A 57671-nucleotide genomic window follows, 5' to 3' on the forward strand; every position below is an offset into this window, starting at 1 on the left:
GGGACCTGCGGATTAACAGTCCGTCGCTCTACCGACTGAGCTATTGGAGAATCTGATGCGCATTTTATGGATGAAATCTAAAAGCGTCAATAAGAATATTAAAGAAAATGAATCGTTTGCTTGATTAATATGCTTTTGTCGTATCAAAAATAAAAAAACCACCCAAAATAGGGTGGTTTTTTATAAAGAAATAAAATTATTTCTCTACGCCTGCTGGTTGACCTGCAAGTTTTGCATTTGCATAGTCCCAGTTCACTAGGCTTTCTAAGAAAGTTGCGATGTATTTAGGACGTAAGTTACGGAAATCGATGTAGTAAGCATGTTCCCATACGTCAATTGTTAATACAGCAATTTGACCATGTGCAAGTGGAGTGTCTGCATTAGAAGTTTTAGTAATAGATAATTTACCGTTTACTTCGTCAGCAACTAACCAAGCCCAACCTGAACCGAATTGAGTTGTTGCGGCAGCAGCAAATTCTTCTGCAAATTTTTCGTAGCTACCAAAAGCTTCTTCAATTTTAGCAGCGATTGCGCCAGTAGGTTTACCACCACCATTTGGCTTCATAGAATTCCAGTAGAATGTATGGTTCCAAACTTGAGCAGCGTTGTTGAAAATACCAGCTTTAGATGCATCACCAGCAGTTGCTTTGATGATTTCTTCTAAAGTTTTACCTTCAAGGTCAGTTCCTTTGATTAAGTTGTTTAAGTTAACAACATAGGTATTGTGGTGTTTATCGTGATGGTATTCTAAAGTTTCTTTACTGATATGTGGCGCTAAATCATCATAGCCATATGGAAGTGCAGGTAAAGTAATGGTTGTCATGTTCCTATTCCTTGCATTTGCTGGGTTATACAATATTAAGTGGCTCTATTGTAAATGATTCTGTTCACAATAGGGCATCGTTTTAAAGAACTATACACAATAAAGATCTAATTAATACGCATAACACAGATTGAAAAAAAGACTTAATTAAATCGGATTATTCAATTCAAAATATTCACTTTCAATAGCGAACTGCTGTGAAATTGCTTGTGCCAATCGCTGAACTCCATAACGTTCAGTTGCATGATGACCACAAGCAAAATAGTGAACACCTAATTCTTTTGCTTCATAGAAAGTTCGTTCACTGACTTCGCCTGAAATATAAGCATCACAATTTTGCAAAGCTGCTTTAGCAATAAAATCTTGAGCGCCGCCTGTACAGAAACCTACTTTTTGAATGCTTTGTTTTCCAGCTGGTAAATGAATCACCTTAAAATCAAAATTGTTTTGTAGTTTTGCTTTAAATTCGTCCACAGAAAGTGCTTGCTCTAAATACCCAATATTACCAATCGGATGTTTCTCGGTTAAATCAAGTGGTTCTAAATTCTGTAAATTTAATTTCTCTGCAATGGCTACATTGTTGCCCAAAGTTGGGTGGGCATCTAACGGCAGATGGTAAGCGACTAATGAAATATTATTTTGAATAAGTTTTTTAATGCGGTTACCGCGCATTCCTGTAATTGGGTACGGTTCGCCTTTCCAAAAATAACCATGATGTACAAGTAATAGATCCGCATTTTGAGCAATTGCTGCATCAATCGCGCCTTCGGAAGCAGTAACCGCACAAACGATACGTTTTACTTCAGTTGAACCTTCAATTTGCAGGCCATTTGGTGCGTAATCTTTAAATTCTGCTGCTTTTAAGGTTTGGTCGCACCACTGAATAATTTCATGCAAATTCGCCATGATATTTCCTGAATTGAGTAGTAAATAATTGCTAAAGCTATAGAAACATATTTTGTTGTGTAACTAAAGCTAGACAAATCTTTTTTGAGTTTTTTGTGTATATCGACATATTTAATTTAAAATACTTAACTGAAAACTCTTTTTGTTCAATATATTAATTTAATTAAAAACTTCTTTTCGTAGAGGATATAAACGTGCGCCGCACCTTTACATGGTTACCTTGGGTGTTACTTATTATTGTAATTGCCAGTTTTATTGCATGGCAAAAATACCATCAACCGAAACCAACTGTTGCAGTTGATGGGGTACAAATGCCTGCCGAGAAAGTTGAGCCATTGGTTGATACTTCACGAACGGGCGGGGTGGTATCTTATAGTGCTGCGGTAAAAGTTGCAGCGCCGGCAGTTGTTAATATTTTTACGACCCAAAAAGTTAAACAAAATCATCCATTGTTAAGCGATCCAGTATTCCGCGAATTTTTTGGAAATCAGGTTCCTGAACAACAACAGCAAAATGAAAATAGTTTAGGTTCTGGGGTTATTGTACGTGCTGATGGTTATATTCTTACCAATAATCATGTGATTGCTCAAGCTGATCAAATTGTAGTGGCATTACGTGACGGGCGTCGTGCAGAAGCAACAATTGTTGGAACGGATCCTGATACAGATTTAGCAGTCATTAAAATCGATTTAGATAAATTACCTGTGTTGCCATTTAAGTTAAGTGGTAATGAAGTGGGTGATGTTGTCTTGGCAATTGGTAACCCATTTGGCGTAGGGCAAACGGTAACTCAGGGCATTATTTCTGCGACTGAGCGCTCTGATTTAGGCATTAATACCTATGAAGACTTTATTCAAACCGATGCCGCAATTAATCCAGGTAACTCAGGTGGTGCATTAATTGATGTTGCTGGTAATTTAATTGGGGTGAACACAGCTATTTTCTCTCAGTCGGGTGGCTCATTAGGCATTGGCTTCGCAATTCCAGCTAAAATTTGCCAACAAGTATTAAACTCGATTTTGAAAGATGGCCGTGTTGTACGTGGATGGTTGGGCATTAGTTTAGTACCACCTACACAAGACGATGTCTTGGCACCAAAACAGCAAATTGGTGTAGTTGTTGCTGATGTATTGAAAAGTGGTCCAGCGGCTTCAGCAGGTATAAAAGTTGGCGATAAGATTGTTCAAGTAAATAATGAACCAATCACTTCGGCATCTCATTTGATTAATTACGTTGCATTACAAGCGCCTAATAGCGAAATTAATGTAGTGGTTGAGCGAGCTGGGAAGCAAGAAAACTTTGTGGTAACAGTTGGCGAAAGAAAAAACCAAAATAGTCAATCTCAATATATACCGTTACCTAAACAGTAAAATAAAAAAAGCCTCGTAATGAGGCTTTTTTTATTAGCTTAAATTAAGAATGTGTCGGTGTCTGATGTTGATGTTTGAACTCAGTTAAAGCATCAATGCGGTACTGAATTAACATTTCGCCAATTTCAGCACCCTTAATATTTTCTGGTAAATCCTGAACCTTAATAGAGCGAACCACTTGCATTGCATCTAACATATATTGAGCTTGAGGATAGGGGCGATCTTCTAGACCTAGTCTTCCTCTAGCATCGCACTCACATGCCTGTACAAAAGCTTCTACTCTTTCAGGACGGCGTAATACATCAAGACGTTGTAATAAACGCCATACGGTTCCTGGTTTTAAAGACATAATCTGATGACATTTTAAATGCTCTTTGCACACCGATAATGCCAACTGTCGAGTTTGAGTCGGAACTTTTAAACGTTCGCATAGCTCAGTAACGGGTTTCACGCCACGTTCTTCATGCATGATATGGCGCGGAAGTTCGTTAACTGGCGTTAATGCTTTACCTAAATCATGTACTAAAACAGCAAATCGAACATCAAGCGAGTAGTTTGACTTACACGCTTGTTGCAAAGACATTAGAGTATGTATGCCGCAGTCTACTTCTGGATGATATTCAGGACGTTGTGGTACACCAAACAATGCGTCAATTTCAGGGAAAAGATGTTTTAACGCACCGCAATCGCGTAATGTCTGAAAATAAATATCTGCATGATCTTCTAGGAGTGCACGTGAAGTTTCTTTCCACACACGTTCTGGTGTTAATGCATCAAGTTCACCTGATTCAGCCATCGTTTGCATGAGTTGTAAGGTTTCAGGTGCAATATGAAAACCATATGCAGAATATCGAGCTGCAAAGCGTGCGACACGTAAAACACGTAAAGGATCTTCAGCAAAAGCGTCTGAAACATGTCGTAAGGTTTTATTTTCTAAATCAGTTTGACCGCCATAGGGGTCATATAATTTGCCATCTTGATCCATTGCTATGGCATTGATGGTTAAATCACGGCGAATTAAATCTTCTTCTAAACTTACTGTGGTATCAGTAAAAAACTGAAAACCATGATAGCCCTTACCGGACTTTCGCTCAGTACGTGCAAGTGCATATTCTTCTTTGGTTTCAGGATGAAGAAACACAGGAAAATCTTTGCCTACAGGTTGAAAACCTTGGGCGAGCATATGTTCAGGTGTTGCTCCGACCACAACATAGTCTTTTTCTTGATAGGGATGCCCAAGTAGAGAATCTCGGACGGCACCGCCTACTAAATACACTTGCATGAAAAAACCTCTATTCTTCAAGCAATCATGCTACAGAATAGAGGTTTTCTCAAGTCATTAGACAGGCTTTTCGTAAAAAGCTCTTTCTAAATTACTTTTCTTGTTGTTGGATTTCCGCAACAGTTAAAGCAGTCATATTGATAAGACGACGAGTCGTTGCTGTCGGTGTCAAAATATGAACAGGTTTTGCTGCGCCAAGCAAAATTGGACCAATAGTAACGTTGTTACCAGAAGTCGCTTTCAACAAGTTAAATGAAATATTTGCTGCATCTAGGTTTGGCATAATGAGCAAGTTTGCAGAACCTTTAAAACGTGAACCAGGGAATGCAAATTGGCGAATGCTTTCGTCTAATGCTGCATCACCATGCATTTCACCTTCAACTTCAAGCTCAGGAGCTTGCTCAGATAAAATACGATAAACTTCACGCATTTTTTGAGCACTTGAATCAGTTTGATCGCTACCAAAACTTGAATGAGAAAGAAGTGCTACGCGTGGAGTAATACCAAAGCGACGTACTTCTTCAGCTGCCAAAATAGTCATTTCAGCAAGTTGTTCAGCAGTCGGGTTAGTGTTTACATACGTATCTGCAATAAACAAGTTACGATCTTCAAGCATTAATGCATTTAACGTGAAGAAGTTGTTCATGCCTTCTTTAAGACCGATAACATTGCGTACAAAGTCAAGGTGAATGTTATAGCTACTGTAAGTACCACATAACATACCGTCTGCTTTACCGAATTTAACCAGTAGAGATGCAATTAACGTTGAACGGCGGCGAGCTTCACGTTGAGCATATTCAACTGTGATGCCTTTGCGTTGCATTGTTTGATAGTAATCTTTCCAAAACTCTTCATACATCGGGTTTTGTTCTTGATCAACAATCTCAATATTTACGCCATGTTGTAAACGTAGGCCTAATTTTTTGATATTTGCTTCAATTACAGCAGTACGACCTACTAAAATTGGTTTAGCTAAATCTTCATCAACAGCAATTTGTACTGCACGTAATACGCGCTCGTCTTCACCTTCCGCATATGCAATACGCTTTGGATCAGCTTTTGCTTGAGCAAAAATTGGTTTCATCAAGAATGCAGAGTTATATACAAACTCAGACAATTTTTGACGATATACCGCAAAATCTTCGATAGGACGAGTTGCTACACCTGAGTCCATTGCAGCTTTAGCAACTGCTGGTGCAATTTCTAAAATTAAACGTTGATCAAGTGGGCGTGGAATTAAATAGTCACGGCCAAATGAAGCAGATTTTTCACCATATGTTGCTGCATCGGCTTCAACATGAGCCATACGCGCAATTGCATGTACACATGCAATTTTCATGTCTTCATTAATCGTAGTTGCGCCAACGTCAAGTGCACCACGGAAAATGTATGGGAAACATAATGCGTTATTTACTTGGTTTGGATAGTCAGAACGACCAGTTGCCATAATGACGTCAGAGCGTACTTCATGTGCATGTTCAGGTAAAATTTCTGGATCTGGGTTTGCCAAAGCAAAAATAATAGGGTTCTCAGCCATCTGTTTCACCATTTCTTTGGTGAGAATACCAGCAGCAGAAAGACCCAAGAACATATCAGCGCCAGCCATTACTTCATGAAGCTGAGATGCTGAAATATCTTGAACATAACGTTTTTTAGATTCATCTAAGCCTTCACGTGAAGTGGTTAACAGACCACGAGAATCGGCAACAATGATATTTTCTTTTTTAGCACCAAGCGCACAAAGCAAGTCTAAACATGAAAGTGCTGCTGCACCTGCACCTGAAGCTACAATTTTGATTTCTTCAATTTTCTTATTTACAAGTTGCAATGCATTGAGCAAAGCAGAACCTACAATAATACTTGTACCATGTTGATCGTCATGGAATACAGGAATCTTCATACGTTCACGAAGTTTCTTTTCAATATAGAAACATTCAGGCGCTTTAATATCTTCGAGGTTGATACCACCGAAAGTTGGCTCAAGAGAGGCAACGATATCTACAATTTTATCTGGATCGTTTTCTGCAATTTCGATGTCAAAAACATCTACACCAGCAAACTTTTTGAAGAGAACGCCTTTACCTTCCATTACAGGTTTAGAAGCCAATGGGCCAATATTACCTAAACCAAGTACAGCTGTACCGTTAGTTACTACAGCAACCAAGTTTCCGCGAGCTGTATATTTAGCAGCAGTTGAAGGATCACGTTCAATCTCTAAACATGGCGCAGCAACTCCGGGTGAGTAGGCTAAAGCCAAATCTCGTTGGTTGACAAGTTGCTTACTTGGGGTAACGCTGATTTTCCCTGGGTTTGGATATTCATGGTAATTTAAAGCGGCCTGTTTTAAAGATTGATCGTCCATCTGAGTCTCTATTTGATACAAAAAAGCAAACTAGTCAAATCACTCATTCAGGGAGAAGGCAACTCAGTTCTTTTACTATGCTTTAATTTTTACCAATTAAGAGAATAGTAGACGAATTGCCAATAGCCCTGTAGTGAGCTAAATGCTAAAGAATATAACACTACTTCTTTATTTCTCACAGTCAAAAACGCTCATTTTTGGAAAAAGCAGCATATGTAAAAATAGAGAGTTAGAACAATTAATAAATATGCGAATCTGTTTGTAGATAAGGAATAATCTGCTCAGCTGGGATAGGGCGGCTAAAGAAATAGCCTTGTAAAAAATCACATTGCTGTTTTTGCAGATAGGCAACTTGTTCTTCTGTTTCTACACCTTCGGCAACCAATTTAAGGCCCATACTTTTACCCATTGCAATCATGGCATTTACAATAGCTTCTTGTTTGTGATCACCAATTTTAGAAATGAAAGCACGGTCAATTTTTAGTACATCAATTGGATACTCTGTCAGGTATGCTAAAGAGGAGTAACCTGTACCGAAGTCATCTAAAGCAATTGAAATATCTCGTTGTTTTATCGCATGTAATAGTGTTTTGACGTTATCCGTATTGTCTAATAGAGCTGATTCAGTAATTTCAAGTTCAAGATCCGAACCATGTATATTATATTTTTGCAAAACTTCATCTAGATCATTAAGTAATAAGCCACGATGTATTTGCTGAGCGACAATATTTACAGAGACTTGAACGTTTGTGAAGCCTGCGTTTTTCCATTCTTGTAATTGTTTTCCAACTTTATCTAAAACGACTTTGCCAATATCTGAAATCAGGCTACTACGCTCAGCGAAAGGTATAAACATATTTGGCATGACTAATCCTTTTTCAGGATGTTGCCAACGTATTAATGCTTCAAAACCTATAATAGATTGATCTAGTAGATTAATTTTGGGTTGGTAATAAATGACAAATTCATCATTTTGAATGGCTTTACGTAACTCTTGTTCTAAATCAGCAGTTTTATATGGATGTTCTGCTTTATTGCAATAGTAAGAAATGGTGTTGCCCCCTAAGCGCTTTGCTTCTGAAAGTGCTTGTTCTGCATGGTTATTAAGATGGTCAATTTGTCGGCCATGCTCAGGAAAGCATGCCACACCGATAGATGCTGTAATAAAATATTCGTGATTATCAATATAAAAAGGTGCGTTGAGCGCTTGCAGAATGTTTTGGCAATATTGCTCAATATTTGGATGAATTGGAGAAATTTCATAAATAATTGCAAAATCGTCGCTATTTAAATAGGCAACCAAAATTGCATTAATATTGATTAAGCGTAATCGTTGTGCGAACTGTTTAAGGAGTTCATCACCACTATCATTATTTAAAAATTCATTAAAAGCGCGGAAGCGGTCAATGTTTACTCTTATTAGTGCTAAATTTTTAATGTTATATGAAGGGTTTACAAGATATTGATGTAATTGATTGTAATAGTAAAGACGATTAGGCAAGTGGGTGAGACTATCGTAATTTTTTAAATAGGATAGATGTTGTTCCTGACGTTTTTGCTCAGTGAGGTCACGTGCAAATCCAATATAATTTGTAATTTGATGGAACTCATCTTTGACCACATTGATGTGTAACCACAAATAGACGCTTTTGCCAGAACTAAATTTTTCATCGAATTGACCCATATATTCCCCAGTTTCGAGGAGCTGTTGGGTAATTGAAGTGTGAAATTGTTGTTGTAATTCTTTTTGATTAATCGCAATGCTAAATAATTCTTTATTTAGAAGTTCTGATTTAGAAAATCCGGTTAATTTTTCGTAGTAAGGGTTAATATCAATATAATTCAGGTGTTCATCTAAAATGAATATGCCTTCGGCTGCTTGTTCAAGCACAATTGCCGATAGTCTTAAGTGTTCTTGGTCTTTTTTCTCTTGATGTATATCTCGGGTCATCCCAACCATACGAAGCGCTTTTTGTGTTTTTGGGTCTCTGGTAATGACACGACCTACATCATGAATCCATCGCCATGAACCATCTCGACGTAAAATCCTGAAATTGATATTAAAATGATCTGTAATTCCTTCCAGATGTTGTTTTAAACGCTCGTTAAAAAGCTTTTTATCACTTGGATGTACGCGGTCTAAAATAGTATTGAGATGAATAACAGTCGTTTGTGTCTGCTTTTGTTGATCAAAAAACGTAATTTCTAATTTTTGATTTTCAATATCCCAGTCCCAAGGACGAATGCCTGCCGTTTCATTTGCAAAAGCTAAATTGTAGTGGTGGCTTTCGAGTTGCTCATTCATTTTAGTGAGATCGTATGTGCGTTCACGAACTTTTTGTTCTAGTAAATGGTTATTAAATTGGAGCTGAGCTTCAATATCTTTCGATTTATTCACTTCTTGTTGAAGTTGTACACATAACTCTTCAGCCCATTGGGTATGTTGTTCTGAAATTTGAATGAGCTGTTTATTTCTAAATAATAGTTGAGAAATTTTTTGATAGTTACGTTGAGTTGCGTATGCACAGAGTATGGTAGCTATGAAAGCGATGTTATAGGCGAAATAAAAAGGCAGCTGAGTAATGGGTGTATGTGTAAATTGAGCGATTAATAGGGGTAATGTACTTGGAATAAATAAGAGATAAAAGTATCGAGGTTGTTGCGTTAAAAAAGTCAGTCCAATGATATGGGCAGAAGTGATAAACAAAGCAATTAAAATATGAGCATCTGGTAGGGTGACAAGCTCTTGAGGAAGATAAAAGTGAATAACCGTAACGGTTGCCCCTAATAAAATTCCTGAAATAAAACAAATGCTTTGTAAGATAAGATCAGCTTTTTTAATAAAGTTAATAGTACGATAGTGCGTTAAAATATTTGGAACAAATAATAGGCAAGTAAGAGAGGCAACAGTGAGGCCCATAGACCAGTTAAATATGGTTATTGAAGATGAAAAATAATAAGAAAAAATAGCGTATGAGATGAGACATAGCAGTATTAAGCTAACTAAATACCAGCGTATATATTGAATTGAAAGTTTTAGCTGCTCAATTTTTGTTTGATGCTGTAAATATTCTTCCTGAAGCCCAGACATAAGATTTTTCTATCCTATTTTTTTTACATATATACAGAAAGAATCTGATTTATCAGTGATAAAGAATTTGAAATTTTATTCATACAATAAAAGTAAATTAACTTTAAATAGCGATTTAATCAATGTTCAAAGAACTTAGGTGGATAAAAACCGATAATTTAAAATAGATAAGGCGACGACTGGCGCAGTTTCTGTACGTAAAACACGGTCACCAATACACCAGTTCATAAAACCAGCTTGATTGGCTTGAGTAATTTCATTCTCGCTTAAACCGCCTTCTGGTCCAATTAACAAAGCAAGTTCAGGTTGTATGCCTGCTAATACATCTTTTTGTTCTTTTTCTGGCGCTAAAACGAATTTAGATTGAGGAAGTTCTGAAGAACTTAACCATTCATTAAGAGAAATAGGTGCTAATACTTCTGGGACTAAGTTCAAGCCACATTGTTCACAGGCTGCAATTGTAACAGCTTGCCAATGGTCTAATTTTTTTTGATCTCGGTCATATTTTAAACGCATTTCACAGCGCTCACTGGTTAAAAGCTGAATCTTGCTTACGCCAAGTTCAGTTGCTTTCTGAATGGCATAATCCATTCGGTCACCTTTACTCATGACCTGACCAAGAACTGCTTTAAATGGAGCATTGCGGTTATTAGGGTTGAAATTCTCAAGTGTGACAAACGCATTTTTTTTATTAATTTCGGTCAGTGTCGCGAGATATTCGCCACCTTGACCATTAAAGAGAGTTGCTTGTTCTTGTAATTGTGCACGTAAGACACGCACCCAATGATGAAATACTGATTCAGTTAGTTGAATAGTTGAACCAACTGTAAGTTCAGTTTCGATAAAAAAACGATTCATTGGGTGCGCCTTACAAAATTAATTTAAACCAAGATCAACAACGAGTTGACGAGTTGGTTCGACTTGATTCATTGAATAGAAATGTAAGCTTGGTGCACCACCTGCGATTAGGCGTTCACATAGCTTCACAACAACTTCATGACCAAAAGCTTTAATACTTTCGCTGTCATCGCCATAGGCTTGTAATTGTTTACGGATCCAACGAGGAATCTCTGCACCAGTACCATCAGCAAAGCGAATTAAATTGCTGGCATTGGTAATCGGCATGATGCCAGGAGCCACCGGAATATTAACTCCAGCTTTTTCCAGACGCTCAATAAAATAAAAGTATGAGTCTGGATTAAAGAAGAATTGTGTAATTCCTGCATTAGCGCCAGCTTGTATTTTTTCAATAAAACGTTGGATATCTGAATCAAGGTTTTCAGCTTGAGGGTGCATTTCAGGATAAGCTGCAACTTCAATATGAAAATGATCACCTGAATGCTCACGAATAAAACGTACTAAATCTTGAGCATAAGGAAGTTCGCCAAGCCCGACTTGACCAGAAGGTAAGTCACCGCGTAAAGCGACAATACGGTTAATGCCTTGGGTTTTATATAAATCTAGTAACTCAGCAATACGCGCTTTATCATCACCAATGCATGAAAGGTGAGGTGCAACTGGTGTACCTTTACCATTGAAATCGTCAATAGCAGCAAGAGTACGTTCGCGAGTAGAACCACCAGCACCATATGTAATCGAGAAGAAATCTGGATTTAATAGTTGTAATTCTTGATGAACAATACGAAGTTTTTCAGCACCGGCATCAGTTTTCGGTGGGAAAAACTCAAAAGAAATGGGTATACGTTTAGTCATGTCAAATCCTTGTAAACAGCGAAACAATATTTTTAGAAAAAAGGGCAGACGGTGAACCGTCTGCCCTTAAGTTCTTAGTATTTGTAAGCGTCAGACTTGAATGGTCCCTCAACAGCAACACCTAAATAGCCAGCTTGCTCTTGAGTTAATTGAGTAAGTACACCACCAAAACCTGCAACCATTGCCGCAGCAACTTCTTCGTCAAGTTTCTTAGGAAGAACTTCTACACGAATTTTTGCAGTTTTTTCGTTTGCAGGAAGGTCAGCAAATTTCTCTTGGAATAAGTGAATTTGACCTAACACTTGGTTAGCAAAAGAACCATCCATCACACGTGATGGGTGACCAGTTGCATTACCTAGGTTTACAAGGCGACCTTCAGAAAGAAGAATGAGGTAGTTATTTTCATCTTCAGAACGATAAACTTGGTGAACTTGTGGCTTAACTTCAACCCACTTGTAACCACGTAAATAAGCTGTGTCGATTTCTGTGTCGAAGTGACCGATGTTACATACAACTGCACCAGCTTTTAAGCTATCTAACATTGCAGCATCACATACGTGGTAGTTACCAGTAGTCGTTACAACAAGGTCAGTGTTGCCAAGTAAGTCGTGGTTAATATCTTCTTTTTTGCCTGTTTGTACGCCGTTTTTGTATGGAGATACAACTTCATAGCCATCCATACATGCTTGCATTGCACAAATTGGATCAACTTCAGTTACACGAACGATCATCCCTTCTTGACGTAAAGATTGAGCAGAGCCTTTACCAACGTCACCATAACCGATCACAAGCGCACGACGACCAGACAAAAGCATGTCAGTTGCGCGTTTGATTGCATCATTTAATGAGTGACGGCAACCATATTTGTTGTCGTTTTTAGATTTAGTAACTGAGTCATTTACGTTAATTGCAGGTACTTTCAAAGAACCGTCTTTCCACATTTCGATAAGACGTTGAACACCTGTAGTCGTTTCTTCAGTAATTCCGTGAATACGTTCTAAAAGAGCAGGGTATTTTTCATGAACAAGAGCAGTTAAGTCACCGCCATCATCCAAGATCATGTTGGCATCCCAAGGCTGACCATTAACATTCACTTGTTGTTCAAGACACCATACATATTCTTCTTCAGTTTCGCCTTTCCAAGCAAAAACAGGAATACCGCGAGCAGCAATTGCAGCAGCAGCATGGTCTTGAGTCGAGAAAATGTTACATGAAGTCCAACGAACTTCAGCACCTAATTCAACAAGCGTTTCAATAAGAACCGCTGTTTGAATGGTCATGTGAATACAACCAAGGATTTTTGCACCAGCAAGTGGTTTAGACGCTGCATAACGTTTACGTAAACCAATTAGAGCTGGCATTTCTGCTTCAGCAAGTTTGATTTCTTTACGACCGTAGTCAGCAAGAGAGATGTCAGCAACTTTATAATCTGTAAATGAAGCATTAACCGCGTTCATTACGATCTCCTTAATTAAAAATAAAAATTGATCATTATGTTCGCGGATGCCGTTGTTGGTTAAAACGAGTGTTTAACCGATTGTCGAGCCTGGCAAATTGATCTTTAGTGCCGATCATTTGTCGCAGCATCCCTCGACTAGCGAAACATTGTACTTGGAAAAGCTTTTAGTGCCAATCCAGTTTTGTTTATTATCTGCCTAATTATCCTTATAGATTCAAATTATGGCAGTAAATATTCCCCAAGCTCTAGCAAACCTCGAAGCAAACTGTGGTGTTTTTGCGGTTTGGATGGTGCTTCAACATCATGGAGTACAAATTGATGTTGCTGAGTTGATTAAAGTTTGCCGATACGACGAAGGGGGCACCTATACTATTGCCTTAGCTGTTGCATTAAAGAAACTAGGATTTCAAGTGTCATTTCATTCAGATGAAGATCCTAATATTAGCCCAAGTGAACGAATGAGCTATAAAGAAGCAAAGGTATTGAAAATACCGACAGGGTCTGCCTTGAGCTATCAAGATATTCAAGCTGAAATTCAAAATGGCAAAATGGTGATTGTCTATTACGATACTCTAGCTGGAGTGGGGAATCAGTCACTTGTGTATTCAATAGATGAAAAAAATATCTGTTTCTTTGATAGCTTTGAACCGATGTCAGCAGCAGTTTTTGAAAAGCAACGTCAAGTAGAAGGGATTTGTCGTCAGGCTATCGTGATTGACGACCGTAATTTTCAGATGCATTCGACTAAATTAAATTAGATTAAAAAGAGCCAGTAGGCTGCTGGCTCATATTGAAATTATTTTTGTTGATATTCTTGAATCACTTCTAAAGCAGCACGAAAAGCTTCTTGTGTAGCAGGTGCGCCACAATATGGAAGGCTGTGCAATAAAGTTTCTTGAATCTCTTCAACTGTACAGCCATTGTTAAGTGCACCACGAACATGGCCTTTGAGTTCTGTGGGTGACTTAAGTGCAGTTAACATTGCCAAAGTAATTAATGAACGATATTTACGTGGTAATACGCCTTCACGCTGCCAAGTCGATCCCCATGCATGCTCGTTAATCCAGTCTTGTAAAGGCTGAGTAAAGGGTACGGTGTTTTCTTGGGCGCGTTTTACAAAAGCTTCTCCCATCACTTCTGTGCGAACTTTTAATCCATTTTCGTAATCTTGCTTAGACATTAATTTCTCCTAAAAATAAAAGCGTCGATTGACGCTTTTATGGCTGTTTATTAATTAATGTGAATCAAGTGTGATTGCAATAGTGAATTAGTGGAGGTATCAGTCACTAAATTTGATGAGGGTTTGATAAAGGAAGATCTTTATTTAAATCTTCATCAAATACATCTGTAAGCATGCTATCGAATCGAATTGCGTTGTATTGCAATAATTGTTGAGCTTCACTTTCAGTAATAAAACCTTCTTTTATTGCTTGTGCAATATTCTCTTCGAAAGTCAGTCCTGTAAATTTGCCTTTAGATTCAGCTTTTTTGAACTTATCCCAAAGTGGTTCAAGGGTTCGTAGAATTTGAAAAGTATGCTCTAAACGTCCAGTCACATCATCGGCTTTGGTTGAATAAAATACGTGATGCTTAAGCTGCTCTCTAAAAGGATGCTCTTGCATCATAAGTTCAGCGACTTGCTGTTTTAACTCATCGTCAGGTTTTGAAATGACACGGCCAAGAGGGAAACAGATCCATTTTACAAATGCCGCTGGAAGTTTAGCTGGGAAGTTTTTAAATAATCCCCAAAATGCTTCCTGAATATTCAAGAACGCTTTTTGTAGAGCTAATTTAGCGTGAAGTTGTTCGGCTTCAGTTTTTTGGCCAGCTTCATAAAATTTTAAAATCGCAGTAGAAATAAAGAGGTGCGCGTGAATATCTGCTAACCGTCCTGATAACATTTCTTTGCGTTTTAAGTCTCCTGCAAGTAAACCAAGTGACATATCCGAAACAAGCGCGAAGTTGGCACTAAAACGGTTAATTGTCTTATAGTAACTGGCAGTAAATTGATCTACTGATTGAGGGGCATCGCTTGAGCCACCTGTCCAACCATAAGCAAATGATTTTGCCCCACGGTTAAATGTATAGGCTAAATGTTTAAATAATAAATCATCGAATTTTTGAACTGCATTAGCTTTATCCTCAGATTGAAGGAGTTGTAATTCTTCAAATAGATAAGGATGACAACGCATTGAACCTTGACCAAAAATCATCAATGAACGAGTCAAAATATTTGCGCCTTCTACCGTAATTGCAATTGGAATCGCTTGATAGGTAAGGGCAAGGAAGTTACGTGGTCCAAGTTGAATTGCACGTCCTCCAGCAATATCCATTCCGTGATTAACGACTTTACGCATCGTTTCAGTTGCATAATATTTTGCCATGGCAGTCATTACCGCAGGTGTTCCACCTTGATTTAGGCCACATGTCACTAAATAACGGAATGCTTCAAGCATATAGGCATCGCTGGCAATTTCACTGGTCGCTTCTTGTACGCCTTCAAATTTACCTACTGAAATATTGAACTGTTGACGAATTTTCGCAAAAGCACCAACGGTTAAATAGCTCATTTCACCTGCTGCTGTTGCTAAAGCTGGAAGGGAGATACCACGGCCAACACCTAAGCACTCCATTAGCATTCGCCAGCCTTTACCGGCATTTTCTTGTCCACCAATAATCCAGTCAATTGGAATGAAAACATCTTCTCCTTCTACGGTTCCGTTCATAAATGGAGAACCTGGAAAATGACGCGCTCCTATTTTGACGCCTGCATGACTAGCAGGAATGAGTGCACAGGTAATACCGTACTCTGTTTTATTTTTATCGCCGAGTAACCCTTCAGGGTCATATAGTTTAAATGCAAGACCTACGACTGTGGCAATTGGCGCAAGGGTAATCCAGCGTTTAGAGAAATTCATGCGCAAACCAAGAACTTGAGCACCTTCATATTCGCCGTAGCAAACAACACCTGAATCTGGAATGGCGCCAGCATCTGAACCCGCTTCTGGACTGGTTAAACCAAAGCATGGGATTTCTTCACCTTTAGCTAGGCCTGGTAAATATTGTTGCTTTTGAGCATCAGTACCGTAGTGCATGAGTAGCTCACCCGGTCCCAACGAATTTGGAACCATACAACTCACAGCAGTGGTGAGTGAGCGTGAAGCAATTTTGCTCATAATACGACTTTGGGCAAATGAGCTAAATTCTTTGCCGCCAAAGGATTTTGGAATAATAAGACCTAAAAAACCTTTGTCTTTAATAAATTGCCAAACCTCTGGTGGAAGATCTTTTAAGTGATGATGAATTTCCCACTCATTGAGCATGCTACAAAGTAGTTCAACTTCATTATCAATAAAACTTTGTTCTTCTTCTGACAACGTTGGGTAAGGATATTTCTCAAATTGAGACCAATCAGGTGATCCCATAAACAATTCTTTTTCCCACCAACTGGTACCTGCCTCTAAAGCCTCTTGTTCAGTCGTACTGATGCTCGGCATTGAGTTTGCTAATGTTTTATAGGCAGGTTTAGTAATCAGGTTAAAGCGTAATGGTGCAAATAAAATAATGATACTAAGGGCAATGAGGGGGATACCTAAAATGAGAGCCCATGGCGTTAATATGAGTGCAGTAAATATAGCTACTGCAATCGTAATTACACTGCCAATGATTCGATTCAGGTTAAAAAAGAAAATTGCCCATATTGCAAAAAGCTGAATGACGATGCTTAAAACAAAGAGTAGGAAAATCATACTTGCTCCTTGCTAGATAAGCCCTCAAGTTAGAAGTTGCGAAAAAAGCGAGGAGAGATTTAAGGCTTAACTAGCTAATTTTAATGCTGTTTAAATTTAATTTTTTATATCGCAATTGATGTATATGCTAGAGCAGGGATATATCGTACTTTTAGGTATAAGATATTTTTCTGTGAAAGTGTAATGGCTTGTTTTATCGATTTGTCAAGAAATGTTATTGATTTTCTTATACAAATAAAAAGCCCTCTGTGTTAGAGGGCTTTTTGTAGATATTTAATTTATTAAGCTTCGACAACTTGAACAGCGATTTTCTTAGCTGGATCTACTTTACGACGAACTTCTGGTACTGGTTCACCATGGTATTGACGATCAGCAAAATAGCTTGAACGAACCATTGGTGCAGACCAAATATTTCTAAAGCCAAGTTTGCGGCCATGCTCTGCATAACGTTCAAACTCTTCTGGCGTTACAAAGCGGTCAATTGGCGCATGTTGTTTAGATGGCTGTAAATATTGACCAATCGTCACATAGTCAACATCGTGAGCACGTAAGTCATCAAGCAATGCGATAACTTCTTCTTCAGTTTCACCAATACCGACCATCAAACCACATTTTGTTGGAATATCTGGGCAGTATTCTTTAAACATTTTTAATAAGGTTAAAGAATGCTGATAGTCTGAACCTGGACGCATTGCTTTATATAAGCGAGGCACAGTCTCAATGTTGTGGTTAAATACGTCTGGCGGACATTCAGTCATAATGCGTAAAGCAATATCCATGCGTCCACGGAAGTCTGGTACTAAAATCTCAAGCAATGTCGTCGGGCTAAGCGCGCGAGCTTCTTTAATACAGTCCACAAAATGTTGTGCACCGCCGTCAAGTAAGTCATCACGGTCAACCGAAGTAATTACTGCGTACTTGAGTTTCAGGTTAGAAATGGTTTCTGCCATGTGACGAGGTTCGTCAGCATCGAGCGCATTTGGGCGACCATGTGCTACATCACAGAAAGGACAACGGCGTGTACAAATATCGCCCATAATCATGAATGTTGCTGTACCACCACCAAAACATTCTGGTAGGTTAGGACAAGCAGCTTCTTCACAAACGGTATGGAGTTTTTGAGCACGTAAAGTCGTTTTAATACGCTGAACTTCTTCTGGTGCCGTCATCTTGACACGAATCCAGTCAGGTTTACGCGGCACTTCAACCGTAGGTACAACTTTTACAGGAATTCTTGCGACTTTTTCTGCGCCACGAAGTTTTACACCCTGTTCAGGTTTACGGTGTTCTGACATATCTAACTTTTCCACTCGTTTATAGAGACATTGACATTGTATTATAGCGAAGTTCTTCAGTTAATAGCGGAAAATAACTATTCATATAATAAATGTGGCTATTCAGAAATATAGGGTTGAGAAATACATAAATTCACCGCATATTAGTCATAATCTATTATAAAATATGGTCATTCAAGAGAGGAAGGAGCTTTCAATGCCACGTAAAAAAGAGGTCGTTAGTGGGAATTTCGTTAAATACGATGCGGTAGTTCTCGGTTCTGGACCTGCGGGTGAAGGCGCGGCAATGAAGCTTTCAAAAGCTGGTAAGCGTGTTGCAATTGTAGATGTGCGTGATCAACTTGGTGGTAACTGTGCACACGTAGGAACGATTCCAAGTAAAGCATTACGTCAAACAGTTTCTAGTATTATTCGCTATCAGCGTGATCCAATGTTTCAAAAAGTAGGTGAATGGAAACAGTTCACCATGAAACAGGTTTTGCGTAATGCACACAAAGTGATTCAACAACAGGTTGATACACATACACGTTTTTATGACCGTAACAAGATTGGTGTCTTCCACGGTCGTGCATATATTCAAGATAAAAATACAGTCTTAGTTTTTAGCCATGAAGGCATTAAAGAGACAATTATCTGTAAGCAAATCGTGATTGCGACAGGTAGTCGTCCTTATCATCCGCAAGGTCTCGACTTTGATCATCCTCGCGTGTTTGATTCGGACAAGATTCTTGATCTTGATTATTCAATTCAAAAAATTATTATTTACGGCGCGGGCGTTATTGGCTGTGAATATGCCTCAATCTTTATTGGTTTAGATCATAAAGTTGACTTGATCAATACTCAGCAAAAACTATTAAGTTATCTAGATGATGAAATTGCTGATGCTTTGTCTTATCATTTACGTGAACAAGGTGTATTGATTCGTCACAACGAACAAATGGATCATCTTGAAACGTTTGATGACCATGTTGTTTTACACTTACAAAGTGGTAAAAAGATTAAAGCCGATGCCATTCTTTGGTGTAACGGCCGTTCAGGTAACACAGAAGGCTTAGGTCTTGAGAACGTTGGACTAGTTCCAAACAACCGCGGACAGCTTTCTGTAAATGATCAATATCAAACTGAAGTTGAAAACATTTATGCTGCTGGTGACGTGATTGGTTGGCCATCACTTGCTTCTGCTGCTTATGACCAAGGGCGCTGTGCTGGCGCAAACATGAGTGGTGAAGATGCGAAGCCAGTACGTGATATCCCAACTGGTATCTATACCATTCCTGAAATCTCATCAATTGGTAAAAATGAACAGGAATTAACGGAAGAAAAAATTCCGTATGAAGTGGGTCAAGCTTCTTTCCGTCATTTAGCTCGTGCACAAATTACCGGTGATACAGTAGGTGAGTTAAAAATTCTTTTCCACCGCGACACTATGGAAATTTTAGGTATTCACTGTTTTGGTAATAACGCTGCCGAAATTATCCACATTGGGCAAGCAGTTATGCACAGCCCAAATAATACCTTGAAATATTTCGTTGAAACGACATTTAACTATCCAACTATGGCTGAAGCGTATCGTGTAGCTGCACTTAATGGTATGAATCGTTTGTTTTGATTTTAAATAAGTTTTTAATAAAAAAAGCCCGCAAACTTGCGGGCTTTTTTATTTTCATTAGACCATAGGTTTTTTATATTTTTATGACAATCCAAGGGATGATTTTAGCTTTTCATCATACTAGTGTGGACAAAATGCTTGGTTAAAATATTCAAATAAATCTGGTGTTTGTTTCCATAAAATGATGGAAATCACCAAAAGCGTGACTAGGATAAAAGTCATAATTGTTTTCAAAAGTAAGGCATTATGCGTCATGAATAATAGCCTCCTCATTCACAAAGAAGTGTACGATCACACCTACTATACTTAATGCTATAGAACATAGCCAAATTGCATTGTAATTACCTGTTAAATCATGGTTAACACCGCCAAGCCAACCGCCAAAGAAAGAACCGACTTGATGGGTGAAAAACACAATGCCGCTCAGCATAGAAAGATATTTAACACCAAACATATTTGCCACAATGCCGTTCGTGAGCGGAACAGTAGAGAGCCATAAAAGGCCCATAATGACTCCAAAAGCATATACTGTATAAGTGCTTAACGGTAATAACAAAAAGGCAATGATCGCAATGCCACGGCTGCCGTAAAGAGCCATTAATAATTTAGGTTTTGAGAAGCGATCTCCTAACCAGCCAGCACCATAAGTCCCCACAATATTAAATAGTCCAACTAGTGCCAGAAACACAGTTCCTGTAGCTGCATCAAAGCCGTGGTCGATTAAATAGCCGGGTAAATGTACACCTAAGAAAACAACTTGGAATCCACATACTAAGAAACCTAAAGCTAACCACCAAAAGGGTTTATGTTTTCTGGCTATATTCAGTACTTGTTTAAATGTAAGCTGAGGTTGTGCAATTGCTTTTGGTGTTTGATTGCTTGGCCCTTTTAACATCCATGCAAGGGGAATAATAAGAGCAATTAACAGCGCACTGACCATTAGGGCTGCTGACCATCCAACATTTTTGAGTAAGAGAAGGGTAGATGGCAGCATAATAAACTGACCGAAAGAGCCTGCTGCACTTGCAATCCCCATTGCCATACTTCTTTTTTCTGGCGGAGCAGCTCGACCTACTGCACTAAGTAAAACTGTAAAGGAGGTTGCTGATAAAGCTAAGCCAATAATCAATCCTAGGCTTAAATTTAAGATTAAGATGCTTGAACTAAAAGCCATTAACAGTAAGCCAAGGGCGTAAAGTAATCCGCCAACAGCAACTACAATTTTACTGCCATATTTATCTGCGATTGCGCCAGTAAAAGGTTGAACTGCACCCCAAATCAGGTTCTGCATGGCGATTGCAAGACTAAAAACATGTTGGCCCCAGCCAAACTCATGGCTCATTGGAACCAAATAAAGTCCAAAACCATGCCTAACGCCTAAAGAAAGAGCCAAAATAAGGGCACTACCAATCAGCATATAGATAAGTGGCTGGGAAAAGTTGTGAGCAGTTTTAGTCATGGTTAATGGAAAATTATAATAATGTGGTCATTTATTGTAGAAGATATATCGAAAAATATCGATATAGATGGCAAGAATATTTAAGAAGAATTAAAAAGTGAGTAATGTAAATATTTTATGATAAGAAATTTGAAGAAGCAGACACCATTTTGATCTCTGCTTCTTATAAAAATTAAGCGGTTGAATTACGCTCAAGTAATGCTTGCTCAAAAAGTACTTGTTCTTTTTCTTTATGTTCGGTTGTGAAGCGAATCAAAATCACGCTACAACCCGCAACCATAACCAGACCGCCTAAAATAAACAGGCAAGTTTGGACATCAAGTAAACCTTTGAGTAGGAAACCTGCTGCCACAGCACCAACATTACCACCCGCACCAATAATTCCTGCAACTCCACCTAATGCAGTGCGATCGATAAATGGTACGAGTGCGTAAGTTGCTCCACATGCCATATGCGTAAACAATGCAAAAATAGTCATGGAAATAATTGCGAGTGCAACAGCATTCATTTGAGAGAAGAGTATTAAGAATAAACCTTCACCTAAAATCATGAGCACAAGCACTTTCGTACGGCCATCCAAACCTTTCTTGAGTGCTACTTTGTCGGAAATGATACCGCCTAGCGCTCGAGCGAATAATGCTAAAAGACCAAAGATTCCGGCAGTTAATCCAGCCGTTTTTAAATCCATTTTAAATTGATCGACATAATACATTGCTGCAACGTTGTGGATAAAAATCTCAATTCCAAAACTTGCACCATATGCCAAAAATAAAATCCAGACACGATAGTTGCGAGCGGCTTGCATTAAAATAGCAGTACCACCTTTTTTACCACTTCCGACCTCAATACCTTGCGCGCGAACTTCTTTAAAGTTTCCTTGAGGGCAATCTTGAGTTAATTTCCAATAAAGAATGCCAACAATAACCATCATTACGCCAGGTACGATTAATGCCACGCGCCATCCCATGGTTTGTTCAACACCAAACATCACAATTGCACCGAGCAATAAAGGCATTAAAGCTTGTGTTGCTCCACCGCCAGCATTTCCCCAGCCAGCCGTTGCTGCATTTGCTGTTCCTACAACGTTAGGTGCAAACATGACACTTGTATGGTATTGAGTAATGACGAAGCTTGCCCCAATCGCACCAATAAGTAAGCGAAAGAATAGAAAAGATTCATAACTATTGGCAGCAGCTACACCAAATACTGGAATGCTGCCAACTAATAGGAGAGTGGTGTACGTAATACGGGGGCCATATTTGTCGCAGAGTGGTCCGACAATAAGCCTCACTAAAATAGTAATAGCAACAGCAGCAATATTAATATTAGCAATTTGATCTTTTGTTAAGCCAAACTCCCCTTTAATAACGGGCATTAATGGTGCACACGCAAACCATGCAAAGAAACATACAAAGAAAGCGAGCCATGTCATGTGGAAGGCACGCATTGCTGGAGTTGAAAAACTGAATAATTTAATTTCAGTTGCTTTTTTTGCATCTAATTGGATATTTGAAGACATACGCCGTCCCTCTGAACTGAACGAAATTTAATTTGCATGGCAATTTATTGCCTATCTGCAGACCGATCAGAGCGGACATCGTTGGCCGTCTTTGTTTATTCATTGAATCATCATTGATTCATCATGCTCTGAATAAAGCAAAGCTTGTGCCAAAAAATGAATTTTACTAAAAAGGAAAAATTACTTTCTAATTTTATTGAGTTAGTTTGTGAATAGAAAAATAATAAAAAAATTGGAAAAAAATAAGAGGGTATTAATAAAAATTTGAAAAGGTTTCTACAGCTGTATTTTTTATAAAAAATGCTCATTTTTTTAGCATTTTGATTTAAAAAGAAGCAATTTTTAGGCGAAATAGATTGAAAGAAAGCTATAAAAACTTATACAAGTCTTTATAGCTTTCATGACGCAGAAGTTAGAAACGATAACCGACACCAACATATGAAATGAGTGGGTCAATATCAATTTTGGTATTCGCTTTAATTAGCTCTTTACCTGTATTTTGGTCAGTCACATAGATTTTTGCTTCACTATTCATTTTTGAATACGAAACTGAACCAACAGCAAACCAATTTGGGTTGAAGTCGTAAGTTGCACCTAAAGTTACAATAGGTGCAAAAGTATCGGTCGCTTCTAGTTTCACGATAGGATTTGCTGATGATGTTTTGCGATCTAATGCTGCCCCAGCTTTACCATCATGGATATTCTGGATCATGTGTCCCGCTTGAATTAAATCAGCCTCAATACCAGAATTCATTTTTAAATCATTAAAGTATGCATACATCACGCCAGCTCCGATATAAGGACGGAACTTATTTACACCTGTTTTACCAAATTGATAATGTAGTTCAACGGCTGGTAACCATGCGCGTGCGGACGCAGCCTTGCCCCCCTGAGAAAGATCAGTAATATGAAGGTCTTGTTTTAAAGGAATATCTCCACCCGCCCCGGAAATTCCACCTCCTATGATTTCTCCAATTGAAGATCCATCTTTTAGTGGAGTCGCTTTTCCAGAAAGGGGAGCGTAAATATTACCTTTTCCATTAATATCCACTTTAGGGGGAATACCACCTTTAATTTCTAAGGATAAATTGTCCGTAAAGTTGTAGTTAAACATAAGACCAACAGTATCAACATCACTAGCTTCTAAGCCAGAACCTTGTTGTTGCCATTGAGAAAGACCATTAACTTCTGCTGTACCTGCAAGTGAAGAGGGAAGAGTATCTGTAAACTTATCAAGAAGACCAATAGTGCTATACCAGAATTTTCCTGAAGTTTTGCTTTGGTCGATTGCCTCTAAAACGGCTTTTGTAGATACATCTCCAACTTTAGATTGTGTACCTTCTGCAACGCTAGTATTGATATTGACAGGGTTTCCTGAGCCTTGAGGCATTGCATGTAACCAGCCAGCAGAGACTGAAAAACGTTTGAAACCATCACCATCCTTTAAACTAAAATATGGCGAAGCGGCGTTAGTGATTGTTGGCAGGGCAAAAAAGGCAGCTGTCATACAAAATAATGACTTTTTCATCATAAAAGGACTCCATGTCCGAACATTTGTTTACTGATTTTTATTGAGCCCACCATACCGCGTTTTATTAAAATGATTGTTTATTAAAAATTAATAATTGTAATTTTTTTGAAATATTTGTTTATATTTGGAAAGATTTATTAATAAAAAATACATAATAAATAATAAAAGGCTACATAAAGTAGCCTTTTATTTAAGTTTTTTTAACTATCAGTTGAAGCGAGATAAGTCCTCTTCAGGGCGTGCAGTTAAAACTTCAATGCCTGTTTGAGTCACTAAAATAGTATGTTCATATTGAGCTGAAAGTTTATGGTCTTTCGTTACAACAGTCCATTTATCGCCTAATAGTTTAGTTTGCCATACGCCAGCATTTACCATAGGTTCAATAGTAAAAGTCATACCAGCTTCCAGACGCATACCTGTTCCAGCTTGACCATAATGTAATACTTGAGGTTCATCATGGAAAACGGTACCAATACCATGGCCACAATATTCACGTACTACACTAAAACGCTCTGATTCGACATATTTTTGGATTGCATGGCCAATGTCACCTAAATATGAACCATCTTTAACAGTTGCCATGCCTCGATACATCGCTTCTTGGGCAACTTTACATAGACGATTGGCTAAAATAGACGTCTCGCCACCAACGATATACATCATGTTTGTATCGCCGTGATAACCATCTTTAATCACAGTCACATCAATATTTAAAATATCGCCGTTTTTTAACGTTTTATTTTCAGAAGGAATGCCATGGCAGACAACATGGTTAACCGAAGTACAAATAGAGTGCTGAAAAGCAGGGCGTCCAGGAGCGCTACCATAGCCGACACAGGCAGGAATAGCATGTTGTACATTTTCAATGTGATTACGGCAAATGGTATCAAGTTCAAGTGTACTTACACCCGCCTTGATATACGGCTTGATCATCTCTAGAACTTCAGCCGCCAGTCGTCCTGCAATGCGCATTTTTTCAATTTCATCTGGAGTTTTGATTAATCGACGTGGAGCTGTATAAGTACTGTTCATGATCTCTAAAAACTTTTGGTAATTTACAAGTGTCTATGGTATAAATAGCCGCCCATTTTATCAAATGCTTTTCGTGAATATCTTTTACGAACAAATTTGATAGGTGGAGTAAAAAATCCGCACATATATCGTCACATTACTCTGGGTGCCTGTAAAAGGGTGGAGAATGCGGATATATGGAGGCCTAACCCAACTTTTAAGGTAAAGAAAATGGCAGATTACAACGTAAGCATGCGTGACCTTCTTCAAGCAGGCGCGCACTTTGGTCACCAAACTCGTTTCTGGAACCCAAAAATGCGTCAATACATTTTTGGCGCGCGTAACAAAATTCACATCATCAACCTTGAGCACACTGTTCCTGCGTTAAATGATGCTTTGAACTTCGCTAACCAATTAGCAAGCAAAAAGAACAAAGTTTTGTTCGTTGGTACAAAACGTGCTGCTTCTAACATCATCCGTGAACAAGCTCAACGCGCTGGTCAACCATATGTAGATCACCGTTGGTTAGGTGGTATGTTGACGAACTGGAAAACACTTCGCCAATCTATCAACCGTTTAAAAGATCTTCAAACTCAATCTCAAGACGGTACTTTTGCTAAGCTTACTAAACGTGAAGCTTTAGAACGTGCTCGTGAGATGGAAAAACTTGAGCGTTCTTTAGGCGGCGTTAAAAACATGGGTGGTTTACCTGACGCATTATTTGTAATCGACGTTGATCACGAAGCGATTGCAATCAAAGAAGCGAAGAACTTAGGTATTCCTGTTATCGGTATCGTTGATACAAACTCTAACCCAGACAACGTTGATTACGTTATTCCGGGTAACGACGATGCGATCCGTGCAGTAACTCTATATGCTTCAGCTATGGCTGACGCAATTCTTGCTGGTAAAGAATACGCTCAATCTCAAGCGAACGCTCAAGCAAAAGGCGATGACGCTGCGAAAGACGCTTCTGAGGCTTAATGCGTTTTGACGCAGGCTTGTCATTTTTGCGACATGTAATGGTGGCAAATTAAGCGTCGAGAGTGCAAACGGCCCAGAGTTTCTTTGGGCCGTTTTTGTTGAAAAGATTTATTTTCTACCGATTTTAGGAGATCAACATGACTGCAATTACTGCAAGCATGGTAAAAGAATTACGTGACCGTACTGGTCTTGCAATGATGGAATGCAAAAAAGCATTAACAGAAGCGAACGGTGACATCGAGCTTGCTATTGATAACCTTCGTAAATCTGGTCAAGCTAAAGCTGCTAAAAAAGCTGGTAACATTGCTGCTGACGGTGCAATCACAATCGTTCAAGAAGGCAACAAAGCAATTCTAGTTGAAGTTAACTGTCAAACTGACTTCGTTGCTAAAGACGAAAACTTCTCTAACTTCTCTAAAGCGGTTGCTACTGCTGCTTTAGCTGCTGGTGAAACTGATGCTGCTAAAATCGCTGAATTAAAATTAGCAGACGGTCAAACAGTTGAAGAAGCTCGTATTGCGCTTGTTCAAAAAATCGGTGAAAACATCCAAGTTCGTCGTGCGAAAATCGTTGAAGGCGAAAACTTGGCTATCTACAAACACGGTTTAAAAATCGGTGTTGTAGTTTCTTATACTGGTGATGCTGACACTGGTAAAGGTATTGCAATGCACGTTGCTGCATTCAACCCAGTAGCTGTAAATGCTGAAGCTGTTCCTGCTGACCTTATCGCTAAAGAAAAAGAAATTGCTGAAGCGAAAGCGTTAGAATCTGGTAAGCCAGCTAACATCGTTGAGAAAATGGTAACTGGTTCAGTTGATAAATACTTGAACGAAGTTGCTCTTGATCGTCAAATGTACGTAATCGACAACGACAAAAAAGTTGCTGATGTATTAAAAGCAACTGGTACTACTGTTGCTAACTTCGTACGTTTCGAAGTTGGTGAAGGTATTGAGAAAAAAGCAGAAATGAGCTTCGCTGAAGAAGTTGCTGCTGCTCAAGCTGCTGCGAAGTAATTCGTATCACAATAAAAAAAGCCCCATTGGGGCTTTTTTTATCTCAGTTAAATTAAGGGTAGACAATGACAAATAAAAAAAATCTCAGTATTGGTGGTGTCATAATTTTATTGATTGCTGCATATTTTGGTCTGGATTTATCTGAGCATAAGCAAAATCAATCGCCGTCATCAGTTATACCCGAAGCTCAGCATACTGAAACTACACTTTCAAATACTGGGGTTGATACAATAAAAGCTGCTTATGAGCAAAGACAAAGTAATGTTCAAGTGCAGGGAAGCGGCCGAGTAAAAGCAATTTTAAGAGATGATAATGATGGGTCGAGACACCAGAAATTTATTCTTGTACTAAAAAATGGCCTTTCAATTTTAGTCGCACATAATATTGATTTAGCACCTAAAATTCCTAATTTGAAAAAAGGTGATGTTGTAGAGTTTTACGGTGAATATGAATATAACCCAAAAGGCGGTGTATTACACTGGACACATCGTGATCCACAAAATCGTCATGAAAGCGGTTGGCTCAAACATGATGGGCAAATCTACCAATAAAGCCGAATAAACAAATAAAGAGATTGTTTTTATAGAGCAATTTTATTCTATTCAGTTTCTTAAAACATGCTATGGTTTTTTTATTGAATAGATGAGACGTATTTATGCAGCGGGAGCAAGCTGATTATCTGCATGTGCGAGAGCTGGGCGGTTTAGAGTTACTAAAAGCACATTATCACCAAACACAATTTTCGAAGCATACTCATGAAGGGTACTGTATTGGTGTGATTGAAGAGGGAGCACAGTCTTTTTTTAGGACGGGCCAGCTGCATGTAGCTCCTAAAGGCGACATTATTTTAGTAAACGCTGACGAAATTCATACGGGGTCATCTGCGGTAGAGTCAGGTTGGCGATATCGAGCAATTTATCCTACACCTGAAATGTTGGCAGAAGTCAGCCAAGATTTTTTTGAAAATTCGCGTGGGGCACCGTGGTTTCCTCAAGCTGTGATTCGTGACTTGGGTTTGGCTCAGCAACTTTGTTTACTCTTTGATTTATTAGAACAAAAAGAAAATTTTTTACTTAAAGAAACGATGTATTTATCGACTTTAGCCTGTTTAATGAAGCGACATGGTAAATCAAATCATACTTTTTGTGAGTTGCCTGAAGCATATTCAAAAATATTAAGAGTTAAAGAATTACTGGTAGAAATGCCTGAAACAAACTTTTCTTTGCAAGATCTGGCTGACATGGTGGGTCTAAGTGCATGGCATTTCTTAAGACAATTTAAAAAATATGTGGGCTTGCCACCTCATGCTTGGCTTGTTCAAGCACGCTTACAAAAAGCAAGACAATTATTAAAACAGGGTGACCAAATTGCGATGGTGGCACAGCAATGTGGTTTTTCTGATCAAAGCCATTTTAATCGTCACTTTAAAAAAGCAATGGGAGTGACGCCTACTCAATATGTAGCTAGCCTAAATAACTAGATTATTAAAAATTGATTTACAGCAATTTTATTCAATATAAATCAACTCTCATTACGCATTTTATAGAGAGATCTTTTATCTTGGATTTTATATATGAATATTCAGCTTCATCAGTTGGTGAGGTTTCCAAAAAATAAGCCACCCTATCTTTTTTTACGTGGTGCAATGGATATTTTGCCCTTGTCAATTTCTGTTATTCCGTGGGCAATTTTGGCAGGCTCTATGGCAATTCATGCAGGTTTATCTTTTTATAAAGCCCTTGCGATGTCGGGAATTGTTTTTGCTGGAGCAGCTCAATTAGTTAGTTTAAGCATGGTAATGGAAGGGGCATCTATTTTTACAATTTATGTGACGATTTTCTTTTTAACGGCTCAGCATTTTATTTATGCATTAACTTTAAGAAATGACATTTCTGCTTTGTCTCTTTCGAAACGGTTAAGTTTAGGTTTTTTATTAACGGATGAATTATTTGCGGTGTGTGCATCCGGTGAAAAAAGACAGCCAGAATATCTGTTAGGTGCAGGTCTGTCTTTTTATTTATTCTGGGTCATTTTTAGCTTGGTTGGAATACTTTTGGCAACAGTGATTCCAGATCTACTAAATTATCATTTAGATTTTTCAATTGTGGCTATTTTTATTGCCATGATAGTGCCGCTATGTAAGGGAATGCCTGTAATTGCTGGTGTGCTAATGACTTGTTTAAGCGGATTTTTCTTTAAATTATATCAAGTTGAAGGAGCGATTTTACTTTCAGGATTAATCGGTATGTTGGTTGCAGTGTTAACTGAAAAAATAGGTAAGGAGCAATAATATGTCTTGGTTTATGATTTTAGGTTTGGCAGCAATCGTCTTTTTTAATCGTTATTATTTTTTAGAACCCACTGTTAAAATTAAATTACCGCTTATTATGAATAAGATGCTTAATTATTCTGCACCTTGTTTATTAACAGCAATTTGTATTCCAGTTGTTTTTTTTGATGGCGATAATTTAAAAGGAATTATTGATAATCCTTATATTTATGCATCAATCTTTTGTATTGTGATTGCCCTTTATCTGAAGAAGGTGCTTTTAAGTGTTATCGCTAGTTTGTTTTTTTTCTATTTTATAAATTTTCTAATAAATTACTAAAATGTAAAAGCTGAATCGAGATGATCCAGCTTTAATTCAACAATTAGGATATAGCGTGTTTTTGTCTACTTTTCCATTTGGGTAAGATTTTTCCTAGATAGGCATCCATGCACCAGACGGGGCCAATGAGTAAAAATTGTAAATCTTTAAAGAACGATGGCTTTTTGCCCTCAATTTTATGACCATAGAACTGTCCGATCCAAGCAATCACAAAAATAGCAATATAAAATCCTACTCCTACAGGTAGGGTGTAAATGAGCCATGCCATAACAACAAGTAAAGCTGCCATTGCAACAGCAAGTACAAGATCTAAACGAGCATAAAATACTAAAGAGAGTACAAGTAGTAGAGCAGTGAGCAAGGTGCTGAAATGGGCAATGATTCCAATAATAGAGAATAAAATGGCAGGAACGCAGAGCCAGTGAATTTGTTTATTGGTTGGGTTTTGATGGCTTTCGCTATATTCGTCAAACCATTCTGTAAGGGATTTCATTAATGGCACACTCCTTGTTTTAACTTTGATTTATTTTTTTCTGGATATATTTTAGCCTGTTCTGGAGGAATTCGACAAGAAACCAACACTATTCAACTATAGCAACTTGGCAGTAAAAACTGAGGAAGGGGTAGAAGAAAAAAATAATGTGGCGATGATTGAAAAAAGAGTCCATTTGAACTCAAAAAAGAATGCAATATTTCATAATATTTTTTCTGTGTTGCTCAATGATGAAAACATCAAAAAAAGTGTAATTTTGAGAAGGGTGGGAAAATTGTGTGAAAAAGCTCTACTCATCTACTCTAAAAACGCCATAAATAGCCCTCATTTTAGAAAAATGGTACTAGGGTAGCGCAAATTTATTAAAGTCGCTCTAAGCGCAATTTAGAAGCGAAATAGACTTTGATAAAATAAATGCAATTTTTTGTTTAAAAAACATTCAAAACTGGGGTTGGAGAAGGGTTAAAAAAGATAATTTTTTTACCTTAAGCTGGGAATTATTTTCATAGTTGAAAAAATAAAAAAGCCGCAGAAAAAATTGCGGCTTTTTACATGAGCTCTAGAGTCTATAACTTATGAAGTTGGACCATCAACGCGCTCAATATTAACTTTTGCAGTTCCAGCATTGGTAATACCAAGACGCTTAGCTGCACCGTAAGAGAGGTCAAGTACACGATTGCCATGGAAAGGACCACGGTCATTTACTTTTACAACCACACTTTTACCATTGTCTTTATTCGTTACTCGGATGTAACAGTTCAACGGTAGGCTACGGTGAGCAGCAGTAAGGGCATTCATATCGAATGTGTCACCACTTGCTGTTTTGCGTCCATGGAATTGACGACCATACCATGAAGCCATGCCAGTTTGGCTAAACTTACGAACAGTGTTTGAAGCTACTGTGTTAAGTTTTTCAATCACTGAAGGCTCATCTTCAGGGATTTCAATTTTTGCTGCGATAGCTTGACGACGGATTTGATCGCCAGAACGTTCAGTGATTGAAAGACTGTTAATGTTAGAAAAACGAGAATTAAAATTTTGAGTATCTTTACTCAATACACGAGCTGCTAAATTAGAACCATCTACATCACTATTTAATGATGAAGATTGCACCATTTCAGCGTGCAATGGGGCTATGCTTAAACTAGCCGTCAGTGCAAGAACGTATTTCAGCGATAACTGCATTTGTATAAACTCCTGAGAACATGTACTTTTTTCTTTCAGCGATTGACTGAAATTTAAAGTGAACATGTCTTATTATTCACTTTTGCAATTGCTACATTGGGGTGGATAATATTCATCGCTTACGGAGAGTGTCTAGTCTTTAACGAGAAATAGTTACAAAAAGGGCAAAAACTTACAGTTCTGGGTTAAAAAATAATCAAAAGTGTAACAGAATATTAAATTTGTGCGTATTGTGATCTATTTAACAAAAATATTTATTGACTTTTACATAACTCATAAAAAAGCTAGCCTATCGGCTAGCCACTTCAGTGCCTAATAACCATACAGCAGTAGCATACATACGGCTCTTATTATAAGTCGTAATCACTTGAAAATTCGGGTAAGTCAAATAATAAATTGGACCATTATAGTCTTGTAATTGAATAACATTCACCATATCCAGATCATCAATTTTAACTAAAGGATTTAAAGGTGAAACCCCGAGTGTCTTTAATGCACCATATGGAAAAGGTTGAGTTAAATCTTTAGCAATAACACTGTCTGGATTTGAGCCTGTGTAACGTGCCATAAACCCGATAGGTTGATCGCGTTGCCATCCTTGTTTTGCTAAGTAATTTGCGATTGAACCGATTGCATCTTCTGCAGAGTTTCTTAAATCGATGTGTCCATTACCATCATAATCGACCCCATATTTACTAATATTACTCGGCATAAATTGTGGATAGCCAATTGCACCTGCATAGGAACCTACAATACTACTTGTTGGGTAACCTTCTTTATAAGTCCATGCAATAAGAGCAGCAAGTTCATCACCAAAATATTCAGCACGGCGAGGGTAGCCAAAAGCAAGTGTGGCTAATGCATCACGTGTAATAAATGAGCCTTTATTTGCGCCATAGCCTGTCTCAACACCCAAGATGCCCAAAATGACAGCTTGAGATACACCATATTGTTGTTCAGCACGGTTTAAAGCATCTGCATATTGGTTTTTAAAACGGACACCACGTTGAATTGTCCCTTCAACCAAAAACATAGAGCGATAGTCATACCAAGGTTTGCTTTCACCTGGACGAGTCATAATATTTAGAATGTTTGGTAAATTTTTTGCACCATTCATAGCTGCATCAACTTGGTCGCCACTTAACCCATAAGCGCTCATCGTTTTTTGTTTAAAATTTACATAATCAGGATGTGTTGCAAAATCGTTGGCCTGAGCGAAGTGACTTGTACTGATTAAACCAGTACATAAAGCAAGCATTTTTAAAGTTTTATTTAAGTGTTGAGACAACATATCGTTTTAAAATTCCAGATTATCGATGTGTATGAATGGACATGACTAAACCAAAGGTGGCCATTAAAGTAATAATAGCTGTTCCGCCATAACTCATAAAAGGTAAGGGAACACCTACTACAGGTAAAATACCACTGACCATTCCCGCATTTACAAATACATAAACAAAAAAAGACAAACCAAAGGCGCCAGCAACTAAACGTCCATAGTTATGGAAGCTTTGTAAACCGATTTGGAATGTTCTAAAAATAATAGCAAAATAAAGAATCACTAAAATAAGTACACCGATGAGCCCAAACTCTTCGGAATACGCAGCAATAATAAAGTCGGTATGACCTTCAGGTAAAAAGTGTAAATGTGACTGGGTGCCTTCAAGAAATCCTTTACCTGAAAAACCACCAGAACCAATTGCAGTTTTAGATTGAATAATATTCCAACCTGTACCGAGCGCATCTGCCTCTGGATCAAGTAAAGTTAAAACCCTTTGACGTTGATAGTCGTGTAAAAGAAATTCCCAAGCAATCGGAATGACCACCGCAGCACAGGCTCCTGCAGCACCGATCATACGCCACGATAGTCCACTTAAAAATAAAACAAATATACCGCTTGCTAATACTAAAAGTGATGTCCCTAAGTCAGGTTGTTCTGCAATCAGTAAAAAAGGAATACCAATTAACATTAATGATAAAACAACTTGTGAAAAACTAGGGGGAAGTGGTTTACGTGCTAAAAACCAGGCAATCATCATGGGCATGCCGATTTTCATGAATTCACTGGGTTGGACACTTCCGAAACCAGGAATATCAATCCAGCGCTGAGCACCCATTCGGACTTCACCAAATATCATGACTGCCAAAAGTGAAAATAAGCCAAATAAATAAAAATAGGGTGAAAAAGCTTGATAGACCTTTGGCGGAATTTGGGCTAGACCAAACATCACTAAAAAGCCAATACCAAAACTCATGGCTTGTTTACTCACTAACCCCACATCTTGTGCAGAAGCACTATATAGTACGGTTAAACCTAATAGCGCATTTAAGAGCAGAAATAGGCATAGCCAAGGGTCAACATGGAGTTGTTGCCACTTTGAAGGTTGCATAGCAGTGCTAAGACCATCTCGAGGAGCTTGGCGTAAAAATTTATATTGCGGACTAGGAGACATGCGGCGTTAACTAAGGTCAATCAGTGCTTGGCGCATGCTAACATAAACTTGGTTAATGGCAATGTATATCAATATTTTGCAATAAAAAAACCTAGCTTTCGCTAGGTTTCCGATAGTCTATTTTTTATTAGTTAAAGAATAAACCATCATGATATTCAGCCATCGCTTTTAGTTCAGTGCGATTTAGGCTTGGAATCAATTTGTCGATCGCAATGTGAACAGCTTTTGTTACAGCTGCTGCACCAATATCGGCTGCTTTACGCTTAATCATGCCAAGGTCTAATGTTTTATTAAAATCAGACATGAAGTGTTTAATCATGGCATCGCCGAATTGTTTATATAACTCAGCTAAAGCAGCTTTATTAATGTCATTGCCTGCTTCAAGTTCAGTAAAGTTATGCTTAAGGTTAGTCACTAAACCCGCATCTAAATTTACGCCTACTTTATATTGGCCTTGTGGGTCTTTAAATAAGCTTTTTTCAGAAAACTCTACTGATTGTTTAACCACATCATTTGGTGCTTTGCTTAACAATTGCTTTAAAAGAACAGCAACAGTTGATTTGACATAGCCTGCTAGTTTTTCGGCAGTATCGCGCTTTTCACTTGCAGGAAAATGCTGAACTAACTGAATTAAGACATTATCAATAATCTCTTCATTAAGCTGTAAAGCAATCTTATCGCGAAGTGGATATAAAGGTTCGCTAGAATTCTTATTCGCAATTCCAGTTTGTATATCGTTCAATAAGCCTTCAGAAGGGGTAAAACCAAAAAACGGCATGGTGTATCCTCAAATTATTCGTTTTATTGTCGTGCCAATCGAATCGGTTTTGGCATCCATGAAAGATCCGATACTCGGCAAGGGTTAATATCAAGTCCGCCGCGACGAGTATAAGTTGCATAAACCATCAGCTTCTCAGGCTCTAGATTTTGCCAAATATCGGCAAAGATCTGTTCGACACACTGTTCGTGAAAGCCGTTATGCTGACGGTACGAGATAATATAAGCTAAAACACTACGATAACAAGGTTTTTTGCCTTTAAAACGAATAAAAACTGTACCCCAATCCGGCTGTCCCGTGACTGGGCAGTTACTTCTCAAAAGATGAGAATACAGCTCAATTTCAACTTCTTCACCAGACTCATCTCGTTTTAAAAGAGTCGCATCAGGATGTTGCTCTAAACGTTCTGGAGTAAGGTCATCAATACAAATGCCTTGAGGTTTACAAATCTCTAAATCATCAACCTGAAATAAGGTTAATTCAACTTTTGCACCCGCAGCAGCTGAGAGATCTTTTTCAACTGTTTCAATGAATGACTCTTTCGAATCAAATTGAGTGAAATTAAGACTATTGAAGTAAAGTTTTAATGACTTTGACTCAATTAAATTCGGTGAAGAAGCGGGCAGTGTAATTCTGCCAATCGCAACTTGTGGAATACCATGAGCGTTTAACCATGAGATTTCAAAAACATGCCACCAATCTTTACCTTGAGTAATGCCTTCAATATGTGAATAGCTTTCACGAGATTGAGCACGGGCAATTGGAAATAAAACATCAGGTTGATAATTAGTTGGATATTGGGTTTCTTTACCCAATAAAGACTGTTCGACACTCATTCACGCATTCCTGAACCACGAGCAAGTAAATAGTAAGCAATTCCGTAAAGTACAACACAGCATGATGTCACAATGATTAAAGAGAATGAAACATTCACATCGCTATGACCTAAAATGCCGAAACGGAAAGCATTAACCATATAAACAATAGGGTTAATTAAAGAAAGTTTTTGCCAAAAAGGGCCAAGTGCACTAATGGCATAAAACACACCACCTAAATAAGTTAAGGGTGTAAGAACAAAGGTGGGAATAATAGAAATATCATCAAATGATTTTGCATAGACTGCATTAATAAAACCACCTAACGAGAAAAGAACCGACGTAATTAAGACTGTATATATAGTTACGAACCAGTTGTGTATGAAAAGGTCAGTAAAGAACATGCTCATTGCAGTCACAATTGCACCAACTAATACACCACGGCAAATACCGCCAATTACATAGCCCCATAAAATGATATGGAGTGGAACGGGACTCATGATAAGTTCTTCAATACTTTTTTGGAATTTTACACTAAAGAAACTTGAAGAAACGTTGGCATAACTATTGGTAATGACCGCCATCATAATTAAACCGGGCACGATAAATTGCATGTAGCTCACGCCACCCATTTGTCCAATGCGTGAACCCACCAAATTACCGAAAATGACAAAGTACAAACTCATTGTAATCGCAGGTGGTAATAAGGTTTGTGGCCAAATGCGTAGAAAACGGCGTACTTCTTTACGAACTATGGTCCAGAGAGCAATTTGCAGTTGGCTAAAATTCATTTTGCCTCTCCTTCAAGATTTTTCTCGACCATTTTGACAAATAACTCTTCTAAACGGTTCGATTTATTGCGCATACTACGAACACGAATACCTTGAGATTCTAATAGCTGGAATAGGTCATTTAATGTATGCGCTCTATCCATCGTTACTTCTAATGTATTGCTATCGATTAAGTTAAACTTTACACCAATAATATTTAACTGAAGCGGCCCAATCGGTTCGGCTAAATCGAAGATAAATGATTCTTCATTGAGCTGATTAAGGAAGTTCTTCATGCTGGTATCTTCTTTAATTACACCGCGGTCAATAATCGCAATTTGACGACACAACATTTCTGCTTCTTCTAAATAGTGGGTCGTTAAAATAATAGAAGTACCGCTTTCGTTCATTTCAGTCAGAAAATCCCACATAGAACGGCGTAATTCAATATCTACACCGGCAGTGGGTTCATCTAGAATAAGAAGCTTAGGCTCATGCATCATGGCACGGGCAATCATCAGACGACGCTTCATACCACCAGACAGCATGCGTGCTTGTATATTACGTTTTTCCCACAGGCCGAGCTTTTCTAAATAATGTTCGGCACGTTTTTCTGCAATCTTTTTGTGGATGCCATAATAGCCAGCTTGAGTGACTAAAATATCGAATGTTTTTTCAAACTGTCCAAAGTTAAATTCTTGAGGAACGACACCAAGCTGCTGCTTTGCCAGAGATGGATGGGTATCAAGATTATGTCCAAAAATCTCAACTGTTCCTGAGGTTTTTTTCGTGAGGGAGCTGATAATACCAATGGTTGTTGATTTGCCGGCACCATTTGGGCCTAACAACGCATAAAATTCACCTTCAGGCACAGTGAGGTTAATACCTTTTAACGCCTGAAAACCATTACGATATGTTTTGGACAAATCTCTTAAAACCAAAGCATCAGTCATGAAATTCTCACATTATGAAAGAGGGGTATATTTTGAGCGATAATGATTAATAAACCAAGTAAAATAGTCGGAATTTTATAAAATTGAGATAAATTTATGAAGTTATTATATAAAAGCTGGTGCGCCCGGCGGGGATCGAACCCACGACCCCAGGTTTCGGAAACCTGTACTCTATCCAACTGAGCTACGAGCGCATGCGTGGGGCACATCATAGGAAAAAAACACTGGCAGGTAAAGCACGAAATACGTGCCAAGTGACTTTAATGCTTAATTAAACAGCAAGTTGTTCAATATTTTATATACTTTCTTGAAGAAGCTGAATTGAATAGTTAATTGTACGTAAAGCTGTGGCAAGTTCCTGAGGGGGAATGCGTGATTCTTGTAAATTTGTAATCCACTGTATCTGACATAATTTAAGTTCTTGTATTGTAGTCGTTTTCTCTATTCTTTGAACAAGTGGTTTAGTCATTAGTCCGCAATAACTGCTAAGCGTTTTCATCATTAATAGTTGTATTTCTTCGAAAGAAAGAGCCTTAGAAGATATTACTGGTTGAAAATATGTAGTACTGGACTGATCTAAAGTTTTTTGCTCGGAAAGCTGGATTTCTCCAACAAGATTCGGGGAATGTGCTATGGAGCTACCAATAGATTCTTTTTGATTTTCTTCTACTTTATTTATTTGTGAGGTTTTTAAAATAATTTCTTCATCAGTTAATGTTTCTGTAGAGGCAGCTGGGGCAATAAGTTCTAAGTCGACAAGTTGTTGAATCAATTCCGGAGAAGCAATGCGTTTTTTAAATTCACCATTTAAGTTTTGAAAATCCTCATGGTCTATCAAGAGTAATAAACGCCTTTGTTTTGCATTTAAAACAATATTGCGTTGTTGAAGTGCAACTCTTCCTAAATTGGTTCTATAAAAACCAGCCATTATGTTTCCCCAATATAAAAATAAATCAGACTGTTCAATTTTCTGAGTTGAACAGTGCTGTTTTTAATAAAATATAAATGGGGTTAACCATAAAACTCAAAAATGACAATATGATGAAGAATTGATGAGTATCATCTATTTAAGTCATTAAAGTACACTTTCTAATGCTTTGCGAAGGTAAATATCAAGCTCATCTTGGCGTAATAACCATTGAATATAGTCTTTAGGAAGTTCAGCAATTGCTGTGCCTTTATGCTTACCAAAGTTAACCGTTGTGGGGATACGTGCTTCTTCAGAAACTCGGTATAGCTCTTCAATATCTTGAATATTTAAATGATATACAATATGCATCAAAATATTAGCAGTCAAAATAATATCTGCATCGGCACGGTGTGCACCTTTGAGTAATTCACGAGCTTTATTGCTGCCTTGCGAAATCATATAGATGAGGGCGGAGATATTATGCGCTTCTGCTTCAGGCCAAACTTTACGCGCTAAAGCTAAAGTACAAATCGGTTTAATATTCGATACATCTACACCGCAACGTGCAATCGCGGCAATATCGTAATCAATATTGTGACCAATAATATAAGTCGTGCTCTCTGGTAATTTAAACGTTTTATAGTGAGGCTGGTTTTCTAAATCTGACTCTAATATATGGTGAACTGCCATAGCGGCGTAGGAAATAGGGGCACCGACTTGATAGAGCTGATCAAACAATTTGCTTTTATCTAAGGTGAGCTTGCCTTCATTAATTTCAATCGGGGCATATGCAATTTCAATAGGCAAACCATTTAGTGTATGTGTTTCTGTATCTAAAATAATGGTTTGCATAACTGGCCCTTTAAACAATCACGAGTAGCTATGAATGTTAACAGTTGGTTGTTCACTTTAAAACATGAAGAGAAGGTTAGATGCCAATAAGAAATTCAAGTTATGTTGAAAAGTAGAAGATTTCAGTGCTAATTTTGATCAAATGTGACTTGCTAAAAATTAAGTTTAGGCGTAATTGTTTTTAAGACATTAGAAAATGTTGATTAAAAAACTAAAGCACAACAAAAATGGAATTTAAGGGAAGATATACCAATGAAAATGAAACTGTTCATGACCAGTGTTCTTAGCACAAGCTTATTGTTGACGGCATGTGGTGGAGGAAGTAGCGATGACAGCCCAGTAACTACTAATCCATCTGGTACTCCAGCCAATAATATTCAAAACCCAGTAGTTAAAGTAGATGCTTACACGAGCACGAACCTAGGATCAGTTGCTGCTGAAAGTAGTATTTTGACCTATAAAATGTTAGGTCAAAGTGGCCAAGAAGTACAGGCAACCAGTTTGGTATTCACACCAAATACTCCACCACCAACAGGCGGTTGGCCAATTGTAGTCTGGGCACATGGTACTACAGGTGTCGCAGATGCCTGTGCACCAAGTAAAGCAGCTTTAACAGACAGTACAAAAGATTTAATTAGTAAGTTACTTGCAGCTGGTTATGTTGTTGTTGCGCCAGATTATGAAGGTTTAGGTACTTCAGGCATACATCCATTTTTAAATGTTAAAAGTGAGGCTTTCTCAATTACAGATGCTGTGGTTGCAACGCGTAACTATTTATCACAGCGTAACTTATTAACTTCAAAAAAATGGCTTACAGTCGGTCATTCCCAAGGGGGACATGCTGCGTTAGGTGCTGCACAATATGCGAGTCGTGCACAGCTAGACTATAAAGGTACAGTAGCCGTAGCACCAGCTTCTAATTTAGGTTTTATTTTAGTTGCAGGTGAACAAGCTGTTGCTAATGCAACTATAGATAAAAAGATTCCGATGTATGCACAGCTTGATACCTATACTGCGTTAGTTACAGCAGGTATTCGAAATACACAGCCAAGCTTTAATTATTCGCAGGTATTTACTTCACAAACAGAAAGTACAGCACAGCAGGCAGAAACGATTTGTGCGGGACCATTAGCCCAAGCTTTGGCAGTTAATATGCAAACCTACGCAGCAACTCATGCCGGCACACTGGACGGTTTTACGCGTACACAACCTAACTTTATGACGGTACCCTTGGTTAAAACATTCTTAGATAAAGATTCTCAACCTTTACAGGCAAAAGTATCTACACCAATCATTATTTATCAGGGGCTAGCAGATACGACAGTTCCTAAAGTAGCTACAGATATTTTGATATCTAATGCCACTGTCGTAGGTACTAAAATTAATAGTTATGTGACTGGTAACTGGGACCATAATACGGCAATGAGTAGCAATGTAGACAACATCGTTGGAAATGTTCAGACTTTGCTAACAGCACAATAGAGTTATTGATATTTAAAGTATTTTTAACCTTCTTGTAAGCTAAAGTGAATGAGGGGAAAATTTAAAATATAAGCTTTAAACCAGCTTTTTTATTGATTTATAAACAATGGCTCATTTTTTATAAAACTTGAGCCATTTTTATTTAAAACTGAGCTAACTTCATTCTGTTTAATTATAAAGTTCATGCTACAATATGTCGCAATCTTAGCACGGCTTAAAAGCCCTAATTTTATAGGACCCCCGCTAATGTTTGCCAATATTTCCATTTCTGAATTTGATCCAGAATTAGCTCAAGCAATTGCTTCTGAAGGTGAGCGTCAAGAAGCACATATCGAGTTAATTGCTTCTGAAAACTATTGCTCTCCTGCTGTGATGGAAGCGCAAGGATCAAAACTTACGAATAAATATGCAGAAGGTTATCCAGGTAAACGCTATTATGGCGGTTGCGAATATGTGGATATCATTGAGCAAATGGCGATTGATCGTGCTAAAGAACTTTTTGGTGCAGATTACGCAAACGTTCAACCACATGCTGGCTCACAAGCTAACTCTGCTGTTTATCTAGCACTTCTTAACCCAGGCGATACTGTTTTAGGTATGAGCTTGGCTCACGGTGGTCACTTGACTCACGGTGCTAAAGTAAGCTTCTCTGGTAAAACTTATAATGCAGTTCAATACGGTCTGAACGCTGAAACTGGCGAGATCGATTATGAAGAAGTTGAACGTTTAGCATTAGAGCACAAGCCACGTATGATCGTTGCTGGTTTCTCTGCTTACAGCCGTGTTGTAGATTGGCAACGTTTCCGTGACATCGCGGACAAAGTTGGCGCTTACCTTTTTGTTGATATGGCTCACGTTGCAGGTCTTGTAGCTGCTGGCGTATATCCAAACCCAGTTCAAATTGCTGACGTAACTACAACTACGACTCACAAAACACTTCGTGGTCCACGTTCTGGTTTAATCCTTGCGAAAGCGAATGAAGAAATCGAGAAGAAACTTCAATCAGCTGTATTCCCTGGTAACCAAGGTGGTCCATTGATGCATGCGATTGCTGCTAAAGCAATCTGCTTCAAAGAAGCAATGTCTGATGAGTTTAAAGCTTACCAACAACAAGTTGTAAAAAATGCTCAAGCTATGGCTGAAGTGTTAATCGCTCGTGGTTATGACGTTGTTTCTGGTGGTACAGAAAACCACTTATTCTTGTTATCTTTAATCAAGCAAGATGTAACTGGTAAAGATGCAGATGCTTGGTTAGGTGCTGCTCACATTACTGTGAACAAAAACTCAGTTCCAAATGACCCACGTTCTCCATTCGTGACTTCTGGTATCCGTATCGGTACTCCAGCGGTAACAACTCGTGGTTTCGGTGAAGCTGAAGTTCGTGAACTTGCTGGTTGGATCGCTGATGTGATTGACAGCAAAGGTGACGAAAAAGTTATTGCTGACGTAAAAGCGAAAGTTGAAACTGTTTGTGCAAAATTCCCTGTATACGCACAATAAGTTGTAAATGTAAAAAAAGCGCCGTATGGCGCTTTTTTTACATCAAGTTAATTAGGGAAAAATTAACTTTCAGATTTTACCGGTGACTCGAAACTATGCCAGCCACCACCTAATGCGCGGATTAAATTTACACTAGCCACCATTCTGGTACCGTTAAGCTGTGCAGAAAGTTGCTCTTGTTGTAAAATAGTCCGATCCGAGTCAATCACATCAAGATAGCTAATTGCACCTTCTCGATAACGTAGATGAGAAAGCTGATTTGCATGATGAGAAGAAGATAGCGCTTGGCTTTGAGCCTGAATTTGCTGATCGAGAATTCTTTGATCAGATAAACCATTTTCAACTTCGCGAAATGCATTCAATACAGTTTGGCGATAGTTTGCGACGCTTTCTTCATAGGCAGCTCGTGCTTGAGCGACTCCAGCTTTACGCTGTCCGCCGTCAAATAATGGCAAAGATAAAATAGTGCCTGCGACTGGACCAAGTAAGAATGTACGGCTTGACCATTTACCTAAATCACCTAAAGTTGATGATTCATAACCGAGTGCACCTGTCAGGTCTAGTTTTGGGAAGAAAGCAGCACGTGCAATTCCAATACGCGCATTATCTGCTGCCATTGCACGCTCGGCAGCAGCAATGTCAGGTCGTCTTTCAAGTAAGGCCGATGGTAAACCTGCTGGCAGACGGAAGCTGTTTGCAGTTAAAGGTTCAATTGCCAAGCTAAAATCAGCAGGTGTTTTGCCTAACAATACTGCAAGTGCATGCTCTGCATTGGCTCGGTTACGAGCAATGTTCAGTGCATTGGTTTGGGCGGTAGCTAGTTCAGTCTGTGCGCGGGAAACATCTAATTCACTGACTAAACCATTTCTAAAACGTGTTTGAACTAAGTCTCTTGTCTCACCAAGCAGTTTAATAGTGCGATTATAAATTGCTTGTTCAGCATCTAACTGACGAATGAGAAAGTAACCTTGGGCAACATCTGCTTGTAAGGCTAAAAGTGCCGACTGATATAAAGCTTCTTGTTGCTGTACATCAGCTGTTGCTGCATTAACACTGCTGGCGATACGACCAAATAAATCGAGCTCATATGAAACATTCGCTTGAGCACGCCATAAGGTTTGTGCAGATGTATGAGCGTTATCATCTAAACCTAATGAAGCAGGAGAGGGTTTTTGACGAGTTGGGCCAAAGCCTGCACCAATACTTGGCAAGCGTTCAGCTTGTGCTGCTGAACGTAACGCACGTGAAGCCTGAATATTGGCCGCTGCTGCTTTAAGGTTTTGGTTGCCAGAAATGGCCTGTTGTTCAAGATCATTCAATTGAGCATCATTAAAAACGCGCCACCATTCACCTCGAAGCTGCTGATCGGCGGGTTGGGCAATTTTCCAGTTATTATCCTCAAGTTTAGCGTCCGACTCTTTAAATTTGACGGGAACTATGACCTTTGCAGGTTGATATTCAGGTGCCAAAGAGCAGCCTGCAAGCAGCAGGCTTCCCATGAGTGAGGACAATAATAAGCTTTGTTTTGCTGTAGCCATCAAATATCCTCCTTAATGATCATGTGGGGTAGATAAAGGCGCTTCATGGACTGCTGCCGAATGCAATTTATGTTTACTGTTCAGTGTGCGAATCAGGACATAAAAGGCAGGGGTCAGGAACAAACCAAACAGCGTTACACCGATCATGCCGAAGAACACCGCAATACCCATAGCATGACGCATTTCAGAACCTGCACCAGTTGAGGTAACAAGTGGGACTACACCCATAATGAATGCAATAGAAGTCATTAAAATTGGACGTAAACGTAGACGACTTGCTTCAACGGCTGCTTTAAAGGCAGTTGCACCTTGCATTTCGAGTTCCCGTGCAAATTCGACAATTAATATGGCATTTTTACAGGCCAGCCCGACCAGCACCATTAGACCAATTTGGGTAAAGATATTGTTATCTCCGCCTGTTAGCCAAACACCTGTTAGAGCCGCCAAGATTCCCATTGGTACAATTAAAATTACAGCTAAAGGCAAAGTTAGACTTTCATATTGAGCGGCTAAAACTAAGAACACCAGTAAGACGCTAATTGGGAATACCCAGAGTCCTGCATTACCAGCCAAGATTTTTTGGTAAGTTAAATCTGTCCATTCAAACTTGATACCACGTGGTAGAGTTTGAGCAGCAATACGTTCAACCGCAGCTTCTGCTTGGCTAGATGAATAACCCGGTGCAGGACCACCGTTAATATCGGCTGATGTGTAGCCGTTGTAACGCACTACCATTTCAGGACCATAGGTTTGAGTTACATTCACCAATGAAGATAAAGGCACCATTTGTCCCGCACTGTTGCGAGTTTTAAGCTGTAAAATATCTTCAGGGTTAGCACGGAAAGGGGCATCTGCCTGTGCTCGAACCTGATAAACACGTCCAAAGCGGTTAAAGTCGTTAACGTACTGAGAACCTAAATAAATCTGCATGGTGTTGAAAACATCAGTCACAGCAACACCTTGTTGTTTGGCTTTTACACGGTCAAGATCTACGTTCAGCTGAGGTACGTTAATTTGATAACTTGAGAACATTGGACCAAGTTCAGGGGCTGATTGTGCTACTTTCATAAAGTTTTGAGCAGCATCGTTCAAGGCTGAATAGCCTAAGGCACCTCGGTCTTCGAGTTGGAGTTTAAAGCCGCCCATGGTGCCTAAACCCATCACTGGTGGGGGTGGGAAAACCGCAATATAGGCATCTTGAATGGCTGAATATTTCTGGTTGAGAGCACCAGCAATTGCATTTGCAGATAAGTCTTTAGCCTTACGTTCATCGAATGGCTTTAAGGTCACGAAGACAATACCGGCGCTTGAGCTATTAGTAAAACCGTTAATTGATAGACCAGGGAAGGCAACTGCACTTTCTACACCAGGTTGTTTAAGTGCGGTGTCACTCATTTTACGAATGACTGCTTCGGTACGATCTAAAGACGCGCCGTTTGGCAGTTGAGCAAAGCTAATCAAATATTGTTTGTCTTGAGCGGGAACAAAGCCACCCGGAACAATATAAGAAATCCCAACGGTTAAACCTAAAAGTGCAGCATAGACACCCATTGCCGATGCTTTATGGGAGATAACACGACTTACGCCTTTACCATAGTTGTCTGACGCTCTGGTAAATACGCGGTTAAACAGCGCAAAGAAACGTCCGAATACACGGTTCATAAGACGTGTTAATGCATCAGGTTTAGCGTCATGTCCTTTCAGTAGCATGGCTGCTAAAGCAGGCGAGAGCGTCAGTGAGTTAAATGCCGAAATGACAGTTGAAATGGCGATGGTCATGGCAAATTGTTTATAAAATTGCCCTGTTAAGCCTGTCATAAAGGCAAGTGGAACGAACACGGCAACTAGCGTTAAAGCAATCGCAATAATCGGTCCGCTCACTTCTCGCATCGCGCGATAAGTTGCATCTCTTGGGCTTAAGCCTGCTTCAATATTCCTCTCGACATTTTCGACGACAACAATAGCGTCATCGACCACAATCCCGATGGCAAGTACCATCCCGAACAGTGAAAGCGCATTGATCGAGTAACCAAAAGCAAGCATGAGCGCGAATGTACCAATAATTGAAACTGGTACGGCAAGTAATGGAATGATTGAAGCACGCCATGTTTGTAAGAATAAAATAACAACCACAACAACCAGTGCAATCGCTTCAAGTAGGGTATGAACCACCGCTTTAATACTTGCACGTACGAACTGAGTCGGGTCGTACACAATGTCGTATTTAATTGAAGATGGAAAATCTTTTGAAAGTTCTTTCATCGTGCTACGCACTTGATCAGAAACTTGCAAAGCATTAGCACCCGGTGCTTGGAAAATTGGAATTGCGACCGCTTGTTTATTATCGAGTAATGAACGTAAGCCATATTGTGAAGCTGCAAGTTCAACACGAGCAACATCACCTAAGCGGGTAACAGCGCCATCTGGTGCAGTTTTTAAAATGATATCTGCGAATTCTTGCTCAGTCGTTAAACGACCTTGAGCATTCACTGAAAGTTGTACAGGAGAATTAGTTGGCGATGCACCAATAGTACCGGCTGCAACTTGAATGTTTTGTTCGCGGATTGCGCTCACAATTTCAGTTGCTGTGAGATTGCGTTGCGCTACTTTTTGTGGGTCGAGCCACACACGCATTGCGTAGTCACCCGAACCAAATAAACCGACTTCACCTACACCTTGTAAACGAGCCAAGCGATCTTTTACGTTGAGCACCGCGTAGTTACGCAAGTAGGTCATGTCATAGCGATTATCTGGTGAAGTCAGATGCACAACCATGGTTAAGGTAGGTGAACTTTTTAACGTAGTGACACCTAAACGCTGTACGTCTTCAGGTAAGCGAGGCATGGCCTGAGACACACGGTTTTGAACTAATTGCTGAGCTTTGTCTGGGTCAATACCGAGCTTAAAGTTCACCGTAATGGTTAAGTTACCGTCACTGTTTGCCTGAGATTGCATATACAGCATGTCTTCAACGCCGTTGATGGATTCTTCAAGCGGAGAAGCAACAGTTTCAGCAATTACTTTCGGGTTTGCACCTGGATATTGAGCACGTACCACCACAGATGGAGGAACAACTTCCGGATATTCTGAAATTGGTAATTTAAATACCGACAGTAAACCGGCAAGTAGAATCAATACTGATAACACACCAGCAAAGATCGGCCGATCAATAAAGAATTTAGAAATATTCATATGTGATTAACCTTTTGCCGGAGTTGATGTTTTTTCTGTTGGCTGAGGTTGAGGAGTAGTGCTGCTCGCAGTGATTTGTGCATTTGGCATAGGTACAAGATGCGGGGTAACAGGGTCACCCGGACGAATCCGCTGTAAACCATTCACCACAATACGGTCACCCACTTGTAATCCGCTATTTACGATTTGCAAGCCATCTTGTTGTGTGCCAAGTTTTACTTCACGGTAAGCGGTCTGATTTTTAGCATCCACCACAACAACAAAACGCTTATCTTGATCGACCCCGACCGCGGTTGGGCTAATCAGAATTGCTGAACGAGGTTGACCACCACCCAAACGGATTCGAGCATATAAACCAGGTAATAAAACTCCGTTTGGATTGTCGAAAGTTGCGCGGACACGAATCGTACCTGAGGTTGTATCTAGGTTATTGTCGATTGAGTTGATGACTCCTTCACGAGAAAACCCAGTTTCATTGGCAAGTCCCATATAGACAGGAACTTGTGCTGAATTACGTTGATTACTGATGTATTTCAGGTAAGTTTGTTCATCAACATCGAAAGATGCATAAAGGCGAGATACAGAGACTAAACTTGTTAAAACCTGTGCTCCATTACCCGCAGAAACCACATTGCCCACAGTCACTTCGGCACGAGAAATTCGACCACTGACTGGTGCGGTAATGCGCGTGTACTCAAGATTTAAACGTGCAGATTGAACGGCTGCTCTAGCGGCTTGCAGGTTGGCACTGGCTGCGCGCGCATCATTTTCAGCTAGATCTAATTCTTGACGAGATACAGCATTACTTTGAATTAAACGTTGAATACGAGAAAGATTAGAACCTGTATAAGTCACTTGTGCTTCAGCTGAAGCAAGTTGAGCTTGGGCACGATTGAGTTCTGCTTCGAAAGGACGCGGATCAATGGTAAAAAGTAAATCGCCTTTTCTAACCAGACTGCCATCTTTGAAGTGTACGGAAATGAGTTTACCTGAAACCTGTGGCCGAATATCGACTTGATCAATGGCTTCTAAGCGACCGGAATATTCTTGCCAATCGGTAATGGTTTTGCTGATGACATTAGAAATATCAACAGTAGCAGCTTGTTGAGCTGTGGTCGGTACAGCTTTTGCATCGGCATTTTCATGTAAAAACATAAAACTGCCACCCGTTGCCAAAATGGCGACAAAGATGGCAGACAGCGCAAACTGTTTGCGGGAAAATGACATGAGGTGCTCCTACTTATTTGGATACCTGTTTTCAGACTTTTAATTCTGGTCCGTATGGGAGAAACAGGGTTTATGGGATGAACGGAGCATAAAAGTTTGTCAATTACGAATAAATATATTAAATTCGATAACACTATTCGTATTTTTATAACAATTGATGTGTTTGAATGAAAAAATGCATTAATCGATAGGAGTGTGCGTGTGGATCTATTTCATGCCATGAAAGTATTTAACAAAGTTGTCGAAACAAATAGTTTCAGTTTAGCGGCTGACAGTTTAGGCCTACCGCGTGCTTCTGTGACTACAACCATTCAGGGTTTAGAAAAACATTTACAGGTTCGTTTATTAAACCGAACCACCCGTAAACTCAGTTTGACACCTGATGGTGCGGTTTATTATGAACGTACTACACGAATTTTAGCCGATGTCGAAGACGTTGAATCGACTTTTCATGATTCAGAACGTGGACCTCGAGGACGACTGCGCATTGATGTTAAAGCTTCAATCGGGCGGTTGATTCTGATTCCGATGCTGTGTGATTTTCATTCCAAATATCCTGATATTGATTTGGTGATTGGAATGAGTGATCGCCCCGTAGATCTGGTGCAAGATGCGGTGGATTGTGTCATTCGTATTGGTCAGTTGAAAGATTCAAGTTTGGTGGCACGTCGTATCGGAACAATTCAGTGTGTGACGGTTGCTGCACCACGTTACTTGGCGGAACATGGCGAACCAAAAACTATTAATGATCTACAAAAACACCAAGTCGTGCATTACTTTAATAGTCGTACCGGACGCAATATCGACTGGGATTTTATGGTTGATGGGGAAATTCACAGCGTTGGCGTGAAAGGGCGCGTTTCTGTCAATGATGGTGATTCATATATTGATTTGGCAGTACAAGGCTTTGGCCTAATTCAATGTCCGTATTATATGGTGGCAAAACATTTAGAGACTGGTGCGCTTAGGGAGGTATTGACTGAATGGTTACCAGCACCAATGCCAATATCAGTCGTATATCTACAAAACCGTCATTTATCGCCTAAAGTTCGTGTGTTTGTTGACTGGGTAGCTGAATTATTTGCAGGTTGTCGATTGCTGAGTGGTTGCTCAATGTCATTAGATCAAAAATGTGAATTTGCCAGTGCCAAAGAACATAACCATGAATACACCATTCGGACATTGGTTCAAAATGAAAATATGGCAGAGGCTTACACACTCAAAAACTAACTTAAAATTTGAGTGATTTTTCAACATTTAATGAGGTAATACGATCCGCTGTTTTGATATCTTCATAAATCCTTAATTTACTGGTATAGAAATTGCAATTATTTCGGCAGAAGAGTAATTTAGAAATTACTCAAGTTTTTATCACCTTATTTGGATTTTAAGGAGAAGCTTCAAGATGGCAAGCTTTATGAAAAAAATGTTTGTTTCAACAACCTTAGTTTTGGCTGCTGTTGCGACGAATGTTCAAGCAAAGGATTGGAAGGTGATTCGTTTTGGTACTGAGTCCTCTTATGCACCATTTGAATATAAAACACCAGATGGCAAGTTAACTGGTTTTGACGTTGATTTGGGTAATGCTATTTGTGCAAAACTCAAAGCCAAATGTGTTTGGGTTGAAAACTCTTTTGATGGGATGATTCCAGCACTTAAAGCGAAAAAATTTGACGGTATTCTTTCATCAATGACGGTGACTGATGAACGTGCGAAACAAATTTTGTTTAGTAGCAAAATCTACAACACACCAACACGTATGGTTGCAAAAAAAGGCTCACCGTTATTACCAACAGCTGCATCATTGAAAGGTAAGCGTGTAGGGGTACAACAGGGCACAATTCAAGAAACTTATGCTAAAACCTATTGGGCAACAAAAGGTGTGACCGTTGTACCTTATCCAGTCCAAGATTTGATTTATCAAGACATGATGTCAGGTCGTTTAGATGCAACTTTACAAGATGCAATCATGGTTGATGGTGCTTTCTTAAAACAACCAAAAGGCAAAAACTTTACTTTTGTCGGCAACAATGTGGTTGATGCAAAAACACTGGGTGTAGGTGCAGCGATCGGTTTACGCAAAGAAGATGCAGATTTGAAAGCGAATATTGACAAAGCTCTCGCAGCAATCATTGCGGATGGCACATACAAGAAACTCGAGAAAAAATATTTCTCCTTTAACATTTACTAATGATGTGAAAAATGTCGGCTTAGTGCCGACATTTTAAAATCTATTCTCATCTCATCAATATTAGATATTGTTTTTAAGGAGAAGATGAGTCATGTTTTTATCTGGCTATGGGCCACTCCTTCTCAGCGGAACATGGATGACCATACAGCTTGCGCTGTTGTCACTTTTGCTTTCTGTCATTATTGGCTTAATTGGTGCGAGTTCAAAACTCTCTAATATTAAAGCTTTACGCTATATTGCGACTGCATATACCACGCTCATTCGTAGTGTGCCTGATTTAGTAATTATGCTGCTGTTATTTTATAGCTTGCAGTTAGGTTTAAACCAAATTACTGAAGCACTGCAAATGGACCAGATTGATATCAATCCATTCGTGGCTGGTGTGATTACTTTAGCGTTCATTTATGGTGCATATTTTACCGAGACCTTTCGTGGTGCATTTCAATCGGTTCCAACGGGTCAAATTGAAGCAGCAAAGGCCTATGGTATGACCCCTTGGCAGGTTTTTCGACGTGTTTTATTCCCTCAAATGATGCGTTTTGCATTGCCGGGTATTGGTAACAACTGGCAGGTTTTGATTAAGGCAACCGCACTTGTTTCCATTATTGGCCTGACTGACATCGTAAAAATTACGCAAGATGCGGGTAGAAGTACCATGCAATTGTTCTTTTTCAGCATCGTGGCTGCTGCGATTTATTTGGCAATTACCACCGTCTCGAACCTGATTTTAATGTGGCTTGAAAGTCGTTATTCTGCTGGTGTGAGGAAGGGACAATTATGATTGAAATCCTTCAACAATATTGGCAGGCATACCTTTGGACCGATGGCTTACAAATGACCGGTGTCGCGATGACTGCTTGGTTATTGGTGCTTTCTATTGGTATTGGCTTTGTGCTTGCTGTGCCTTTATCACTTGCAAGAGTATCAGAAAATCTTTGGTTGCGTGGTCCAGTTTGGTTGTTTACCTACGTTTTTCGTGGCACACCACTGTACATCCAATTGCTGATTATTTATTCAGGTATTTACAGCTTTGATTACGTCCATGAACATCAGACGCTCGATGCATTTTTTCGAGAGGGCATAAATTGCACCATTTTGGCATTCGCGCTCAATACTGGTGCATATACGACTGAAATCTTCGCAGGAGCGATTCGTTCTATTCCACATGGCGAGATTGAAGCTGCCCAAGCTTTTGGAATGTCAAAATGGAAACTCTACACACGTATTATCATTCCATCGATGTTACGCCGTGCTTTGCCATTTTACGGTAACGAAGTCATTTTGATGTTGCATGCGACAACCATTGCATTTACAGCAACTGTTCCAGATATTTTAAAAATTGCGCGTGATGTAAATGCGGCAACCTATGACACCTTCAATGCTTTTGGGATTGCCGCGGTGTTATATGCGATGTTGGCATTTATTTTGATTTGGATATTTCGTAAGTTGGAAAAACGTTGGTTGGCATTTTTAAAGCCATCGAATCATTAGGAGACATAAATGGAACACGTTGCAAAACTAGTGATTCGTGATTTACACAAAACATTTGGCGATCATGAAGTATTGAAAGGGATATCACTTGATGCAAATGCTGGCGATGTGATTAGTATTATTGGTTCATCCGGTTCAGGTAAAAGTACCTTGCTGCGTTGTATCAACTTTTTAGAGCAACCGAGCAATGGCACCATTAAGCTCAATGGTGAAAAACTACGCACAGTCTTTGATAAAAAAGGCAATTTAAAAGTGGTTGATCCAAAGCAACTACAGAAAATGCGTACTCAACTGATGATGGTGTTCCAGCACTTTAATTTATGGTCTCACATGACAGTGCTTGAAAATGTCATTGAAGGGCCCATTCATGTGCTTGGAGTAAAGCGTGCTGAAGCAGAAGAGTGTGCGCGGAAATATCTGCGCAAAGTTGGATTGCCTGAAAGTGTTGAAAGTAAATATCCGGCATTTTTATCTGGTGGTCAGCAGCAGCGGGTAGCAATTGCTCGTGCTTTGGCTATGGAACCGGAAGTGATGCTATTTGATGAACCCACCAGTGCGCTTGATCCGGAGTTGGTGGGTGAAGTACTCAAGGTTATGCAGAGTCTGGCTGAAGAAGGTCGTACCATGATTGTGGTGACACATGAAATGGGCTTTGCACGTCATGTGTCTAATCAAGTGATTTTCTTGCATCAAGGGAAAATTGAGGAACAGGGCCATCCTGATGAGGTACTCAACAATCCGAAAAGTGAGCGTTTAAAGCAATTTTTGACGGGCAGTTTGAAATAAGCTGTTTATACCGAGTAAGGTGAAATTTTTTAAAAAAGGATTCGCATCTTACTCGGTTGCTTTTTTAATTATATTTTATAGATGAGTATTTTTAGAAAACACATTAATAATCACAATACCTGCAATCATTAAAGTAAGACCAATACAGGCCGCCAAATCTAAATGCTGTTTGTAAAATATCCAGCCAATTGCAGAAATTAAAATAATACCCGCGCCCGACCAAATGGCGTATGCAATTCCGATCGGAATCGTTTTTAGCGTAAGAGACAATAAATAAAAAGCGATCGCATAACCCACAACTGTAACGATGGATGGAATAGGAACAGTAAAACCTTGAGATGCTTTTAAGGCTGAAGTTGCAATGACTTCACAAGCAATCGCAATTGCTAAATAAAGATAAGACATGGGGAGCTGCGCCAGAATGAGTTTTAATCAATCTACATGAAATGTTGAAATGGTTAGATCAGCTTTAACGATTATTCAATTTTTTTGGTACCAAGACACCGTTAAACCAAACTGATCATTTGATTTTATCATTAGCAAAGTGGTCTCAGCTATTTATTCGTTTATTTATTCATTGAGCAGCTTAGTCATTGAAGAGGATCAGCAACTTTAGCCTGATCCTCGATAGTCTTTTAAGAAATAGATTCGCCGAGTATATTTAGATCCTTAAATTTCTCTAGCAGTTGCTCTTGATTCTCAATATGCGCAGGGTCTGGTTTTATGCAATCGATAGGGCAAACCGCTTTACATGTTGGCGCATCGTAAAAACCTATGCACTCGGTACAACGGTGTGGATCAATTTCATAAAATTTGCTCCCTTCAAAAATAGCGATGTTGGGGCATTCAGGTAAGCACATATCACAGTTGATGCAGTCACTCGTAATCAAAAGTGCCATGTTTAACTCGCTGAATAAGCCAATGTAGATGCGGTAATACTTTCTTTCGCATGCGGAAAGTTGCGTATGAGTAGGGCATGATTTATATCAACATCTTGTGAGAATGGAATTTCAACAAAATGCCCTGAACCTTTGGCATCAGTAATTGGGTTACCTTTTAAATCACACATTTCGGTTAAAATAAAAGTGATGTTGCCTTGAGGTGTCATGAGTTCAAGTGAGTCGCCCACTACAAAACGGTTTTTAACTTCGATATGAATATAATCGCCGTGACGTTCTAAAACCTCTCCACAAAATTGTTGATAGTCAAAATGCGATGACCCATCGGCATAGTTTTGATATTCACTGTGTACGTGACGTCTTAAAAAACCTTCGGTATAACCGCGATTTGCCAATCCTTCGAGCTGAGTCATTAAGCTTGGGTCAAATGGTTTACCTGTTAAAGCATCGTCAATGGCTTTTCGATAAATTTGAGCAGTACGGGCACAATAAAAATAGGATTTAGTACGGCCTTCAATTTTCAGTGAGGCGATCCCCATTTTTGTTAAACGATCTACATGCTGTACCGCACGTAAATCTTTAGAGTTCATAAAATAGGTGCCGTGTTCATCTTCTTCGGCAGCAAACATTTCTTCATCATTACGTTGTACAAGCAAAGTTTGAGGCGAGGTTTTTTCTGATTGTGCTGATGAGCAGCAAGACTTTTCTGAGGTGTTGAGCTGAGTAACTGGAATCACATCGCCGTTCACATCTTCTTGGGCTTCATGTAACTTATAGTCCCAACGGCAAGCATTGGTACAAGCACCTTGGTTGGCATCACGTTTATTCATATAACCAGAAAGTAGGCAACGGCCTGAGTAGGCCATACATAGTGCGCCATGTACAAAAACTTCGAGTTCAATATCTGGTACATGTTGCTGGATTTCTTCTATTTCTTCTAATGACAACTCACGAGATAAAATCACACGGCTTAAACCGTAATCTTTCCAAAATTTAACAGTGGCCCAGTTAATGGCGTTGGCTTGAACAGATAGATGAATTTGTACTTCTGGAAAATGCTCTCTCACCATCATAATTAAGCCTGGGTCAGACATAATGAGCGCATCTGGCTGCATAGCCACAATCGACTCAAGGTCACGAATAAAGTTCTTTAATTTGCTGTTATGTGGCTGAATATTCACCACAACATAAAACTTTTTACCCAAAGCATGCGCTTCATCAATTCCAATTTTTAAATTGTCATGATCAAAAGCATTATTACGGACACGTAAACTGTAACGTGGTTGGCCTGCATATACGGCATCTGCACCATAGGCAAATGCATAGCGCATGTTTTTTAGTGAACCTGCGGGAGAGAGGAGTTCAGTTTTCATAAAATAAAAGGCATAAAAAATATATGGTTTTATTTTATTAACTCCACATTTGGGATTCAACCTACTGAATTAGTAGGGATTTGATCATTATCCTTTTGTACGGGCAGCATATTTTTTGCTAGCTCTCCTAAGCGCATCAAAGCATTTAACATTTTGGGATTTAATTCAAAACAAGCTGCTATACGTAAGCAGTGACTAAATCGTTTATCAGCTGAACATAAAATTCCCGGCATGCATAAGATTTTTTCATCCATTGCCTGATGAAAAAGTTCTAATGCATCAATAGACTCGGGTAGCTCTAACCATAAAATAAATCCTGCTTGCGGTCGACTGACTCGAGTACTGACTGGAAAATAACGGCATATATAAGATTTGATGGTGTCAATTTGTTGTTGATAGCGTTTTTTAAGATGCCTTAAGTGCAGATCATATCCGCCATTTTCTAAAAAAAGTCCCAACGTTTCTGTGAGTAAAGCTGGTTCGGCAACAGTGGTTGTAAATTTAAGCTGCTGCACAATATTACGAAAGCGCCCAGCTTCTAACCAACCAATTCGATAGTCGGGTGCTACAGTCTTGGTATAGCTACCACACACCAAAACCCATCCATTTTGGTCAAATGCCTTAATGTTGGGTAAGAGCGGTTCAGTGAGTTGCAGTTCGGCGTACATTGCATCTTCAATGACAGGAACTTGAAACTGATTAGCTAACTCTGCCACGCGACGGCGGTTTTTTTCAGGCATGCTAAAACCGAGAGGGTTATGTCCAGTTGGAATGGTTAATATGGCTTGTACACTTTTAGATTTTAAGAGTTCTTCAAGAGCATCTAGGCACATACCTGTATGCGGCGAAGTCGGCACTTCTACAATTTTTCGGCCTAAATTATGAAGAAGCGGGTACAGATTGTGAAATGTAGGGATCTCAAGAGCAATGCTGTCACCCGCTTGAGTTGTTGCCATAATCGCGAGACTTAAAGCCTCCATCGTGCCGTGAGTGAGTACAATATCATCTGCTGAAAGAAACATACCAAGCTGTAAACTTCGCCTCGCAATTTGAGTACGTAAACGTATAGAGCCGGGCGGTAAAGTATAGTTTTTAAAAATATCTGGTTGTGTCCGTAAAACTTGAGCAGTTAAGCGTTTTAAGCGTTCAATTGGATAGAAGTTTTCACCGGTAGGGCAAGCTAAGGCCAAATTGACATAGTCGGGGTCCATCTGTTTTTTAACAATTTGTGCGAGAAAACAGCTAATTCCTGAAAGAGATACTTTTTCTTCACTGACATAACGTTCTTCGAGTTCTAGTAAGTTTGAAGGTGCATGGCAAACATAGTAACCAGACTGTGGACGAACTGAAATTAAACCTTGGTCTTCAAGCTGACGATAAGCTTCTTTTACGGTGTTAATGCTGACCTGATAATGATTTGCGCAGTCGCGAATTGATGGTAAGCGTGAACCAATAGGCTGCCTGCCATTCTGAATTTGAAGGGTTAGGTCATCACTCACTTTTTTATATTTGTACATGTCAATTCATTAAAAAGCCAAAGCAATGGATACACTTTATCGTGATCTTTTATTTAACTCAAATATTGTGATTGCTTTAGATTGGTCGGTTTATTCATAATTTGAAATTAGAAACTGTGTCTATTATTTTTCATCTTAACTGATACTGTGACCATTAAAAATAAAACAGTAAGATCAAAAAATGGTGAGGATTTAAAACCATAATTTTTAATTACAAAATCAGTAGGAGTGGTCTATGTCTGTTGTTGCATTTAAACAAGTTGATGTTTTTACTTCACAAGCATTTAAAGGTAATCCTGTCGCAGTCATTATGGACGCCAGTACCTTAACGTCTGAGCAGATGCAGGAAATTGCGAATTGGACGAATCTTTCTGAAACGACATTTGTGCTCCCTGCGACAGATTCTCAAGCTGATTATCAGGTTCGAATTTTTACTCCGCAAAGTGAGTTGCCATTTGCAGGACATCCTACAATTGGTACTGCCTATGCTTTGCTTGAAGCAGGCCTTGTGACAGCTAAAGAAGATAAGCTTGTACAGCAATGTGCTGCGGGTTTGGTAACGCTTACCGTGAGTGACTCAGGGCATATTTCATTTGAACTCCCTAAGCCTAAAATTACACCATTAGATGCAATGCACACTGAGAAATTAGCAGAAATTTTAAAATGTGAAATTAATACTCAATGGAATGCTACATTGGTTGATGTAGGTGCACGTTGGATTGTATTACAAGCGGTGAATGCTGAAGCTGTTTTAGCAACCCAACCAGACTTTGCAGCCTTAAAACAACATGATTTAGAAATGAAAGTTACGGGCGCGACAGTTTTTGGTTTTTATGAAAATAATGATGAGCAAAAACATATAGAAGTTCGTTCATTTGCTCCTTCATGCGGAATAAATGAAGATCCAGTTTGTGGTAGCGGGAATGGTAGTGTGGCGTCTTTTATTCGTTACCATAGGATTTTGCCAGCACAAAATGATGTGGTGTTTTCTTCACAAGGTCAGGCTTTAGGCCGTGATGGACAACTGAAACTTGAATTGCATCAAGATAAAATTTTAGTGGGTGGAACCGCTGTTACCTGTATCGATGGCAGTATCACCTTATAAAAAGAGATATAAAAAAACCGAGGACTTAGCCTCGGTTTTTTATTTAGAAAAATCTTATTTTTCTACGAACGCACGCTCAATCACGTAATCGCCCATCTCACCCATACGAGGTGATTCAACTAAACCATGTTGGTCAAGTAATGCAGCCACGTCTTTTAAGAATGCAGGGCTACCGCAAAGCATTGCACGGTCAGTTTCACGGTTAAAACGTGGTAAACCGATTTTTTCAAATAAAGCACCAGTTTCAATTGCAGTTGTTACACGGCCTTGAGTGTGGAAAGGTTCACGAGTTACTGTAGGGTAGTAAACAAGTTTGTCTTTAATACCTAACTCTTCAAAGAATTCATTTTTTGGAAGTTCATCCAAAATTAAATCT

General features: G+C 39.1%; 50 protein-coding genes, 1 tRNA gene and 1 pseudogene (1 of these 52 running past the window's edge). 17 read left to right on the top strand and 35 right to left on the bottom strand.

What is annotated here, in order from left to right; genetic code table 11:
* Positions 1-196: 196 nt before the first annotated feature.
* Together QLG01_RS09510 and QLG01_RS09515 are read right to left on the bottom strand one after the other, a co-directional pair.
* On the bottom strand, positions 197-823 hold the full coding sequence (locus QLG01_RS09510) for a superoxide dismutase (RefSeq protein ID WP_003650584.1): 627 nt from the start codon (positions 821-823) through the stop codon (positions 197-199).
* A gap of 147 nt (positions 824-970) precedes the next feature.
* Positions 971-1729: a Nif3-like dinuclear metal center hexameric protein gene (locus tag QLG01_RS09515; RefSeq protein WP_151766926.1), complete on the bottom strand. Its 759-nt coding sequence runs from the start codon at positions 1727-1729 to the stop codon at positions 971-973.
* Positions 1730-1923: 194 nt separating this feature from the next.
* Here QLG01_RS09515 and QLG01_RS09520 point away from each other — a divergent pair, with 194 nt between their 5' ends.
* Positions 1924-3099, top strand: coding sequence for a trypsin-like peptidase domain-containing protein (locus tag QLG01_RS09520; protein ID WP_013197197.1), 1176 nt, complete (start codon positions 1924-1926; stop codon positions 3097-3099).
* Positions 3100-3142: 43 nt separating this feature from the next.
* On the opposite strand, the gene QLG01_RS09525 is transcribed toward QLG01_RS09520, so the two are convergent.
* The 6 genes from QLG01_RS09525 to ahcY all read right to left on the bottom strand — a co-directional run bounded on the left by QLG01_RS09525 (position 3143) and on the right by ahcY (position 13004).
* On the bottom strand, positions 3143-4381 hold the full coding sequence (locus tag QLG01_RS09525) for a multifunctional CCA addition/repair protein (protein ID WP_151766928.1): 1239 nt from the start codon (positions 4379-4381) through the stop codon (positions 3143-3145).
* Between the two features lie 91 nt (positions 4382-4472).
* On the bottom strand, positions 4473-6743 hold the full coding sequence (locus QLG01_RS09530) for an NADP-dependent malic enzyme (RefSeq protein WP_005307164.1): 2271 nt from the start codon (positions 6741-6743) through the stop codon (positions 4473-4475).
* A 238-nt stretch (positions 6744-6981) separates the two neighbouring features.
* A complete protein-coding gene (locus QLG01_RS09535; protein WP_282496332.1) occupies positions 6982-9834 on the bottom strand; it encodes a GGDEF domain-containing phosphodiesterase in 2853 nt (950 codons plus the stop codon).
* Between the two features lie 135 nt (positions 9835-9969).
* Positions 9970-10692: a 16S rRNA (uracil(1498)-N(3))-methyltransferase gene (locus QLG01_RS09540; RefSeq protein WP_282496333.1), complete on the bottom strand. Its 723-nt coding sequence runs from the start codon at positions 10690-10692 to the stop codon at positions 9970-9972.
* Between the two features lie 18 nt (positions 10693-10710).
* On the bottom strand, positions 10711-11547 hold the full coding sequence (gene metF, locus QLG01_RS09545) for a methylenetetrahydrofolate reductase [NAD(P)H] (RefSeq protein ID WP_282496334.1): 837 nt from the start codon (positions 11545-11547) through the stop codon (positions 10711-10713).
* A gap of 74 nt (positions 11548-11621) precedes the next feature.
* Positions 11622-13004, bottom strand: coding sequence for an adenosylhomocysteinase (gene ahcY / locus QLG01_RS09550; protein WP_144731861.1), 1383 nt, complete (start codon positions 13002-13004; stop codon positions 11622-11624).
* Between the two features lie 223 nt (positions 13005-13227).
* Here ahcY and QLG01_RS09555 point away from each other — a divergent pair, with 223 nt between their 5' ends.
* The gene (locus QLG01_RS09555) at positions 13228-13764 is read left to right on the top strand and encodes a cysteine peptidase family C39 domain-containing protein (protein ID WP_005307151.1); all 537 of its coding nucleotides are present in this window, start codon (positions 13228-13230) and stop codon (positions 13762-13764) included.
* A 38-nt stretch (positions 13765-13802) separates the two neighbouring features.
* On the opposite strand, the gene QLG01_RS09560 is transcribed toward QLG01_RS09555, so the two are convergent.
* The 3 genes from QLG01_RS09560 to lipA form a co-directional block, all read right to left on the bottom strand.
* Entirely contained in the window at positions 13803-14186 is a 384-nt protein-coding gene (locus QLG01_RS09560; protein ID WP_000043120.1) for a carboxymuconolactone decarboxylase family protein, read from the bottom strand.
* A 106-nt stretch (positions 14187-14292) separates the two neighbouring features.
* The gene (locus QLG01_RS09565) at positions 14293-16755 is read right to left on the bottom strand and encodes an acyl-CoA dehydrogenase (protein ID WP_282496335.1); all 2463 of its coding nucleotides are present in this window, start codon (positions 16753-16755) and stop codon (positions 14293-14295) included.
* Between the two features lie 281 nt (positions 16756-17036).
* Positions 17037-18050 (bottom strand): lipoyl synthase, encoded by a 1014-nt coding sequence (lipA, locus tag QLG01_RS09570; protein WP_003650609.1) that lies wholly within the window; start codon positions 18048-18050, stop codon positions 17037-17039.
* Between the two features lie 196 nt (positions 18051-18246).
* Between lipA and sthA the strand changes: the two genes are divergently transcribed.
* Positions 18247-19659 carry a Si-specific NAD(P)(+) transhydrogenase gene (gene sthA, locus QLG01_RS09575; protein ID WP_004790990.1) on the top strand — a complete coding sequence of 471 codons (1413 nt, stop codon included), beginning with the start codon at positions 18247-18249 and terminating at the stop codon, positions 19657-19659.
* 244 nt (positions 19660-19903) lie between these two features.
* Here the strand turns inward: sthA and QLG01_RS09580 are convergent, their stop codons facing one another.
* The 4 genes from QLG01_RS09580 to map all read right to left on the bottom strand — a co-directional run bounded on the left by QLG01_RS09580 (position 19904) and on the right by map (position 25200).
* Complete coding sequence (locus tag QLG01_RS09580; RefSeq protein ID WP_282496336.1) at positions 19904-21118, bottom strand: MFS transporter; 1215 nt, start codon at positions 21116-21118, stop codon at positions 19904-19906.
* Positions 21119-21290: 172 nt separating this feature from the next.
* The gene (locus QLG01_RS09585) at positions 21291-22637 is read right to left on the bottom strand and encodes an MFS transporter (protein ID WP_004790995.1); all 1347 of its coding nucleotides are present in this window, start codon (positions 22635-22637) and stop codon (positions 21291-21293) included.
* A gap of 412 nt (positions 22638-23049) precedes the next feature.
* Positions 23050-24168, bottom strand: a complete 1119-nt coding sequence (locus tag QLG01_RS09590; RefSeq protein WP_198306951.1) for an OmpW family protein — start codon at positions 24166-24168, stop codon at positions 23050-23052.
* A 207-nt stretch (positions 24169-24375) separates the two neighbouring features.
* Positions 24376-25200 (bottom strand): type I methionyl aminopeptidase, encoded by an 825-nt coding sequence (gene map / locus QLG01_RS09595; protein ID WP_282496337.1) that lies wholly within the window; start codon positions 25198-25200, stop codon positions 24376-24378.
* A gap of 210 nt (positions 25201-25410) precedes the next feature.
* Between map and rpsB the strand changes: the two genes are divergently transcribed.
* The 6 genes from rpsB (at position 25411) to QLG01_RS09625 (ending at position 29785) form a co-directional block, all read left to right on the top strand.
* Positions 25411-26163 (top strand): 30S ribosomal protein S2, encoded by a 753-nt coding sequence (rpsB, locus tag QLG01_RS09600; RefSeq protein ID WP_002118204.1) that lies wholly within the window; start codon positions 25411-25413, stop codon positions 26161-26163.
* Positions 26164-26300: 137 nt separating this feature from the next.
* Positions 26301-27176 (top strand): translation elongation factor Ts, encoded by an 876-nt coding sequence (gene tsf / locus QLG01_RS09605; protein ID WP_004791001.1) that lies wholly within the window; start codon positions 26301-26303, stop codon positions 27174-27176.
* A gap of 65 nt (positions 27177-27241) precedes the next feature.
* The gene (locus tag QLG01_RS09610; RefSeq protein ID WP_282496338.1) at positions 27242-27727 is read left to right on the top strand and encodes a DUF3465 domain-containing protein; all 486 of its coding nucleotides are present in this window, start codon (positions 27242-27244) and stop codon (positions 27725-27727) included.
* A gap of 104 nt (positions 27728-27831) precedes the next feature.
* On the top strand, positions 27832-28656 hold the full coding sequence (locus tag QLG01_RS09615; protein WP_282496339.1) for an AraC family transcriptional regulator: 825 nt from the start codon (positions 27832-27834) through the stop codon (positions 28654-28656).
* A gap of 93 nt (positions 28657-28749) precedes the next feature.
* A complete protein-coding gene (locus QLG01_RS09620) occupies positions 28750-29466 on the top strand; it encodes an AzlC family ABC transporter permease (protein ID WP_151828045.1) in 717 nt (238 codons plus the stop codon).
* Position 29467: 1 nt separating this feature from the next.
* Positions 29468-29785, top strand: a complete 318-nt coding sequence (locus QLG01_RS09625; RefSeq protein WP_192454943.1) for an AzlD domain-containing protein — start codon at positions 29468-29470, stop codon at positions 29783-29785.
* 43 nt (positions 29786-29828) lie between these two features.
* Here the strand turns inward: QLG01_RS09625 and QLG01_RS09630 are convergent, their stop codons facing one another.
* The 11 genes from QLG01_RS09630 to QLG01_RS09680 form a co-directional block, all read right to left on the bottom strand.
* Positions 29829-30278: an Mpo1-like protein gene (locus tag QLG01_RS09630; RefSeq protein ID WP_005307114.1), complete on the bottom strand. Its 450-nt coding sequence runs from the start codon at positions 30276-30278 to the stop codon at positions 29829-29831.
* Positions 30279-30851: 573 nt separating this feature from the next.
* The gene (locus QLG01_RS09635) at positions 30852-31463 is read right to left on the bottom strand and encodes a septal ring lytic transglycosylase RlpA family protein (protein WP_004791014.1); all 612 of its coding nucleotides are present in this window, start codon (positions 31461-31463) and stop codon (positions 30852-30854) included.
* A 289-nt stretch (positions 31464-31752) separates the two neighbouring features.
* Complete coding sequence (gene mltB, locus QLG01_RS09640; RefSeq protein ID WP_004791015.1) at positions 31753-32754, bottom strand: lytic murein transglycosylase B; 1002 nt, start codon at positions 32752-32754, stop codon at positions 31753-31755.
* 19 nt (positions 32755-32773) lie between these two features.
* Complete coding sequence (rodA, locus tag QLG01_RS09645) at positions 32774-33916, bottom strand: rod shape-determining protein RodA (RefSeq protein WP_005307110.1); 1143 nt, start codon at positions 33914-33916, stop codon at positions 32774-32776.
* 127 nt (positions 33917-34043) lie between these two features.
* A complete protein-coding gene (locus QLG01_RS09650; protein WP_005307108.1) occupies positions 34044-34694 on the bottom strand; it encodes a hypothetical protein in 651 nt (216 codons plus the stop codon).
* Between the two features lie 23 nt (positions 34695-34717).
* A complete protein-coding gene (queF, locus tag QLG01_RS09655) occupies positions 34718-35530 on the bottom strand; it encodes an NADPH-dependent 7-cyano-7-deazaguanine reductase QueF (protein WP_282496340.1) in 813 nt (270 codons plus the stop codon).
* Positions 35527-36300 carry an ABC transporter permease gene (locus tag QLG01_RS09660; protein ID WP_004791025.1) on the bottom strand — a complete coding sequence of 258 codons (774 nt, stop codon included), beginning with the start codon at positions 36298-36300 and terminating at the stop codon, positions 35527-35529. Before QLG01_RS09660 ends, queF begins: the two co-directional genes overlap by 4 nt.
* Positions 36297-37232: an ABC transporter ATP-binding protein gene (locus tag QLG01_RS09665; protein ID WP_005307103.1), complete on the bottom strand. Its 936-nt coding sequence runs from the start codon at positions 37230-37232 to the stop codon at positions 36297-36299. Before QLG01_RS09665 ends, QLG01_RS09660 begins: the two co-directional genes overlap by 4 nt.
* A gap of 117 nt (positions 37233-37349) precedes the next feature.
* Positions 37350-37426 (bottom strand) — tRNA-Arg (locus QLG01_RS09670).
* A 101-nt stretch (positions 37427-37527) separates the two neighbouring features.
* Complete coding sequence (locus QLG01_RS09675) at positions 37528-38160, bottom strand: hypothetical protein (RefSeq protein ID WP_199986719.1); 633 nt, start codon at positions 38158-38160, stop codon at positions 37528-37530.
* 147 nt (positions 38161-38307) lie between these two features.
* Entirely contained in the window at positions 38308-38994 is a 687-nt protein-coding gene (locus QLG01_RS09680) for a 3'-5' exonuclease (protein ID WP_199986720.1), read from the bottom strand.
* Positions 38995-39246: 252 nt separating this feature from the next.
* Here QLG01_RS09680 and QLG01_RS09685 point away from each other — a divergent pair, with 252 nt between their 5' ends.
* Positions 39247-40476, top strand: a complete 1230-nt coding sequence (locus QLG01_RS09685; protein ID WP_282496341.1) for an alpha/beta fold hydrolase — start codon at positions 39247-39249, stop codon at positions 40474-40476.
* 23 nt (positions 40477-40499) lie between these two features.
* On the opposite strand, the pseudogene QLG01_RS09690 reads toward QLG01_RS09685, so the two are convergent.
* A pseudogene (locus tag QLG01_RS09690) lies at positions 40500-40661 on the bottom strand (hypothetical protein).
* A 61-nt stretch (positions 40662-40722) separates the two neighbouring features.
* Between QLG01_RS09690 and glyA the strand changes: the two are divergent.
* A complete protein-coding gene (glyA, locus tag QLG01_RS09695; protein ID WP_032052288.1) occupies positions 40723-41976 on the top strand; it encodes a serine hydroxymethyltransferase in 1254 nt (417 codons plus the stop codon).
* 62 nt (positions 41977-42038) lie between these two features.
* Here glyA and QLG01_RS09700 read toward each other — a convergent pair whose 3' ends face one another.
* From QLG01_RS09700 to adeF, 3 genes are read right to left on the bottom strand one after another with little or no spacing between them, the layout of a single operon-like run.
* A complete protein-coding gene (locus QLG01_RS09700) occupies positions 42039-43514 on the bottom strand; it encodes an efflux transporter outer membrane subunit (protein WP_282496342.1) in 1476 nt (491 codons plus the stop codon).
* A 12-nt stretch (positions 43515-43526) separates the two neighbouring features.
* A complete protein-coding gene (gene adeG, locus QLG01_RS09705; RefSeq protein ID WP_282496343.1) occupies positions 43527-46706 on the bottom strand; it encodes a multidrug efflux RND transporter permease subunit AdeG in 3180 nt (1059 codons plus the stop codon).
* A gap of 6 nt (positions 46707-46712) precedes the next feature.
* Complete coding sequence (adeF, locus tag QLG01_RS09710) at positions 46713-47933, bottom strand: multidrug efflux RND transporter periplasmic adaptor subunit AdeF (protein WP_282496344.1); 1221 nt, start codon at positions 47931-47933, stop codon at positions 46713-46715.
* Between the two features lie 201 nt (positions 47934-48134).
* Between adeF and QLG01_RS09715 the strand changes: the two genes are divergently transcribed.
* The 5 genes from QLG01_RS09715 to QLG01_RS09735 all read left to right on the top strand — a co-directional run bounded on the left by QLG01_RS09715 (position 48135) and on the right by QLG01_RS09735 (position 52401).
* Entirely contained in the window at positions 48135-49163 is a 1029-nt protein-coding gene (locus QLG01_RS09715; RefSeq protein ID WP_282496345.1) for a LysR family transcriptional regulator, read from the top strand.
* Between the two features lie 175 nt (positions 49164-49338).
* The gene (locus QLG01_RS09720; RefSeq protein WP_049837109.1) at positions 49339-50124 is read left to right on the top strand and encodes an ABC transporter substrate-binding protein; all 786 of its coding nucleotides are present in this window, start codon (positions 49339-49341) and stop codon (positions 50122-50124) included.
* Positions 50125-50215: 91 nt separating this feature from the next.
* Entirely contained in the window at positions 50216-50905 is a 690-nt protein-coding gene (locus QLG01_RS09725) for an ABC transporter permease (protein WP_005307070.1), read from the top strand.
* A complete protein-coding gene (locus QLG01_RS09730; RefSeq protein WP_005307068.1) occupies positions 50902-51615 on the top strand; it encodes an ABC transporter permease in 714 nt (237 codons plus the stop codon). Before QLG01_RS09725 ends, QLG01_RS09730 begins: the two co-directional genes overlap by 4 nt.
* 9 nt (positions 51616-51624) lie before the next feature.
* Positions 51625-52401 (top strand): ATP-binding cassette domain-containing protein, encoded by a 777-nt coding sequence (locus QLG01_RS09735; protein ID WP_005307066.1) that lies wholly within the window; start codon positions 51625-51627, stop codon positions 52399-52401.
* A gap of 75 nt (positions 52402-52476) precedes the next feature.
* On the opposite strand, the gene abeS is transcribed toward QLG01_RS09735, so the two are convergent.
* The 4 genes from abeS to QLG01_RS09755 form a co-directional block, all read right to left on the bottom strand.
* The gene (gene abeS, locus QLG01_RS09740) at positions 52477-52806 is read right to left on the bottom strand and encodes a multidrug efflux SMR transporter AbeS (RefSeq protein ID WP_005307063.1); all 330 of its coding nucleotides are present in this window, start codon (positions 52804-52806) and stop codon (positions 52477-52479) included.
* A gap of 230 nt (positions 52807-53036) precedes the next feature.
* Entirely contained in the window at positions 53037-53300 is a 264-nt protein-coding gene (locus QLG01_RS09745) for a YfhL family 4Fe-4S dicluster ferredoxin (RefSeq protein ID WP_282496346.1), read from the bottom strand.
* Positions 53301-53302: 2 nt separating this feature from the next.
* Complete coding sequence (gene yegQ, locus QLG01_RS09750) at positions 53303-54673, bottom strand: tRNA 5-hydroxyuridine modification protein YegQ (protein ID WP_282496347.1); 1371 nt, start codon at positions 54671-54673, stop codon at positions 53303-53305.
* 56 nt (positions 54674-54729) lie between these two features.
* Complete coding sequence (locus tag QLG01_RS09755) at positions 54730-56196, bottom strand: PLP-dependent aminotransferase family protein (RefSeq protein WP_263614909.1); 1467 nt, start codon at positions 56194-56196, stop codon at positions 54730-54732.
* Positions 56197-56425: 229 nt separating this feature from the next.
* On the opposite strand from QLG01_RS09755, the gene QLG01_RS09760 reads away from it, so the two are divergent.
* Positions 56426-57295, top strand: a complete 870-nt coding sequence (locus QLG01_RS09760; protein ID WP_282496348.1) for a PhzF family phenazine biosynthesis protein — start codon at positions 56426-56428, stop codon at positions 57293-57295.
* 54 nt (positions 57296-57349) lie between these two features.
* On the opposite strand, the gene QLG01_RS09765 is transcribed toward QLG01_RS09760, so the two are convergent.
* Positions 57350-57671, bottom strand: partial view of a ferredoxin--NADP reductase gene (locus QLG01_RS09765; RefSeq protein WP_005307052.1) — the final stretch only. Its footprint extends 458 nt past the window's final position; the window shows 322 of its 780 coding nt (coding positions 459-780); its start codon lies off the right edge, out of view — the gene reads right to left on this strand; its stop codon occupies positions 57350-57352.

The sequence above is a fragment of the Acinetobacter sp. V89_4 genome (assembly GCF_029967875.1).
Classification (GTDB): domain Bacteria; phylum Pseudomonadota; class Gammaproteobacteria; order Pseudomonadales; family Moraxellaceae; genus Acinetobacter; species Acinetobacter oleivorans.

Bases quoted from the DNA above. Each gene is read 5' to 3' on its own strand.
- QLG01_RS09660 (WP_004791025.1), bottom strand. From the start codon at position 36,300: ATGAATTTTAGCCAACTGCAAATTGCTCTCTGGACCATAGTTCGTAAA.
- lipA (WP_003650609.1), bottom strand. From the start codon at position 18,050: ATGTCAGAACACCGTAAACCTGAACAGGGTGTAAAACTTCGTGGCGCA.
- QLG01_RS09540 (WP_282496333.1), bottom strand. From the start codon at position 10,692: ATGAATCGTTTTTTTATCGAAACTGAACTTACAGTTGGTTCAACTATT.
- yegQ (WP_282496347.1), bottom strand. From the start codon at position 54,673: ATGAAAACTGAACTCCTCTCTCCCGCAGGTTCACTAAAAAACATGCGC.
- QLG01_RS09735 (WP_005307066.1), top strand. From the start codon at position 51,625: ATGGAACACGTTGCAAAACTAGTGATTCGTGATTTACACAAAACATTT.
- QLG01_RS09510 (WP_003650584.1), bottom strand. From the start codon at position 823: ATGACAACCATTACTTTACCTGCACTTCCATATGGCTATGATGATTTA.
- QLG01_RS09555 (WP_005307151.1), top strand. From the start codon at position 13,228: ATGGCAGTAAATATTCCCCAAGCTCTAGCAAACCTCGAAGCAAACTGT.
- QLG01_RS09535 (WP_282496332.1), bottom strand. From the start codon at position 9,834: ATGTCTGGGCTTCAGGAAGAATATTTACAGCATCAAACAAAAATTGAG.
- QLG01_RS09725 (WP_005307070.1), top strand. From the start codon at position 50,216: ATGTTTTTATCTGGCTATGGGCCACTCCTTCTCAGCGGAACATGGATG.
- abeS (WP_005307063.1), bottom strand. From the start codon at position 52,806: ATGTCTTATCTTTATTTAGCAATTGCGATTGCTTGTGAAGTCATTGCA.
- tsf (WP_004791001.1), top strand. From the start codon at position 26,301: ATGACTGCAATTACTGCAAGCATGGTAAAAGAATTACGTGACCGTACT.
- QLG01_RS09700 (WP_282496342.1), bottom strand. From the start codon at position 43,514: ATGGCTACAGCAAAACAAAGCTTATTATTGTCCTCACTCATGGGAAGC.
- QLG01_RS09665 (WP_005307103.1), bottom strand. From the start codon at position 37,232: ATGACTGATGCTTTGGTTTTAAGAGATTTGTCCAAAACATATCGTAAT.
- ahcY (WP_144731861.1), bottom strand. From the start codon at position 13,004: ATGAACGCGGTTAATGCTTCATTTACAGATTATAAAGTTGCTGACATC.
- QLG01_RS09720 (WP_049837109.1), top strand. From the start codon at position 49,339: ATGGCAAGCTTTATGAAAAAAATGTTTGTTTCAACAACCTTAGTTTTG.
- queF (WP_282496340.1), bottom strand. From the start codon at position 35,530: ATGAGTGTCGAACAGTCTTTATTGGGTAAAGAAACCCAATATCCAACT.
- rpsB (WP_002118204.1), top strand. From the start codon at position 25,411: ATGGCAGATTACAACGTAAGCATGCGTGACCTTCTTCAAGCAGGCGCG.
- QLG01_RS09610 (WP_282496338.1), top strand. From the start codon at position 27,242: ATGACAAATAAAAAAAATCTCAGTATTGGTGGTGTCATAATTTTATTG.
- QLG01_RS09680 (WP_199986720.1), bottom strand. From the start codon at position 38,994: ATGCAAACCATTATTTTAGATACAGAAACACATACACTAAATGGTTTG.
- map (WP_282496337.1), bottom strand. From the start codon at position 25,200: ATGAACAGTACTTATACAGCTCCACGTCGATTAATCAAAACTCCAGAT.
- rodA (WP_005307110.1), bottom strand. From the start codon at position 33,916: ATGTCTCCTAGTCCGCAATATAAATTTTTACGCCAAGCTCCTCGAGAT.
- QLG01_RS09580 (WP_282496336.1), bottom strand. From the start codon at position 21,118: ATGACTAAAACTGCTCACAACTTTTCCCAGCCACTTATCTATATGCTG.
- adeF (WP_282496344.1), bottom strand. From the start codon at position 47,933: ATGTCATTTTCCCGCAAACAGTTTGCGCTGTCTGCCATCTTTGTCGCC.
- QLG01_RS09760 (WP_282496348.1), top strand. From the start codon at position 56,426: ATGTCTGTTGTTGCATTTAAACAAGTTGATGTTTTTACTTCACAAGCA.
- QLG01_RS09560 (WP_000043120.1), bottom strand. From the start codon at position 14,186: ATGTCTAAGCAAGATTACGAAAATGGATTAAAAGTTCGCACAGAAGTG.
- QLG01_RS09685 (WP_282496341.1), top strand. From the start codon at position 39,247: ATGAAAATGAAACTGTTCATGACCAGTGTTCTTAGCACAAGCTTATTG.
- QLG01_RS09635 (WP_004791014.1), bottom strand. From the start codon at position 31,463: ATGCAGTTATCGCTGAAATACGTTCTTGCACTGACGGCTAGTTTAAGC.
- QLG01_RS09620 (WP_151828045.1), top strand. From the start codon at position 28,750: ATGAATATTCAGCTTCATCAGTTGGTGAGGTTTCCAAAAAATAAGCCA.
- QLG01_RS09625 (WP_192454943.1), top strand. From the start codon at position 29,468: ATGTCTTGGTTTATGATTTTAGGTTTGGCAGCAATCGTCTTTTTTAAT.
- mltB (WP_004791015.1), bottom strand. From the start codon at position 32,754: ATGTTGTCTCAACACTTAAATAAAACTTTAAAAATGCTTGCTTTATGT.
- QLG01_RS09745 (WP_282496346.1), bottom strand. From the start codon at position 53,300: ATGGCACTTTTGATTACGAGTGACTGCATCAACTGTGATATGTGCTTA.
- QLG01_RS09615 (WP_282496339.1), top strand. From the start codon at position 27,832: ATGCAGCGGGAGCAAGCTGATTATCTGCATGTGCGAGAGCTGGGCGGT.
- QLG01_RS09675 (WP_199986719.1), bottom strand. From the start codon at position 38,160: ATGGCTGGTTTTTATAGAACCAATTTAGGAAGAGTTGCACTTCAACAA.
- QLG01_RS09730 (WP_005307068.1), top strand. From the start codon at position 50,902: ATGATTGAAATCCTTCAACAATATTGGCAGGCATACCTTTGGACCGAT.
- QLG01_RS09530 (WP_005307164.1), bottom strand. From the start codon at position 6,743: ATGGACGATCAATCTTTAAAACAGGCCGCTTTAAATTACCATGAATAT.
- QLG01_RS09650 (WP_005307108.1), bottom strand. From the start codon at position 34,694: ATGCCGTTTTTTGGTTTTACCCCTTCTGAAGGCTTATTGAACGATATA.
- glyA (WP_032052288.1), top strand. From the start codon at position 40,723: ATGTTTGCCAATATTTCCATTTCTGAATTTGATCCAGAATTAGCTCAA.
- sthA (WP_004790990.1), top strand. From the start codon at position 18,247: ATGCCACGTAAAAAAGAGGTCGTTAGTGGGAATTTCGTTAAATACGAT.
- QLG01_RS09515 (WP_151766926.1), bottom strand. From the start codon at position 1,729: ATGGCGAATTTGCATGAAATTATTCAGTGGTGCGACCAAACCTTAAAA.
- QLG01_RS09590 (WP_198306951.1), bottom strand. From the start codon at position 24,168: ATGATGAAAAAGTCATTATTTTGTATGACAGCTGCCTTTTTTGCCCTG.
- QLG01_RS09565 (WP_282496335.1), bottom strand. From the start codon at position 16,755: ATGATTTTCCTACTCTTTGTTTTAAGCATCGTCATTCAGCTTTTTGCA.
- QLG01_RS09585 (WP_004790995.1), bottom strand. From the start codon at position 22,637: ATGTCTTCAAATATCCAATTAGATGCAAAAAAAGCAACTGAAATTAAA.
- QLG01_RS09525 (WP_151766928.1), bottom strand. From the start codon at position 4,381: ATGCAAGTGTATTTAGTAGGCGGTGCCGTCCGAGATTCTCTACTTGGG.
- QLG01_RS09630 (WP_005307114.1), bottom strand. From the start codon at position 30,278: ATGAAATCCCTTACAGAATGGTTTGACGAATATAGCGAAAGCCATCAA.
- metF (WP_282496334.1), bottom strand. From the start codon at position 11,547: ATGACTAAACGTATACCCATTTCTTTTGAGTTTTTCCCACCGAAAACT.
- adeG (WP_282496343.1), bottom strand. From the start codon at position 46,706: ATGAATATTTCTAAATTCTTTATTGATCGGCCGATCTTTGCTGGTGTG.